The organism is Pantoea stewartii (genome assembly GCF_011044475.1).
In the GTDB taxonomy this organism is placed as follows: Bacteria; Pseudomonadota; Gammaproteobacteria; order Enterobacterales; family Enterobacteriaceae; genus Pantoea; species Pantoea stewartii.
Genome location: NZ_CP049115.1, coordinates 4,073,677 through 4,131,038, shown reverse-complemented (window position 1 = coordinate 4,131,038; position 57,362 = coordinate 4,073,677). Strand labels below are relative to the sequence as shown.

Annotated in this window: 56 protein-coding genes, 3 tRNA genes and 2 other RNA genes (1 of these 61 running past the window's edge); 16 read left to right on the top strand and 45 right to left on the bottom strand. The window is 54.9% G+C overall.

Going from position 1 to position 57,362, the window contains the following annotated elements; genetic code table 11:
- Positions 1–207: 207 nt before the first annotated feature.
- The 4 genes from G5574_RS19535 (at position 208) to zitB (ending at position 5,300) form a co-directional block, all read left to right on the top strand.
- Positions 208–561 (top strand): YbgS-like family protein, encoded by a 354-nt coding sequence (locus G5574_RS19535; RefSeq protein WP_006118479.1) that lies wholly within the window; start codon positions 208–210, stop codon positions 559–561.
- A 101-nt stretch (positions 562–662) separates the two neighbouring features.
- Positions 663–1,247 (top strand): LuxR C-terminal-related transcriptional regulator, encoded by a 585-nt coding sequence (locus tag G5574_RS19530; RefSeq protein ID WP_006118477.1) that lies wholly within the window; start codon positions 663–665, stop codon positions 1,245–1,247.
- Positions 1,229–4,300 carry a hybrid sensor histidine kinase/response regulator gene (locus tag G5574_RS19525; RefSeq protein WP_164483066.1) on the top strand — a complete coding sequence of 1,024 codons (3,072 nt, stop codon included), beginning with the start codon at positions 1,229–1,231 and terminating at the stop codon, positions 4,298–4,300. The genes G5574_RS19530 and G5574_RS19525 overlap by 19 nt, the downstream gene beginning before the upstream one ends.
- On the top strand, positions 4,278–5,300 hold the full coding sequence (gene zitB, locus G5574_RS19520; RefSeq protein WP_164483065.1) for a CDF family zinc transporter ZitB: 1,023 nt from the start codon (positions 4,278–4,280) through the stop codon (positions 5,298–5,300). Before G5574_RS19525 ends, zitB begins: the two co-directional genes overlap by 23 nt.
- Here the strand turns inward: zitB and pnuC are convergent.
- From pnuC to G5574_RS19505, 3 genes are all read right to left on the bottom strand, one after another.
- Complete coding sequence (gene pnuC, locus G5574_RS19515) at positions 5,297–6,016, bottom strand: nicotinamide riboside transporter PnuC (RefSeq protein WP_164483064.1); 720 nt, start codon at positions 6,014–6,016, stop codon at positions 5,297–5,299. The two genes, zitB and pnuC, sit on opposite strands and share 4 nt — an antisense overlap.
- Positions 6,017–6,041: 25 nt before the next feature.
- A complete protein-coding gene (nadA, locus tag G5574_RS19510; RefSeq protein WP_006118473.1) occupies positions 6,042–7,103 on the bottom strand; it encodes a quinolinate synthase NadA in 1,062 nt (353 codons plus the stop codon).
- A 130-nt stretch (positions 7,104–7,233) separates the two neighbouring features.
- On the bottom strand, positions 7,234–7,743 hold the full coding sequence (locus tag G5574_RS19505) for a methylated-DNA--[protein]-cysteine S-methyltransferase (protein ID WP_006118472.1): 510 nt from the start codon (positions 7,741–7,743) through the stop codon (positions 7,234–7,236).
- 158 nt (positions 7,744–7,901) lie between these two features.
- On the opposite strand from G5574_RS19505, the gene G5574_RS19500 reads away from it, so the two are divergent.
- A complete protein-coding gene (locus tag G5574_RS19500; RefSeq protein WP_058701089.1) occupies positions 7,902–9,362 on the top strand; it encodes an AlkA N-terminal domain-containing protein in 1,461 nt (486 codons plus the stop codon).
- A 111-nt stretch (positions 9,363–9,473) separates the two neighbouring features.
- Entirely contained in the window at positions 9,474–11,309 is a 1,836-nt protein-coding gene (locus G5574_RS19495; RefSeq protein WP_164483063.1) for a methyl-accepting chemotaxis protein, read from the top strand.
- Between the two features lie 311 nt (positions 11,310–11,620).
- Here the strand turns inward: G5574_RS19495 and G5574_RS19490 are convergent.
- From G5574_RS19490 to sdhC, 24 genes are all read right to left on the bottom strand, one after another.
- Positions 11,621–11,753, bottom strand: a non-coding RNA gene (locus G5574_RS19490) — RtT sRNA.
- 43 nt (positions 11,754–11,796) lie between these two features.
- A non-coding RNA gene (locus tag G5574_RS19485) (RtT sRNA) lies at positions 11,797–11,929 on the bottom strand.
- A 43-nt stretch (positions 11,930–11,972) separates the two neighbouring features.
- Positions 11,973–12,048, bottom strand: a tRNA-Lys gene (locus tag G5574_RS19480).
- Positions 12,049–12,102: 54 nt separating this feature from the next.
- Positions 12,103–12,178 (bottom strand) — tRNA-Lys (locus G5574_RS19475).
- A gap of 60 nt (positions 12,179–12,238) precedes the next feature.
- Positions 12,239–12,314 (bottom strand) — tRNA-Lys (locus G5574_RS19470).
- A gap of 166 nt (positions 12,315–12,480) precedes the next feature.
- The gene (cpoB, locus tag G5574_RS19465) at positions 12,481–13,287 is read right to left on the bottom strand and encodes a cell division protein CpoB (protein ID WP_033739354.1); all 807 of its coding nucleotides are present in this window, start codon (positions 13,285–13,287) and stop codon (positions 12,481–12,483) included.
- Positions 13,288–13,296: 9 nt separating this feature from the next.
- On the bottom strand, positions 13,297–13,818 hold the full coding sequence (pal, locus tag G5574_RS19460; RefSeq protein ID WP_006118469.1) for a peptidoglycan-associated lipoprotein Pal: 522 nt from the start codon (positions 13,816–13,818) through the stop codon (positions 13,297–13,299).
- Between the two features lie 52 nt (positions 13,819–13,870).
- Positions 13,871–15,166, bottom strand: coding sequence for a Tol-Pal system beta propeller repeat protein TolB (gene tolB / locus G5574_RS19455; protein WP_033739351.1), 1,296 nt, complete (start codon positions 15,164–15,166; stop codon positions 13,871–13,873).
- 115 nt (positions 15,167–15,281) lie between these two features.
- Entirely contained in the window at positions 15,282–16,577 is a 1,296-nt protein-coding gene (gene tolA, locus G5574_RS19450) for a cell envelope integrity protein TolA (protein ID WP_006118467.1), read from the bottom strand.
- Between the two features lie 26 nt (positions 16,578–16,603).
- Positions 16,604–17,032 (bottom strand): colicin uptake protein TolR, encoded by a 429-nt coding sequence (tolR, locus tag G5574_RS19445; protein WP_006118466.1) that lies wholly within the window; start codon positions 17,030–17,032, stop codon positions 16,604–16,606.
- 13 nt (positions 17,033–17,045) lie between these two features.
- Positions 17,046–17,732 carry a Tol-Pal system protein TolQ gene (gene tolQ, locus G5574_RS19440; protein WP_033739349.1) on the bottom strand — a complete coding sequence of 229 codons (687 nt, stop codon included), beginning with the start codon at positions 17,730–17,732 and terminating at the stop codon, positions 17,046–17,048.
- The gene (ybgC, locus tag G5574_RS19435) at positions 17,729–18,133 is read right to left on the bottom strand and encodes a tol-pal system-associated acyl-CoA thioesterase (protein WP_006118464.1); all 405 of its coding nucleotides are present in this window, start codon (positions 18,131–18,133) and stop codon (positions 17,729–17,731) included. The genes tolQ and ybgC overlap by 4 nt, the downstream gene beginning before the upstream one ends.
- A 181-nt stretch (positions 18,134–18,314) precedes the next feature.
- Positions 18,315–18,608 carry a cyd operon protein YbgE gene (ybgE, locus tag G5574_RS19430; protein ID WP_006118463.1) on the bottom strand — a complete coding sequence of 98 codons (294 nt, stop codon included), beginning with the start codon at positions 18,606–18,608 and terminating at the stop codon, positions 18,315–18,317.
- Positions 18,608–18,721: a cytochrome bd-I oxidase subunit CydX gene (cydX, locus tag G5574_RS19425; RefSeq protein WP_006118462.1), complete on the bottom strand. Its 114-nt coding sequence runs from the start codon at positions 18,719–18,721 to the stop codon at positions 18,608–18,610. Before cydX ends, ybgE begins: the two co-directional genes overlap by 1 nt.
- Before the next feature lie 15 nt (positions 18,722–18,736).
- Positions 18,737–19,876, bottom strand: coding sequence for a cytochrome d ubiquinol oxidase subunit II (cydB, locus tag G5574_RS19420; protein WP_058701092.1), 1,140 nt, complete (start codon positions 19,874–19,876; stop codon positions 18,737–18,739).
- An 11-nt stretch (positions 19,877–19,887) separates the two neighbouring features.
- A complete protein-coding gene (gene cydA / locus G5574_RS19415) occupies positions 19,888–21,459 on the bottom strand; it encodes a cytochrome ubiquinol oxidase subunit I (protein ID WP_006118460.1) in 1,572 nt (523 codons plus the stop codon).
- A gap of 742 nt (positions 21,460–22,201) precedes the next feature.
- Positions 22,202–23,077 (bottom strand): succinate--CoA ligase subunit alpha, encoded by an 876-nt coding sequence (sucD, locus tag G5574_RS19410; protein WP_006118459.1) that lies wholly within the window; start codon positions 23,075–23,077, stop codon positions 22,202–22,204.
- On the bottom strand, positions 23,077–24,243 hold the full coding sequence (gene sucC, locus G5574_RS19405; protein WP_006118458.1) for an ADP-forming succinate--CoA ligase subunit beta: 1,167 nt from the start codon (positions 24,241–24,243) through the stop codon (positions 23,077–23,079). The genes sucD and sucC overlap by 1 nt, the downstream gene beginning before the upstream one ends.
- 68 nt (positions 24,244–24,311) lie before the next feature.
- Complete coding sequence (gene odhB, locus G5574_RS19400; protein WP_006118457.1) at positions 24,312–25,535, bottom strand: 2-oxoglutarate dehydrogenase complex dihydrolipoyllysine-residue succinyltransferase; 1,224 nt, start codon at positions 25,533–25,535, stop codon at positions 24,312–24,314.
- 15 nt (positions 25,536–25,550) lie between these two features.
- The gene (gene sucA, locus G5574_RS19395) at positions 25,551–28,358 is read right to left on the bottom strand and encodes a 2-oxoglutarate dehydrogenase E1 component (protein WP_006118456.1); all 2,808 of its coding nucleotides are present in this window, start codon (positions 28,356–28,358) and stop codon (positions 25,551–25,553) included.
- Positions 28,359–28,558: 200 nt separating this feature from the next.
- Positions 28,559–29,275 (bottom strand): succinate dehydrogenase iron-sulfur subunit, encoded by a 717-nt coding sequence (locus tag G5574_RS19390; protein WP_006118455.1) that lies wholly within the window; start codon positions 29,273–29,275, stop codon positions 28,559–28,561.
- 14 nt (positions 29,276–29,289) lie between these two features.
- The gene (gene sdhA / locus G5574_RS19385; protein ID WP_006118454.1) at positions 29,290–31,056 is read right to left on the bottom strand and encodes a succinate dehydrogenase flavoprotein subunit; all 1,767 of its coding nucleotides are present in this window, start codon (positions 31,054–31,056) and stop codon (positions 29,290–29,292) included.
- Positions 31,057–31,404 carry a succinate dehydrogenase membrane anchor subunit gene (gene sdhD / locus G5574_RS19380; RefSeq protein ID WP_006118453.1) on the bottom strand — a complete coding sequence of 116 codons (348 nt, stop codon included), beginning with the start codon at positions 31,402–31,404 and terminating at the stop codon, positions 31,057–31,059.
- Entirely contained in the window at positions 31,398–31,787 is a 390-nt protein-coding gene (gene sdhC, locus G5574_RS19375) for a succinate dehydrogenase cytochrome b556 subunit (protein ID WP_033739345.1), read from the bottom strand. The genes sdhD and sdhC overlap by 7 nt, the downstream gene beginning before the upstream one ends.
- 625 nt (positions 31,788–32,412) lie before the next feature.
- Here sdhC and G5574_RS19370 point away from each other — a divergent pair.
- The gene (locus G5574_RS19370) at positions 32,413–33,696 is read left to right on the top strand and encodes a citrate synthase (RefSeq protein WP_006118451.1); all 1,284 of its coding nucleotides are present in this window, start codon (positions 32,413–32,415) and stop codon (positions 33,694–33,696) included.
- Between the two features lie 81 nt (positions 33,697–33,777).
- Here G5574_RS19370 and G5574_RS19365 read toward each other — a convergent pair whose 3' ends face one another.
- The 12 genes from G5574_RS19365 to G5574_RS19310 all read right to left on the bottom strand — a co-directional run bounded on the left by G5574_RS19365 (position 33,778) and on the right by G5574_RS19310 (position 43,945).
- Positions 33,778–34,365, bottom strand: coding sequence for a GNAT family N-acetyltransferase (locus G5574_RS19365; RefSeq protein ID WP_033739342.1), 588 nt, complete (start codon positions 34,363–34,365; stop codon positions 33,778–33,780).
- Between the two features lie 94 nt (positions 34,366–34,459).
- Complete coding sequence (gene nei / locus G5574_RS19360) at positions 34,460–35,248, bottom strand: endonuclease VIII (protein ID WP_164483062.1); 789 nt, start codon at positions 35,246–35,248, stop codon at positions 34,460–34,462.
- Positions 35,249–35,259: 11 nt separating this feature from the next.
- Complete coding sequence (gene pcp, locus G5574_RS19355) at positions 35,260–35,907, bottom strand: pyroglutamyl-peptidase I (RefSeq protein ID WP_033739338.1); 648 nt, start codon at positions 35,905–35,907, stop codon at positions 35,260–35,262.
- A gap of 6 nt (positions 35,908–35,913) precedes the next feature.
- Complete coding sequence (locus tag G5574_RS19350) at positions 35,914–36,930, bottom strand: DUF979 domain-containing protein (RefSeq protein ID WP_164483061.1); 1,017 nt, start codon at positions 36,928–36,930, stop codon at positions 35,914–35,916.
- Positions 36,927–37,658, bottom strand: coding sequence for a DUF969 domain-containing protein (locus G5574_RS19345; RefSeq protein ID WP_006118446.1), 732 nt, complete (start codon positions 37,656–37,658; stop codon positions 36,927–36,929). The genes G5574_RS19350 and G5574_RS19345 overlap by 4 nt, the downstream gene beginning before the upstream one ends.
- 57 nt (positions 37,659–37,715) lie before the next feature.
- Complete coding sequence (gene pxpA / locus G5574_RS19340) at positions 37,716–38,453, bottom strand: 5-oxoprolinase subunit PxpA (RefSeq protein WP_133745082.1); 738 nt, start codon at positions 38,451–38,453, stop codon at positions 37,716–37,718.
- Positions 38,443–39,375 carry a 5-oxoprolinase subunit PxpC gene (gene pxpC / locus G5574_RS19335; RefSeq protein WP_039337974.1) on the bottom strand — a complete coding sequence of 311 codons (933 nt, stop codon included), beginning with the start codon at positions 39,373–39,375 and terminating at the stop codon, positions 38,443–38,445. The genes pxpA and pxpC overlap by 11 nt, the downstream gene beginning before the upstream one ends.
- Complete coding sequence (gene pxpB, locus G5574_RS19330) at positions 39,369–40,025, bottom strand: 5-oxoprolinase subunit PxpB (RefSeq protein WP_133745302.1); 657 nt, start codon at positions 40,023–40,025, stop codon at positions 39,369–39,371. Before pxpB ends, pxpC begins: the two co-directional genes overlap by 7 nt.
- Positions 40,026–40,180: 155 nt before the next feature.
- Entirely contained in the window at positions 40,181–40,924 is a 744-nt protein-coding gene (locus G5574_RS19325; RefSeq protein WP_164483060.1) for a type 2 GTP cyclohydrolase I, read from the bottom strand.
- 17 nt (positions 40,925–40,941) lie between these two features.
- Positions 40,942–42,369, bottom strand: a complete 1,428-nt coding sequence (phrB, locus tag G5574_RS19320; RefSeq protein WP_164483264.1) for a deoxyribodipyrimidine photo-lyase — start codon at positions 42,367–42,369, stop codon at positions 40,942–40,944.
- A 12-nt stretch (positions 42,370–42,381) separates the two neighbouring features.
- Complete coding sequence (locus G5574_RS19315; RefSeq protein WP_164483059.1) at positions 42,382–43,341, bottom strand: YbgA family protein; 960 nt, start codon at positions 43,339–43,341, stop codon at positions 42,382–42,384.
- A 133-nt stretch (positions 43,342–43,474) separates the two neighbouring features.
- Positions 43,475–43,945 (bottom strand): MarR family winged helix-turn-helix transcriptional regulator, encoded by a 471-nt coding sequence (locus G5574_RS19310; protein ID WP_164483058.1) that lies wholly within the window; start codon positions 43,943–43,945, stop codon positions 43,475–43,477.
- 57 nt (positions 43,946–44,002) lie between these two features.
- On the opposite strand from G5574_RS19310, the gene G5574_RS19305 reads away from it, so the two are divergent.
- A complete protein-coding gene (locus tag G5574_RS19305; RefSeq protein ID WP_110267778.1) occupies positions 44,003–44,473 on the top strand; it encodes a carboxymuconolactone decarboxylase family protein in 471 nt (156 codons plus the stop codon).
- Positions 44,474–44,840: 367 nt separating this feature from the next.
- Here the strand turns inward: G5574_RS19305 and G5574_RS19300 are convergent, their stop codons facing one another.
- The gene (locus G5574_RS19300) at positions 44,841–45,041 is read right to left on the bottom strand and encodes a YbfA family protein (protein ID WP_054634317.1); all 201 of its coding nucleotides are present in this window, start codon (positions 45,039–45,041) and stop codon (positions 44,841–44,843) included.
- Positions 45,042–45,297: 256 nt separating this feature from the next.
- On the opposite strand from G5574_RS19300, the gene kdpE reads away from it, so the two are divergent.
- On the top strand, positions 45,298–45,972 hold the full coding sequence (gene kdpE, locus G5574_RS19295; RefSeq protein ID WP_006118436.1) for a two-component system response regulator KdpE: 675 nt from the start codon (positions 45,298–45,300) through the stop codon (positions 45,970–45,972).
- 41 nt (positions 45,973–46,013) lie between these two features.
- Here the strand turns inward: kdpE and pgm are convergent, their stop codons facing one another.
- Both pgm and seqA read right to left on the bottom strand, forming a co-directional pair.
- Entirely contained in the window at positions 46,014–47,654 is a 1,641-nt protein-coding gene (pgm, locus tag G5574_RS19290; protein ID WP_033739321.1) for a phosphoglucomutase (alpha-D-glucose-1,6-bisphosphate-dependent), read from the bottom strand.
- 25 nt (positions 47,655–47,679) lie between these two features.
- Positions 47,680–48,231 (bottom strand): replication initiation negative regulator SeqA, encoded by a 552-nt coding sequence (seqA, locus tag G5574_RS19285; protein WP_006118434.1) that lies wholly within the window; start codon positions 48,229–48,231, stop codon positions 47,680–47,682.
- 250 nt (positions 48,232–48,481) lie between these two features.
- Between seqA and ybfF the strand changes: the two genes are divergently transcribed.
- The 5 genes from ybfF to fur all read left to right on the top strand — a co-directional run bounded on the left by ybfF (position 48,482) and on the right by fur (position 51,128).
- Positions 48,482–49,246, top strand: coding sequence for an esterase (gene ybfF, locus G5574_RS19280; RefSeq protein WP_033739319.1), 765 nt, complete (start codon positions 48,482–48,484; stop codon positions 49,244–49,246).
- A gap of 163 nt (positions 49,247–49,409) precedes the next feature.
- Positions 49,410–49,685, top strand: a complete 276-nt coding sequence (gene ybfE / locus G5574_RS19275; protein WP_006118432.1) for a LexA regulated protein — start codon at positions 49,410–49,412, stop codon at positions 49,683–49,685.
- A 131-nt stretch (positions 49,686–49,816) separates the two neighbouring features.
- Positions 49,817–50,347 (top strand): flavodoxin FldA, encoded by a 531-nt coding sequence (fldA, locus tag G5574_RS19270; protein ID WP_006118431.1) that lies wholly within the window; start codon positions 49,817–49,819, stop codon positions 50,345–50,347.
- A gap of 142 nt (positions 50,348–50,489) precedes the next feature.
- Complete coding sequence (locus G5574_RS19265) at positions 50,490–50,660, top strand: hypothetical protein (protein ID WP_158281339.1); 171 nt, start codon at positions 50,490–50,492, stop codon at positions 50,658–50,660.
- Positions 50,661–50,684: 24 nt separating this feature from the next.
- Positions 50,685–51,128: a ferric iron uptake transcriptional regulator gene (fur, locus tag G5574_RS19260; protein ID WP_033739317.1), complete on the top strand. Its 444-nt coding sequence runs from the start codon at positions 50,685–50,687 to the stop codon at positions 51,126–51,128.
- 59 nt (positions 51,129–51,187) lie between these two features.
- Here the strand turns inward: fur and G5574_RS19255 are convergent, their stop codons facing one another.
- From G5574_RS19255 to nagE, 3 genes are all read right to left on the bottom strand, one after another.
- Positions 51,188–51,583: a hypothetical protein gene (locus G5574_RS19255; RefSeq protein ID WP_033739315.1), complete on the bottom strand. Its 396-nt coding sequence runs from the start codon at positions 51,581–51,583 to the stop codon at positions 51,188–51,190.
- A gap of 232 nt (positions 51,584–51,815) precedes the next feature.
- A complete protein-coding gene (glnS, locus tag G5574_RS19250; RefSeq protein WP_006118428.1) occupies positions 51,816–53,483 on the bottom strand; it encodes a glutamine--tRNA ligase in 1,668 nt (555 codons plus the stop codon).
- Between the two features lie 152 nt (positions 53,484–53,635).
- A complete protein-coding gene (nagE, locus tag G5574_RS19245) occupies positions 53,636–55,669 on the bottom strand; it encodes an N-acetylglucosamine-specific PTS transporter subunit IIBC (RefSeq protein WP_058701104.1) in 2,034 nt (677 codons plus the stop codon).
- A gap of 318 nt (positions 55,670–55,987) precedes the next feature.
- Between nagE and nagB the strand changes: the two genes are divergently transcribed.
- Complete coding sequence (gene nagB / locus G5574_RS19240; RefSeq protein WP_006118426.1) at positions 55,988–56,788, top strand: glucosamine-6-phosphate deaminase; 801 nt, start codon at positions 55,988–55,990, stop codon at positions 56,786–56,788.
- 60 nt (positions 56,789–56,848) lie between these two features.
- A protein-coding gene (nagA, locus tag G5574_RS19235; protein WP_164483057.1) for an N-acetylglucosamine-6-phosphate deacetylase crosses the window boundary here: on the top strand, positions 56,849–57,362 show its beginning. It continues 635 nt past the right edge of the window; 514 of the gene's 1,149 nt are visible here — the first part of the coding sequence; its start codon is at positions 56,849–56,851; its stop codon lies beyond the right edge, outside the window.

Sequence of the window (57,362 nt, the reverse complement as noted above, 5' to 3'; positions counted from 1 at the left end):
GAATCCATGTAAAATGCATGTGTAAAATTTGCATAAATGGGTTATGCGTCTAGACTTTTAAGGGTAACTACTGAGGATCGGTGGCTTACGTTTATTAATACCTGTCTTTAAGCTAACCAGCGAAATTTTATTTCGCTCAGGTCGCTTTTTGTCTGAAACCTGACAGCGGGTTAGAGACAGCAAATATCATTGATTAACGGGAGCATAATGATGAATAAGTTTGCACTAATTTTTCTGACGGCAGCGATGACTCTGGGCAGCGGCGCAGCAATGGCTGCCAACGGAAACTCTAACCAGGCTGCAGCAGCAGGTGCCGTTGCGGGCGGGGCGAATGAGAACCTGCCACCGAATAAAGTCGATAACAGCAAAATTAACAATACCGGTACTGAGATGTCGTCTCCAACCCGAGACAGCACCTCCAGCAGCAAGCATATGACCGCGAACGAAATTGATCAGAACAGCCAGTGTAAAGATGGCAAATGTCCTGATATCAACAAAAAAGTGCACACCAAAAAAGGTGGCGGCCACGTCAATACCAAAACTGACGGCACGACGCAGTAAAGTATACTGTGTGCATTATGAGGAGAGCCGCGGCTCTCCTTTATTTTATCCCGCTGCGACTTCCGCTATGCTGAGCCTGTGAAATTTACAGGGAAATGTTCATGGCCTCACTGCTTCTGATTGACGATCATCCACTGGTTGAAGTGGCGCTGGACGCGGCACTCTCGCAATCGCCTGTCCCCATTCAGCTTATTTCGGCCAGCAGCGAGCACGCCGCTCGCCCTTATCTCCAGCTTCCTCCGGATATCATTGTGCTGGATATCGGCCTGCCCGATGGCGACGGACTGGAGATTCTGCGCCGCCTGAAAGTGCACTTACCCGATTGTCCTGTACTGATCTATTCTGCCCAGCAAAGCAGCCACTACATCCGGCGTGCGCAGGCGCTGGGGGCGGCGGGTTATGTGGTGAAAAGCCAGCGGATGGCGCATTTACTCAGTGCCATTCTTGCCGTACTGGGCGGCCAGTCAGCCTTTCCTGAAGGCCACAGCAGCGAACCCGAATTACCGTTAACCAGTAAAGAGCGCCAGGTGCTGGCGTTGCTGGCCAGCGGCCTGTCCAACCTGCAAATTGCCGAACAGTTGCATATCAGTAATAAAACCGTCAGTACGCATAAAAAGAATATTCTGGAGAAAACCGGCGCGCGTTCTGTTGTCGAGCTGGCCGATCTGTGGAAAGCACAGCAGTGATACGCTGGTTACTTCTCCTGCTCCTGCTGGCGCCGCTGGCCCAGGCCGACGTGCGTCCGGTCAGCAGTATCAATCTGCCTATGATGATGCCGGTAAAAGGCGCAGAGCTGATGCAGGGCAAAGTGGTGCGTGTGGGCCTGCTGGATGAGAATACGGCGCCCTGGGCCATGCATGTGGGCAACGATCTGTACGGGATTGACGCCGATTATCTGGCGGCGCTGCACCAGTTAACCGGGGCGCAGTTCTCCCTTCACCTCTATGCCACCCAGCCGGCTCTGCTGAGCGCCCTGCAGGCGGGGCAGATTGATTTTGCGTTAGGCATGCTGGCCCCGCCCTTTCCCGCGGGCGCCGTTGCCAGCGACAGCTGGTTTAGCAGCCCGTTACGTATTTACCGTAATCAGCAGAACCAGCGTGCCGTCATGTTTAACAGTGATAATGCACAACTGGCGATCAGCGAGCAAACCCTGGCACAGCTTCCGCCTGCGCTGGCTGCCCGCCATCACTGGCGCACCTACGGCAGCGATCTTCAGGCGCTCTACACGCTGCTCAATCAGCAAAACGACTATGTGGTCGCCGATGAAACCAGCGCGGGATTTTTGCTGAGTCAGCTACAGCAGGGACAAATTTACCAAATCGCGTCGGGGATTGATGCCGGGCAACTGACTCTGCGCGCGGTTTCCCGCGATCCCGCGCTGATTGCGTGGCTGAATCAGAGCCTGCGCCAGTTACCCGCAGAGTTGATGAGCACGTTACAGGCGCGCTGGAGCAGCAGCCTGCCGCGGTATCAGGACACACAAACGCTGATGCTGAGCGCCAGCGAGCGGCAATGGATAGCAGCCCATCCCCAGGTTACCTACGCCGCTGAAGCCGATAACTATCCCTGGAGCTATCGCGACAGCAACGGCACGCCCCGCGGTTACGGTATCGATCTGCTCAATGCGGTCGCACAGAGCACCGGTTTACGTTTTACGCCGCACTGGGTCAGTAATCCGCAACAGGCGGCCACGCTGCTGGCACAGCATCAGGTGATGTTACAGCTGATGCAACCGCTCAACGGTGAAACCCAAAGCACCAGCCTGCCCGTCTGGCGGGCACTCTGGGGTATTTACAGCCGCCAGCCCGCAGCCGGCTCTCACTGGAGCGATCTGGCAGGCAAACGTATTGGTATCCTGCAGGATGATCTGGCCCAGCGCCTCGTCCCTGACACCATCCCGGTTCAACGCTTTGCGGATCGCAACAGCCTGTACGACGCGCTGGCTACCGGTCAGATTGACGCGCTGGTCGATAACGTCCTGTCTGCGCGCTGGCGCATTGCCAGCCGTAACGATCCCCACATTCATCTGGCTTTCGCGGCCAGCGATATCGCCTGGCCTGTGGCCATCGGAGTGGCACCTGATGAGCCTGTTCTGCGTGGGCTGCTGGATCGCGCGTTACAGCAGATTCCCGTCGATACGCAAAACCAGATGCGCGATCGCTGGTCAATGCCGCCCCAGCCCGGCAGCGTGGGCGCGATGCGCGTGCTGCCCGTCGCGGTGTTGGCGGCGGCAGGCGTTGCTATTGTCGTGTTACTGCTGTTACTGGCCCGGCGTTACTGGCAGCAACGGCGGGATCGCCAACAGCGCGAACAGGCGGAACACGCGAATGCCATGAAGAGCCAGTTTTTAGCGACGGTCAGCCATGAGCTGCGAACGCCGATGCAGGCGATCCTGGGGCTACTGGAGCTGGAAAAACAGCAAAGCAGCCGTGAAAACCTGCAGCTTCTGTACCAGAGCGCGCAGTCCCTGATGACGTTGCTGAATGATTTGCAGGATCACGCGCGCATTGAAAACAACAGTTTCACCCTGTCGCCCCGCCCGCTGGCACTGGCACCCTGGCTGGCGCAGCAGCGCCATTTCTATCATCCGCTGATGCGGCCGGATGGCCCGCATTTACAGGTAGAGGCCCTGACGCCGCTGCCTGACGCGGTGATGCTGGATGCGGACCGCCTGCAGCAGATCGTCAACAACTTAGTGACCAATGCCTTTAAATTCACCCGGCACGGCCTCATCCGCCTGACGCTGTCGGCTACAGACAAATTGCAGTTAACCGTCAGCGACAACGGCAGCGGGATTCCCCCTGAAGAACAGCTCAGACTGTTCGATCCCTGGTACCAGGCCCCGTCGGGCAAAGCGCTTTCCGTTCAGGGCAGTGGCCTGGGGCTGTTTATTTGTCGGGAAATGGTGCAGCGCATGGGCGGTGAGATTCACCTGCATTCTCAGCCCGGCAAAGGTACCGAGGTCACACTTATCCTGCCGCTGATTCCCTGCGATAGCGTCCCTGAGGGCGATCCGGCCACGCTGCCAGGTTTTCCGCAACTGCGCGTGGCCGTAGTGGATGATCATCCGACAAACCTGATCGTAATGCAGCAGCAGCTGGCGCGCTTTGCGATTCAGGCGGACTGTTTTGAGCAGGGCCGCGACCTGTTGCTGGCCGATGCCCGGCGCCCTTACGACCTGCTGTTTATCGATCAGATGATGCCGCGCCCGGACGGTATGCTCCTGCTGCGCGTGTTGCGTCGTCGCCAGCGTCAGCGAGGCGGAAGGCCGTTGCGGGTGCTGTGCTCTGCTGATGCGCAGTTACTGAATGTACAGACTGAGCCGCATGAACGGGTGCTGATTAAACCGGTACAGCTACAGGATATCAGCGACCTGCTGACCGCCTTCCATGACGATCCGCTGGCCGCGCTGGATAACAACCTGTGGACACTGGCGCAGCAAAACGAGAACTATCTTAGCCGACTGGGCAAAACCTTACGTGCTACCGTGGAGAAAGACATGGCACAACTGCGCGCGGCCATTGCCAGCGGTGACGAAAGACAGTTAGCCGAGTCCGCGCATCGCCTGAAAGGAAGCTGGCTGCTGATTGGCATTGATGAGGGCGTAGCGCTTTGTCAGAAGTTGACCGATCGCGCCAGACAGCATCACAACATCTCAGCAGAGTGGCAATTGCTGATATCATTGACCGAAAGATTACTACATAAACTGGACACGTATGGCACACACCCACTCTCATAGCGGTCAGGACACTAACCGTACGCGGCTGATGGCCGCGTTTGCCGTGACGGCACTCTTTATGGTGGCAGAAGTGATTGGCGGCTGGCTGTCGGGCTCGCTGGCGCTGCTGGCCGATGCCGGTCACATGCTGACCGATACCGCCGCCCTGTTAATGGCCTTACTGGCGGTTCAGTTTGCCAAACGCAAACCCAATGAACGTCATACCTTTGGCCTGCTACGTCTGACCACGCTGGCCGCGTTTGTAAACGCCCTCGCCTTAATCGGCATCACCATTTTGATTGTCTGGGAAGCGGTGGAACGGTTTACCCATCCGCAACCCGTCACAGGCGGCCTGATGCTCAGCATTGCGATTGCCGGCTTGCTGGCGAATATTCTGTCTTTCTGGTTGCTGCATCACGGCAGTGAAGAAAAGAACCTGAATGTGCGGGCGGCTGCGCTGCACGTCATGGGGGATTTGCTTGGTTCGGTGGGCGCGATTGTCGCCGCGGTGATTATTCTGTTTACCAACTGGACGCCCATTGACCCCATCTTATCCATCGTCGTGTCGATGCTGGTGCTGCGTAGCGCCTGGTCGCTGCTGCGGGAAAGTTTACATGAGTTGCTGGAAGGCGCGCCTGCGTCGCTGGATGTGAAGAAACTGCGGCGCGATCTGAAGCGAAATATTCCCGAGGTGCGCGATGTCCATCATGTACATGTCTGGCAGGTGGGCGAGCAACCGATCTTAACGCTGCACGTCCAGGTCATTCCACCGCGCGATCATGATGGCCTGCTCCGCCGCATCCACACGTACCTGCATGACCATTATCAGATTGAGCATGCTACGGTACAGATGGAGTTTCAGCCCTGCGTGGGCCCTGACTGTGAGCTGAACGGACAGGTCATTGAAGAGGGCCATCATCATGGCGGGCATTCGGATCATGCTGCTGAAACGTCCCATCAGCACAGTGATCATTCACCTCACCACAGTGACCACGTTCATCATCACAGCCATCATCACTAAGCCGAGAGCGCACGCGAACCCTGTTTGCGTGCGCTGATGATCCACATGCGTGAGCCGTTCAGCGCAATTAACGTCAGAATGGCGTACTCCAGCGACATCGCATACACCCCCTGACGGGCAAACACCATCACACTGATCACGTTGATAACAACCCACAAAAGCCAGTTTTCAACATACTTCCGCGTCATCAGCACCATTGCCACAATCGACAGCACCATCAGGCAGGCATCCCAGAAAGGGAAGGCGTCCGGCTGCAACGCCGGCATCGCCACCGTAAAACCCAGTGCATTCATCAGGGCCACCGCGGTACGGGTGAGAAAGGCAAACACCGGATCGATGTAGATCGTCATCAGCCCCACCGCTATAACGCAAACCGCCGCCCAGCCAATGGCCCTGGGCAGCGGGAGCCAGCGAATCGTTAACGCCGCCTGGTTATCAATGGTTTGTCGGCTCCAGGCGTACCAGCCATAAACGTTGGCCGCAAAAAAGAACAGCTGTAACAGTAGGCTGGCATAGAGCTGAATCTGAAAAAATATCACCGCAAACAGCGTCACGTTTATCAGGCCGAACGCGTAGTTAGCGATTTTCTCCAGGCTGGCCAGCCAGATACATAACAGGCCCGCCAGGGTGCCAACGGCTTCAATCCAGGACAGATCGTACCCGGTCGCGCCCAACGGGATGTGAACTAAAATGTTTTGCGTGCTAAAAAAATCCATATCAGGCACCTGTCAACGACGCGGATTACGCGTTTCCTTTCACGTTATGTTTGAGGTCTGCTGCAAAGGATAGCATACGGTTTAGCGGCACCAGCGCGGCCTCGCGCAGCGCCGCGTCTACGTGGATCTCATGAGCCCGCCCACCCGACGTCAGCGCCTCGGCAATGGCCTGCAGTCCGTTCATCGCCATCCAGGGACAGTGCGCACAGCTTCGGCAGGTTGCGCCCTCACCGGCGGTGGGCGCTTCCAGCAATATTTTGTCAGGAACCGCCTGCTGCATCTTGTAAAAGATGCCGCGATCGGTGGCGACGATCATCTGCGGATGTGGCAAGGTTTTTGCCGCCTGAATCAGCTGGCTGGTTGAGCCTACCGCATCGGCCAGATCCACAATCGCCTGCGGCGACTCGGGATGAACCAGCACTGCCGCATCCGGATACAGCGCTTTCATCCGCTGCAGCGCCTGAGTTTTGAATTCGTCGTGGACGATGCAGGCGCCCTGCCAGCATAACACGTCGGCCCCGCTTTTTTGCGTAACATAGCGCCCGAGATGCCGATCCGGTGCCCAGATGATTTTTTCCCCCAGGCTGTCCAGATGTTCAATCAGTTCGACGGCAATGCTGGAGGTGACAACCCAGTCGGCGCGCGCTTTTACCGCCGCAGAAGTATTGGCGTATACCACCACCGTCCGGTCAGGATGCGCATCACAGAAGGCCGTAAACGCCTCAATCGGGCAGCCCAGATCCAGCGAGCATTCGGCCTCCAGCGTCGGCATCAACACGGTTTTTTCCGGGCTGAGAATTTTGGCGGTTTCGCCCATAAAGCGCACGCCGGCCACCAGCAGCGTAGTGGCGGGATGCTGGCTGCCAAAACGCGCCATTTCGAGCGAGTCAGAGACGCAACCGCCGGTTTCTTCGGCTAAGGCCTGGATGTCAGGATCCGTGTAATAGTGCGCCACCATCACGGCGTTACGGGCTTTCAGCAGGGCTTTAATTTTTTCCCGGTAAAGCGTTTTTTGCTCGTCACTCAGCCGGGCGGGTTTAGGAGGAAAAGGATACACCGCATGTTCAGGATCAAAGATTGCGCTCATGACACCGCTCTCGTTCTGTAAAATTAACGAAAATAGCCATTTCTGGCTTAACAGGACGTAAATACCGCCATCGTGTTTTATATGCTAAACACGATAGCGAAAAAGCAGCAGCCTGTCGCGTTTTATTTGGTCATGACGATGCAGAAAGCCCCACCAGACCGGGCTGAGGGGCTTCCAGTTGAAGCAAAAAGGCTTTGACCGTCAGTCCACCGGCAAATCCCGTCAGTTTTCCATTGGCCCCAATGACCCGATGACACGGTGCCACAATGGACAACGGATTTCTGCCGTTAGCAGCACCGACGGCACGTACCGCTGCCGGATGCCCAATCTGCTCGGCGATCTGGCGGTAACTGCGGGTTTCGCCAAACGGAATAGAAAGTAGCGCCTGCCAGACTTTTTTCTGAAATGCTGTGCCGTCCATATCCAGCGGTAAGTCAAAAACGCGCCGAGTGCCGGCAAAGTACTCACGTAACTGCGTTTCGGTTTCGCGTAAAACAGGATGATTATCGTCGCGCTCACGCGGCGACAACCGGGGATGTCTGCGCACTTCGTCCTGCCATAAAATGGCCGCCAGACCGCGATCGCTGGCGATCAGGGTCAGTTCGCCCACCGGCGTTATCACAGGTTTGCAGTAATACATGCTGTTCCCTCCATCACATTGCTGTCTGGCATTATCGCATTTTCGCCACGTGAAACTGGCTGTTTTCGGTCATTACAATAAACTGTTGTGCTGTCCGAAAACAGCCAGTCAATATCCAATGCCCGCGCTACGCTGTCGCTCTTTGCCGGAGAAAAACCATGTTTGATTCAGATACCGCTTACCAGGCACTGACCTCGCGTGATACGCGCTTCGATGGCGTGTTTTTTGTCGGCGTGACCTCAACCGGCATTTACTGTCGCCCGATTTGCCCGGTGAAAGCGCCAATGCAGAAAAACTGTCTGTTCTTCAACAGCGCTGAGGCGGCAGAGAAAGCGCATTTTCGCCCTTGTCTGCGTTGTCGTCCGGAGCTGGCACCCGGCAACGCCCCCGTGGACAACGCCCACCGCGTGGCCGACCGACTGGTGCAGCGCATTGAAGAGGGCTTGCTGGAAGCCCACAGCGGCCTGGATGCGATTGCTGCAGAGTTTGGCATCAGCGCCCGTCAGCTGCGGCGCATTGTGCAGCAGGAGCTGGGCGTCACGCCACTGGAGCTTAAACAGACACGTCGTATGCTGCTGGCTAAGCAGCTTCTGACCGAAACCACGCTGCCGGTAACCGAGATCGCTTACGCCAGTGGATTTGGCAGCTTACGGCGCTTTAATGACGTGTTTCAGGCGCGCTATCGCATGACGCCGGGCGCACTGCGCAAAAGCGGCAACCTGTCGCCGCAACCTGCAACGGACACAATGCGGTTACGCCTCAGCTATCGTCCGCCTTACGACTGGCAGGCGATGCTGGACTTTTTACGCCTGCGGTTAATGAACGACATTGAAGCCGTTGATGGTGAAACCTACCGCCGGACGGTGGCGCTGGGCGAATACCGGGGTTGGGTCAGCATTTCGCATCTCCCGGCAAAGCAGGCGCTTCAGGTGGAATTCACCCGCTCTCTCACGCCTGTGCTGCCTGCCCTGCTGCGTCGGCTGCGCGACCTGTTTGACCTGAATGCTCAGCCGCAGCGCATTGCCGAACACCTGCAACAGGATCCCCTGCTGGCGCAAAGTATTCAGGATTACCCCGGCCTGCGTGTCCCCGGCGCATTTGACAGTGTCGAAATGGGCGTACGCGCCATTCTGGGCCAGCAGGTCACCGTTAAAGCCGCCACGACGCTCAGCAGCCGCTTTGCTCAGGCATTTGGTGAACCCTGCACCACGCCGTTCCCTGATCTGTCGCGCTATTCTGCGCAACCCCAGCGCATTGCTCGGGCCACAGTCGATGAGATTGCCCGCCTGGGCATTGTCAGCGCGCGCGCCAGAGCGATTCTGGCCTTTGCGGCCGCCTGTAACGAGGGCAGCCTGCGTTTCAATGCGACGCTTTCGCCTGACGACATCATGGCGCGCCTGGTGGCCTTACCGGGCATTGGCCCCTGGACCGCCCACTACATTGCCATGCGGGCGCTGCGCTGGCCGGATGCCTTCCCGAAAGAGGATATCGCCGTGCGCAATAATCTGGGGGGATTAACACCCAAAGCGGCAGACGCGCGCTCACAGGTATGGCGTCCCTGGCGCAGCTACGCCGTGATGCATATCTGGAAAAGCCTGTCACCGGCCAGTGCGAAGTAAGCAGCCCGTTGTCCTGAAAAGAAATATCACGCCTCGCCTCTAAACTCCTGGCCTGCTCAACCGATAACCAATTTGGCTTAACATCGTTGACATGGGCAGGAGGCAGAGGTCATGGGGTTGCGGTTAGAAAATACAAAAATTTCGCACAAACTCAGTTTAGGATTTGGACTCGTTTTGCTGTTGGTGGTGGGATCGGGCGCGGTAAGCATCGCGCGTTTTAAAACTATCCATGACGTTTATGAACAGAGCAACCTGATTTACGACATTAATATTGACGTGTTTCAGGCTAAGGTTAACCGGTTGAAACTGCTGTATGGCGATGAGAAAGCGGGGAAAGTGATGGCGGATTATATCGCCCATGCCGCTCAGCTGACGCATGATGCCCAACAGTACCGATGGCTGCCCGAGGAGGAAACACAGCTCCAGGATATCGCCAGCCAGCTCAGCCACTTTCAGGCCAGCATCAGCGCAATGACCCAGGCCATGCAGTCTCTGGCAGAAACGGGTAAGCAGCTCGATCAGCGCAACATGCAGAGCCAGTCAACGCTGTACGAAGCGTTGATTAAAACCCAGATGACCGATGCCAGTGCACTGTTTCAGCAACTGCTTGCAATCAGCCAGCTGCGCGATCAGCTTCAGTTACTCCGTTATGATCCCGCTCATGCCAGCGCGATTCAGTCTCAGCTCACACCGCAGGTCAACGCCATCCAGACCGCCCTCACCACTCTGTTACCGCAATTACCTCCCGATGCTCAGACGCAGCTCAACGCGCTGTGGAATGCAACCCTTGAGATTAAGCAACTCAGTGAACGTTACGCGGCAGGCTTTCTGGCCCTCAGTCAGGCGGAGAACGCGGTGAAGGTCGATGGCGATAAGAGCAGTGCTATCCTCAAAACGCTTCTGCAGCAGATGAAGGTAGAAAACAGCGACCTGACCAGGAGTTCTGTTAACCTGACGCTGTTGACGGTTGGCCTTGCTGTGCTGCTGGGCATGTTGATTGCCTGGCTGATTGGCCGACAGATTACTCATCCCGTCAGAAAGAATTTATGGCTGGCGGAGCGCATTGCTAAGGGCGATTTAAGCGCCGATATCAAACCGGCGGGCCGTGATGAGCTGGGCAAACTGGCTGGCGCGATGGGCGCGATGAATCAGCGTCTGCGGACAATGATTCTGGAGGTCCGCGACAGCGTGCTCACGCTGTCGCAGGCGGCGAGCAGTATTAACAGCGACAACCACACGCTCTCGTCACGCACAGAACAGCAGTCCGCCGCCGTGGTGCAGACGGCTGCCAGCATGGAACAGTTAACCGTTACGGTGAAGCACAACGCAGATAACGCGCGCCACGCCAGCCAGATTGCTGCTGAAGCGTCTAAAACGGCGGAGCAAGGCGGTGCCGCCGTCACGGAAGTCGTGCAAACCATGGGCGATATTTCTGCCAGCTCGAAGAAAATCGCCGAGATCACGGCCGTTATCGACAGTATTGCTTTCCAGACCAATATCCTGGCTCTGAATGCCGCCGTGGAAGCGGCACGCGCTGGCGAGCATGGCCGGGGGTTTGCGGTCGTCGCCAGCGAAGTACGTAACCTTTCGCAGCGCAGTGCGCAGGCGGCGAAGGATATCGATCAGCTGATCAGCGCATCGGTCAGTCAAATCGCGGAAGGCAATAACCGCGTTGCGCGCGCGGGCGAGAGAATGGGACAGGTGGTTCAGGCGATTTCCCGTGTGAATGATATCGTGGGTGAGATCTCTTCCGCCTCGGATGAGCAAAGCCGTGGCATTGAGCAGATTGCGCGTGCGGTCTCAGAACTGGACAGCACCACCCAGCAAAACGCCTCGCTGGTCTCTGCCTCTGCCCTTTCAGCCACCGCACTGGAAGATCAGGCGCGCCGACTTGAAACGCTGGTCAAACAGTTTAGCCTGGAACCCGGTCAGACAGCCGCACGCTAATCCGGCTGACGTATTACGCCCTATAAGCGCCTGTCGGGCGCTTTTTTTATGGCAGATGATTAGATCCGCCTGCGTGACGCCCGTTCAACGGCACGCTGCCGGACAGGAACAGTGCGGACGCAGGTTGTTGGGCCCTGACGGGAGTACGACAGATTTTGCGGGCCCCTGGGCCTCGCCCTGCGGGTGGATGCTGACGCATCAGCCTGAATCGCACCGCGATTCAGTCGAACCTGCTGCAGGTTCTCATCATGCACGCCTGACTGTACTGCCCCATAAACGAAAAGCGCGCCCGTGGGCGCGCTTTTCTGTATTGGTGGGTCGTGCAGGATGGCCTTCGGCCCTGTGGGCCTCGCCCTGCGGGTGATGCTGACGCATCAGCCTGAATCGCACCGCGATTCAGTCGAACCTGCTGCAGGTTCTCATCATGCACGTTTGACTGTAATGCCCCATAAACGAAAAGCGCGCCCGTGGGCGCGCTTTTCTGTATTGGTGGGTCGTGCAGGATGGCCTTCGGCCCCGTGGGCCTCGCCCTGCGGGTGATGCTGACGCATCAGCCTGAATCGCACCGCGATTCAGTCGAACCTGCTGCAGGTTCTCATCATGCACGTTTGACTGTACTGCTCCATAAACGAAAAGCGCGCCCGTGGGCGCGCTTTTCTGTATTGGTGGGTCGTGCAGGATTCGAACCTGCGACCAATTGATTAAAAGTCAACTGCTCTACCAACTGAGCTAACGACCCGCTCGGGGCTTACAACCGCTCAAACACATGCCTGCATGCTGCCTGAGAATAAGATGGTGGGTCGTGCAGGATTCGAACCTGCGACCAATTGATTAAAAGTCAACTGCTCTACCAACTGAGCTAACGACCCATCTTAATGGTTGTGAAGCAATACTGAAGGTTCTCTTGGGGAACAGCGTCCTGCGGGAGATGGTGGGTCGTGCAGGATTCGAACCTGCGACCAATTGATTAAAAGTCAACTGCTCTACCAACTGAGCTAACGACCCATCTTCAGGCTTGCCAGACACATTTGCAATGTGTCCCGGCAACGGCGGCATATATTACTGATTTACCGAGGTAGCGCAACCCTTATTTTCTGTTAAGGGGTTCAATTGCCTACCTTTCATGCGGCAAGACCAGAAATCCATCGATATCCGGTCAAACCTGCACAAATTACATACCAGACAAGCGTTTTTGTGCCTGCTTAGCAGATTCGGTGTTCGGGTAAAGTTTGATCACCTGCTGATAAACGGCTTTGGCTTTTGCCGTGTCGTTTTTCTCTTGCATGATCACGCCAACCTTAAACAACGCTTCAGCCGCCTTGGGGGATTTTGGATACTGCTTCACCACCGTGGCGTAATAATACGCTGCGTCGTCTTTTTTACCTTTGTTATAAAACAGCTGCCCCAGCCAGTAATTGGCATTCGGCTGATACGTCGAGTCCGGGTAACGCTTCACCCACGCCTGCAGCGCAGTGATGGCCTGATCGTACTGTTTTTTCTCCAGAATGAGCGCAACAGCAGCATTGTAATCGCTGTTAGCATCGCCACTCTGAACAGGTGCACTGCTGCCGGCTGCGGCCGCACCTGCATCGTTGCCCGCTGTCGCAGCGCCCGCAGCCGCATTGTCACCGGCACCCGCGGCAGGCTGACTGGCATTGCTGCTGTTATTGCTGCTCAGACTGTCGATCTGTTGATAGATCTGCTTCTGGCGCTCAATAACCTGATTCAGCTGATAGGTATTTTGCTGGATTTCCCCACGCAATGAGTCGATATCCCGCTGGTTATCACTCATCTGCTGCTGCAGTTGCTGCATCAGCTGTGCCTGGGCATTGGAGATTCTTTCGAGACTGGTGACACGGTCTTCGACCGAGCCGGAGCCAACGCTACTGATTGACGCTTGGGCATGAGCGGCCCAGGGGGCCGCTACGCCAATCAGTAACGACAGACTCAACAGGTGATGTCTGAAGTTACTAACCATGTGATTCTCTTAGTAGACCAGTACGGCACGACGGTTTTTAGCGTAAGCCGCTTCGTCGTGGCCCAGAACAGCTGGTTTCTCTTTACCGTAAGATACGATAGACATCTGATCCGCAGACACGCCTTTACCTTGCAGGTACATCTTAACGGCGTTAGCACGACGCTCGCCCAGGGCGATGTTGTACTCTGGCGTACCGCGCTCATCCGCATGACCTTCAATGGTCACTTTGTAAGACGGGTTGCTACGCAGGAAGTTAGCGTGCTGATCCAGCATCTGAGCGTAGTCAGGCTGAACATCGTATTTGTCCAGACCGAAGTAAACGATGTTGTTCTGTTGCAGCTGTTGCATCTGCAGACGCGCCTGCTCATCAGAAGACATGTTGCCGTTGTTCATACCAGAGTTAGCACCGTAAGCGCCGTCAGCACCTGCGCCAGACTGGTCGTTGTTGTTATTTTTGTGTGAGCTACACGCCGCAACTGCCATGATTGGCAGAGCCAGCATTAAACCCTTCAGTACTTTGTTCAGTTGCATTTGAAAATTCCCATTATTGTTTATTTTTTTGTAATGTCAGAAAGCTCAGACATTACAGGTACGGCGACCAGGCAGGAAATTTGACCTGTCCATCAGTTGCCGGAAGACGCGCTTTGAAACGACCGTCGGTTGAAACCAACTGCAACACAGAACCCATGCCCTGAGTCGAGCTGTAGATTACCATGGTGCCGTTTGGAGCCAGGCTCGGCGTTTCATCCAGGAACGTGTCCGTTAACGTTTGAACGGCTCCCGTTACCAGATCCTGTTTGGCGACGTGTTGAGCACCGCCACTGGTGCTAATCATCACCATTGATTTTCCATCACTGGCTACATCCGCATCCTGGTTCTGAGCGCCTTCCCAGGTAATGCGCTGTGATGCACCACCATTGATGCTGATTTTGTAGATCTGCGGCGCACCGGCCTGGTCAGAGGTATACGCCAGCGTCTGGCTGTCCGGGAACCAGGTTGGTTCAGTGCTGTTATAGCGACCATCTGTAATCTGACGAATCTGCCCGGAGGCCAGGTCCATAACATAGAGATTCAGACTACCGGTTTTAGACAGGGCGAAGGCCAGCTTGGTGCCGTCCGGTGAGAAGGCTGGCGCACCATTGTGACGCGGGAATGAAGCGACCTGACGGACAGAGCCGTTAGACAAGGTCTGAATCACCAGCGCTGACTTGCCGCTTTCAAAGGTTACATATGCCAGTTTGCTGCCATCGGGCGACCAGGCAGGCGACATCAGCGGTTGCGGTGAACGGTGCACGACAAACTGGTTGTAACCGTCGTAATCGGCAACGCGCAGTTCATACGGGAACTGACCACCGTTGGTTTGTACCACATAGGCGATACGGGTGCGGAACGCCCCTTTAATGCCGGTCAGTTTCTGGAACGCCTCATCACTGACGGTGTGCGCCGCATAGCGCAGCCACTGTTTCGTAATTTTATAGGAGTTTTGCGCCAGCACGGTACCTGGCGCACCTGCGGTATCCACCAGCTGGTAGGACACCTGATAGCTGCCATCAGCATTCGGCTGAATCTGTCCAACAACCACGGCATCAATACCCAGTGCGCTCCATGCAGCTGGCTGCACTTCCTGAGCACTGGTCGGCTGCTGCGGCAGACGTGAACGATCAAGCGGGTTAAATTTACCGCTGTTACGCAGGTCAGCTGCGACGATACCACCGATATCTTCCGGTGCCGCGCCTGGGCCAGACCATTTAAACGGAACCACACCGATAGGGCGCGCGCTGTTGACGCCCTGGGTGATTTCAATGCGAACCTCTGCATGCAGCACCGCTGCCCACAGCAGGATAAAAAAGCCTAACGTTACGCGAAGAGCTTGCTTCATTTTATCTCCCTTATCTGAACCTGAGTCCGCGATAATTGGCACTGTTCCTGAAAACCACGAGTACAACTAGAGTACGGCAAGCTAACCATAGATCAACCTGCCGCAGGTTACTGCATTATTGCGGTCTGAAACGCATCGGGGCGTTTTTAAACACTTCGTACACCGCTTGTGAAGGCGGTTTCGGAATATGTGCCTGCTTCGCCGCCGCGATAGCGGCCTGGCACAGCGCCGGATCGCCGCCTTCTGATTTAACATCAATCAGCATGCCATCAGGAGCAAGTTTAATACGTAAGTCACAGCTTTTGCCGCTATACAGGTCCGCATCGTAGAAACGGCTCTGAATTGCGCTGGTGATCTGCCCAAGATACGCATTCACATCTGCGCCAGAAGCACCCGCCTTCTTCTGATTACCCTGCCCTGCTGCTCCACCCGACGCGCCGCTTTTCGGTGCATTCTTACCGGACGCTAAGCCGCCCAGCAGGTCATCGACGTCGCTGTCATTGGCGGCATCAGCGGCCGCTTTCGCTTTCGCCTCGGCTTTTGCCTTCGCATCCGCTTTTGCTTTGGCAGCAGCCTCCGCTTTCGCTTTGGCGGCGGCGTCCGCTTTTTCTTTGGCGGCCTTTTCTTTCGCTGCGGCGGCCGCTTTCTCTTTCGCTTCCTGGGCGGCTGCGGCTTTCGCTTCCGCTGCGGCTTTGGCTTCAGCCGCTTTCGCTTCTTTCGCGGCTTCCGCTTTAGCCTGTTTCGCCGCTTCGGCCTTAGCTTGTTTTGCGGCTTCGGCAGCCTCAGCTTTCGCCTGCTGCTCGGCCTGCTTCTTCGCTTCTGCGGCTGCGGCTTTCGCCTCTTGCTCAGCCTGCTTCTTCGCCTCTGCTGCGGCCTTCTTCGCCTCTTCCTGCGCCTTCATCTTTGCGTCTGCCGCGGCTTTCGCCTGTGCATCCGCTTCCGCTTTCGCATCGGCTTTCGCTTTCGCCGCGGCCGCTTCGGCGGCTTTCTGTTGCGCCTCGGCCTGTTTCGCTGCGGCTTCGGCGGCCTTCTGCTGTTCAGCCTGCGCTTTCGCCTGCTGTTTCGCGTCTTCCTGTGCCTGCAGTCGCTCTTTTTCCAGCTCTTTCAGCCGCTGCTGTTCAGCCGCTTGTTTCTGCTGAAGCTCTTCGGCCTGCTGCTGGGCCTGTTTCTGGCGCTGCTGCTCCGCACGCTGACTGTCGCTTTGCTGATTCTGCTGACGGTTATACTGTTCAACCACCGCACCGGGATCGACCATGACCGCTTCTATATCGCTACCGCCACCGCCGCCGCTGGCCTCAATGTGCTCATTAAACGAGCTCCATATCAGCAGGGCGATCAGCACGATATGCAGAATCACCGAAATGATTATCGCGCGCTTTAACTTTTCGTTTTGCTCGGTTGCCTTCGACACACTCGGTTCCCAAAAACGGTTCGACTTTAAATCGGCTGCGTCATCAAACCGACAGATTTAACCCCTGCCTGATGCAGCAGGTTCAGCGCCTTGATGATTTCATCATAAGGTACCTCTTTGGCACCACCGATCAAAAAGACGGTTTTCGGATTGGCTTCCAGACGACGTTGCGCTTCGCTAATCACCTGTTCTGGCGGCAACTGCGGCAAACGATCGTGATCGACGACCATGCTGTATTGTCCCACGCCGGACACTTCAACAATCACGGGTGGGTTATCATCACTGGAAACCGTCTTAGAATCTGTTGCATCGGGCAAATCCACTTCCACGCTTTGCGTGATGATGGGGGCCGTTGCCATAAAGATCAGCAGCAGCACCAGCAAAACGTCCAGCAGTGGAACGATGTTAATTTCCGACTTTAGCTCGCGGCGACCGCGACCACGCACTCGGGCCATCATTTACCTCTGTTTACTTAGCGCTGTCGCTGGAGAAAGCCTGACGATGCAGGATAGCCGTAAACTCTTCCATAAAGTTGTCGTAGCCCTGCTCCAGTTTATTGACGCGCTGGTTCAGTCGGTTGTACGCCATTACGGCAGGAATCGCAGCAAACAGACCGATCGCGGTGGCGATCAATGCTTCTGCAATCCCCGGTGCCACCATCTGCAGGGTGGCCTGTTTGACCGCCCCCAGGGCAATAAACGCATGCATAATCCCCCAGACCGTACCAAACAGACCGATATAAGGACTGATTGAGCCCACCGTGCCCAGGAAAGGAATGTGGGTTTCCAGCGCTTCGAGTTCGCGATTCATGGAAATGCGCATGGCCCTGCTCGCGCCTTCAACAGCCGCTTCAGGCGCATGATTATTCGCGCGATGTAAACGGGCAAACTCTTTGAAGCCGGCGTAGAAGATTTGCTCGGCACCCGCCAGCTCTTCACGACGTCCCTGACTTTCCTGATAGAGGCGAGACAGTTCAACGCCGGACCAGAATTTGTCTTCAAAGGCTTCAGCTTCCCTTCCCGCCGCATTCAGAATTCGCGTGCGCTGGATGATGATTGCCCAGGAGGCAATCGAAAAGCCGATCAAAATCAACATGATAAGTTTGACCAGAAGGCTCGCCTTCAGGAACAAATCAAGAACGTTCATGTCAGTCACTGCTTGAACTCCGCGACAATAGACTTGGGAAGCGCAATCGGCTTCATTAGGTGTGGGTTGATGCAGGCAATCAGGACCTCTGCCTCATTGAGCACTTTGCCTTCTGCGTTCACGATACGCTGGGAGAATGTCATCGTCGCCCGCGTCATTGATGTCACTTCGCTCTGGATCTCCAGAAGGTCATCAAGACGTGCCGCCGAAAGATAGTCCACCGTCATGCGCCGTACCACAAAAGCAACCTGCTGTTCTAACAGCGCCTGCTGATTGAAATGGTGCTGACGCAGCATTTCGGTACGTGCTCGTTCATAAAAAGCGATATAGCTGGCGTGATAAACCACACCACCGGCATCGGTATCTTCATAGTAGACCCGAACCGGCCAGCGAAACAGCGTTGTACTCACTCTACATCCCGGCCTCGTTTTAAACGTTGCTACTATACGCAAGACAATTAGGGTTGGGAATGGGCTGTCAGAGCCAGGAGAAAATAATTATCAGTTGGTTACAACCGGACGTCATTAATGGAGGTTTCTTGACCAGACGCTGAAGTAAACTCACGCGCCTGGGGTGAAGGGTGACAGGTCGTCAGCGATAAAAATGACTCAGCGCCCAGAAGAGTACCAGTAAGGCGGGCAATGGCGCAAAGAACGCACGCCAGCGTAAACGGCGCGGACGGAATCCGCTGCCGTGAATAACCCCCGTGCAGACCGCCCAAATCAGTACGATGCCCTGCCATAGCAGGATGCCTTCCGGGCGGGTTGCATAGCGCGCGGGGTCCCATAACAGGCAGCCGGCCAGCCATAAGGCGAGTATCAGAGAAAGGGCCCGGAGCGGGCCCTTATCCATCAGGCGATAACCTGTCTGAATGCCTGTGCGCATTACGACTGGCGTTCCGCGTCGGCGCTGTCTTCGATATGTTCTATCGCCAGCGCGGTGATGATGCCAAAGGCACAGGCCAGCAGGGTGCCGAGAATCCAGGCAAAATACCACATATGTCGTCTCCTTTATCAATAGAGTGCGTTACTGTTGCGCTCAACATGTTCTTTAGTGATACGACCAAACATCTTCCAGTAACACCAACTGGTATAGAGCAGAATAACCGGCACAAAAATTATCGCCGCGAAGGTCATTATTTCCAGCGTCAGCAAACTGGAGGTGGCGTCCCACATGGTCAGGCTGGTGCCGGGAACGGTACTGGACGGCATAATGAACGGAAACATCGCGATGCCGGCGGTCATGATGACGCAGGCCAGCGTCAGCGATGAGCAGAGAAACGCCCAGCCGCCCTTCTCTCCGCGCGAACACATTACGGTCAGTAAGGGCAACACCACGCCCAGAAGCGGGAATAACCACAACACAGGATGCTGCTGGAAATTCACCATCCAGGCCCCCGCTTCGCGCACCACGGTTTTCCCCAGGGGATTAGAAGCAGCGAAGTGATCAAGCGTGCTGGTCACCACATAGCCGTCAATACCGTACCTTACCCAGACGCCAGCCAGCGCGAAACACGCCATCATCACCAGCGCGGCAATCTGCGCCGTGATGCGTGAACGCAGGTGCAGTTCGCCCGTGGTGCGCATTTGCAGATAGGTCGCACCCTGCGTCAGTATCATGGCAACGCTCACCACACCGGCCAGCAGTGCAAAGGGGTTCAGCAGCTGGAAAAAGTTTCCGGTGTAATACAGCCGCATGTACTCGTCGGCATGAAAAGGCACGCCCTGCAGCAGATTGCCAAAGGCGACGCCGATCACCAGTGGCGGGACAAAGCTGCCGATAAAAATGCCCCAGTCCCAGGCACCGCGCCAGCGTGTATCTTCGATTTTTGAGCGATAGTCAAAGCCTACCGGACGGAAGTACAACGAGGCCAGCACCAGAATCATCGCCACGTAGAAGCCGGAAAACGCGGCGGCGTACACCATCGGCCAGGCGGCAAACAGTGCGCCACCGGCGGTGATCAACCAGACCTGATTGCCGTCCCAGTGCGGCGCGATAGAATTGATCATCACACGACGCTCGGTATCGGTCCGGCCTAATACGCGCGTCAGCATCCCGACGCCCATATCGAAACCATCGGTGACGGCAAAGCCCACCAGCAGAATGCCGATTAGCAGCCACCAGACAAAGCGCAGAACTTCATAATCAAACATGGGGCTTCTCCTTATCCACGCACCGGCTGAGCGTTTTTAACGATCTGTTCATGGTGATAGCGCCCTGTTTTCAGGCTGCTGGGCCCCAGACGCGCGAACTTAAACATCAGGTACATCTCGGCCACCAGAAACAGGGTATACAGTCCGCAGATCAGTATCATTGAGAACAGGACATCGCCCACGGTCAGCGTGGAGTTCGCAATCGCGGTGGGCAGGACTTCCCCAATCGCCCAGGGCTGACGACCGTACTCCGCCACAAACCAGCCCGCTTCTACCGCAATCCACGGCAGCGGAATGCCGTACAGTGCGGCTTTGAGTAACCAGCGCTGTTGACCAATGCGATTTCGAATCACACTCCAGAATGACAGTGCAATGACGCCGAGCAGCAGCACGCCGCAAAGCACCATGATACGGAACGCAAAGTAGAGCGGTGCGACGCGAGGAATCGAATCCTGCGTGGCCTGTTTAATCTGCGCTTCACTGGCATCCGACACGTTCGCGGTATAGCGTTTTAACAGCAGGCCATAACCCAGGTCTTTTTTGCTGTGGTTAAAGGCATCGCGGACGGCCGGATCGGTATTGCCCTGTCGCAGTTCATCCAGCAGCGCGTAAGCCTTCATACCGTTACGAATTCGCACTTCGTGTTGCGCCAGCAGTTCTTTTAGTCCGGTCACCGGCGTATCGGTCGACCGCGTGGCAATGAGCCCTAGGAGATAAGGGATCTGGATCGCATACTTGTTGTGCTGTGCTGACTGATCGGGCACGCCAAAGAGCGTAAAGGCGGCCGGTGCCGGTTGGGTTTCCCATTCCGCTTCAATAGCGGCCAGCTTGGTTTTCTGTACGTCGCCCATCTCGTAACCGGATTCGTCACCCAGCACAATCACCGACAGCACCGCCGCCATGCCGAAACTGGCCGCGATGGCAAAAGAGCGTTTTGCAAACGCCATGTCACGGCCTTTCAGTAAATACCAGGCGCTGATGCCTAAAATAAACATGGCTCCTGTGGTATAGCCTGCCGCCACGGTATGCACGAATTTCACCTGCGCAACCGGGTTTAATACCAGCTCAGAGAAGCTCACCATCTCCATGCGCATGGTTTCAAAGTTAAACTCAGAGGCGATGGGGTTTTGCATCCAGCCATTCGCTACCAGAATCCACAGTGCCGACATATTCGAACCGATTGCGACCAGCCAGGTCACCGCCAGATGCTGCACTTTACCCAGGCGATCCCAGCCGAAAAAGAACAGGCCCACAAAGGTGGATTCCAGGAAGAAAGCCATTAAGCCTTCAATCGCGAGCGGCGCACCAAAAATATCGCCAACATAATGAGAATAATAAGACCAGTTGGTGCCGAACTGAAATTCCATTGTCAGTCCGGTGGCCACGCCCAGGGCAAAGTTAATACCAAACAACTTGCCCCAGAACTTGGTCATATCTTTATAGATTTGTTTACCACTCAGGACGTATACCGTTTCCATGATGGCCAGTAAAAACGCCATACCGAGCGTTAATGGCACAAACAGAAAATGGTACATCGCCGTCAAGGCAAACTGTAAACGCGACAGTTCGACGATATCTAGCATAAAAACTCCTTGCTCCTCGCATGAACGCCTGATCCGTGTGGGCCGAATAAGCGTCAGGAACGACTGATTATTGATTCCAGTTTTATCATCGGCAGGTCATAACGCTGTGCGGCCTGAGATGAGGGAGTAGCGGTTAATCTAACCTGGTTAAACATCAACGCAGCGGCGTGGTTCAAACGTTTAACGGGGGATAAATAAAAATTGATGCTTTCCCGTATTTGAACAAACGTTTGTTTATTTTTTTAAAAGGCTGGATTGATGCAGCGCAATTTAAGCGCTTAACGGTAGGCTTTGCTAGCGGTAAAGTTTGTTATATATAAGGGGAAGTTGATCTGGAATAATGAAGCAAAGATAAAAATATGTTCTTAAACGTTCTTTGTTAAAAAATTGTCTCTTATTAATTTTTAATTATAAAGAAATTTAACTTTGATCCCTGTTTAATAACTTAACGATCCGCGACGACGATGCGGTGGGCTGAATTCATCATAGCAAATAAACGGGGCAATACTTAAATTAATTTAATGGTTATTTCACGTTCTTATTCAATATCTAAAAACGGGCCTGAGGGCAGCGTATTTTTTAAGTGAGTGACAGGCAATCATCCTGCCTGCAATCCGCCCTGCCCGTCCGGCCAGCGCCCTTTTTTCACTACCCACGTTCGTGACCGGCCTTGTGGCTGTGCGGCAATGTTTTGCCAGCCATAAAAAAAGCCACCCGAAGGTGGCTTTTTCAGTGGATGCGATTACTTCGCTGGCAGAACGGCTTTAACAGCATCACCGATGTCAGCCAGGCTGCGTACGGTTTTCACGCCCGCCGCTTCCAGTGCAGCAAACTTCTCGTCTGCCGTACCTTTACCGCCGGCGATGATGGCGCCTGCATGGCCCATACGTTTGCCTTTCGGCGCGGTCACGCCTGCGATGTAGCCCACAACCGGCTTGGTCACGTGATCTTTGATAAAGGCAGCCGCTTCTTCTTCCGCGCTGCCCCCGATTTCACCGATCATGACGATCGCTTCAGTCTGTGGATCGTCCTGGAACATTTTCAGGATGTCGATGAAGTTAGAACCCGGGATCGGGTCACCACCAATACCGACACAGGTAGACTGGCCGTAACCGATATCGGTAGTCTGCTTAACGGCTTCATACGTCAGCGTACCTGAACGCGATACGATACCGACGCGGCCTGGCTGATGAATGTGGCCCGGCATAATACCGATCTTACATTCGCCTGGGGTGATCACACCCGGGCAGTTTGGCCCGATCATGCGAACGCCCGCTTCATCCAGCTTCATTTTCACGGTCAGCATATCCAGCGTCGGGATGCCTTCGGTGATGGTGATGATCAGTTTGATGCCGGCATCGATCGCTTCCAGGATACCGTCTTTACAGAACGGAGCCGGAACGTAGATGACGGTAGCCGTTGCGCCAGTGGCTTCAACCGCTTCACGCACGGTGTTAAACACCGGCAGGCCCAGATGAGTGGTGCCGCCTTTGCCTGGCGTCACACCGCCGACCAGCTGCGTGCCGTAAGCCAGCGCCTGCTCAGAGTGGAACGTCCCTTGTCCGCCGGTGAAACCCTGGCAAATGACTTTGGTGTTTTTGTCGATCAAAATGGACATTATTTACCCTCCGCAGCAGCAACAACACGCTGTGCCGCGTCTGTCAGACTGGTTGCTGCAATGATGTTCAGACCACTGTCCGCCAGTTTCTTAGCGCCCAGCTCAGCGTTGTTACCTTCCAGACGTACCACAACCGGTACGTTCACACCCACTTCTGCCACTGCACCGATGATGCCGTCTGCGATCAGGTCGCAACGCACGATGCCGCCGAAGATGTTAACGAAAACCGCTTTCACGGCGTCGTCAGACAGGATGATTTTGAAGGCTTCCGTTACGCGCTCTTTGGTCGCGCCGCCGCCGACATCCAGGAAGTTTGCTGGCTGACCGCCGTGGTGCTTAACGATGTCCATGGTGCCCATCGCCAGGCCTGCGCCGTTAACCATACAACCGATGTTGCCTTCCAGCGCAACATAGTTCAGTTCCCACTGCGTTGCGTGTGCTTCACGTGGGTCTTCCTGGCTTGGATCGCGCATTTCACGCAGCTCTGGCTGACGGAACAGGGCATTGCCATCGGCACCCAGTTTGCCATCCAGACAGATCAGATCGCCCTGTTTGGTGATGACCAGCGGGTTGATCTCAACCATCGCCAGGTCACGTTCCAGGAACATGGTCGCCAGGCCCATGAAAATTTTGGTGAACTGGCTGACTTGCTTGCCGGTCAGGCCCAGTTTGAACGCCAACTCACGGCCCTGATAAGGCTGAGGACCGGTCAGCGGATCAAGCGCCATTTTGTGGATCAGGTGCGGGGTTTCTTCCGCCACTTTCTCGATTTCCACGCCACCTTCGGTTGACGCCATGAAGATCACGCGACGCGTTGCACGGTCGACCACGGCCCCCAGATACAGCTCCTGATCGATGTCGGTCGCCGCTTCAACCAGAATCTGGTTTACCGGCTGGCCATTGGCGTCAGTTTGGTAGGTCACCAGACGTTTACCCAGCCAGTTTTCAGCGAAAGCACGGATGTCTTCTTTACTGTTAACTACCTTCACACCGCCCGCTTTACCGCGGCCACCGGCATGAACCTGACATTTAACTACCCACGGGCCTGCACCGATTTTCGATGCCGCTTCTTCTGCTTCACGTGGTGTAGTACAGGCGTAGCCGGTCGGTGCTGGCATGCCATACCGTGCAAACAGCTGTTTAGCCTGGTATTCGTGTAAGTTCATGATGTTCTATCCATTCAGATCTGAAAAGAGTATTGAGGTTGGGCACGCAGCGCGTGCCCAGTGATGAATCAGACATCCAGCAGCAGACGCGCCGGATCTTCCAGCATCTCTTTCACTGCGACCAGATAGCCGACAGATTCACGACCATCGATCAAACGGTGATCATAAGAGAGCGCCAGGTACATCATTGGCAGGATCACAACCTGACCATTCACCGCCATAGGACGATCTTTAATGGCGTGCATGCCCAGGATTGCGCTCTGTGGCGGGTTGATGATTGGCGTTGACATCAGTGAACCAAACACACCACCGTTGGTGATGGTGAAGTTACCGCCCGTCAGATCGTCAACCGTCAGCTTGCCGTCACGGCCTTTTACTGCCAGTTCTTTAATTTTCTTCTCGATGTCAGCCATGCTCAGCGCATCCACATCACGCAGAACAGGGGTCACCAGGCCGCGTGGGGTAGAAACGGCGATGCTGACATCAAAGTAGTTGTGGTAAACCACGTCTTCGCCATCAATTGAGGCGTTGACTTCAGGGTAACGCTTCAGCGCTTCCACCACGGCTTTAATGTAGAACGACATAAAGCCCAGACGCACACCGTGACGCTTCTCGAACGCTTCGCCGTACTGCTTACGCAGATCCATAATCGGCTTCATGTTGATTTCGTTGAAAGTTGTCAACATGGCGGTGCTGTTCTTGGCTTCCAGCAGACGTTCCGCGACGCGCTTACGCAGGCGCGTCATTGGCACACGTTTTTCGCTGCGGTTAGCCACAGGCTGCTGGGCAGGCTGCGCGTCAGATGCCGGTGCCGCGGCTTTGTCTGCCTGCGGTTTGTTCGCCAGATGTTTTTCAACATCTTCGCGCGTTAAACGTCCACCCACGCCGGTGCCTTTGATCTGTGAGGCATCAAGGTTGTGTTCGGCAATCAGACGACGAATCGCCGGGCTCAGCGCATCGTTGCTCTCTTCTTCCAGAGAAGCGGTCTGACGCTGGGCTGGTGTGGATTCGTTGCTGTCGACTTTCGCACTGCTTTCTTTGCCAGCGCTGTTGCCTTCTTTCAGGCGGCCGAGAATCTGACGAGAGGTAACGGTTGCCCCTTCCTCTTCCAGTACGGCTTCCAGCACGCCGTCCGCAGACGCCGGCACTTCCAGAACCACTTTGTCGGTTTCAATTTCGACGATGACTTCATCGCGACTGACTGCATCGCCTGGTTTCTTGTGCCAGGTTGCTACTGTGGCATCTGCAACCGATTCAGGCAGGTCGGGAACGAGAATATCTACGCTACTCATTATCTTTCCTTTTAATTAATTGACGTTCAGTGCGTCATTAACCAGGTCTTGCTGCTGTTGTTGATGTACGGACATATAACCCACGGCCGGTGAAGCCGATGCCGGGCGACCTGCATAACGCAGCGTTGCACCAAACGGTACCACATCACGGAAATGGTGCTGGCTACAGTACCAGGCACCCTGGTTCAGTGGCTCTTCCTGACACCAGACAAAATCCTGTACGTGGGAATACGCTTTTAACGCTTCCTGTACCGCCTGATGCGGGAACGGGTAAAGTTGTTCGATACGCACGATAGCGACATCGGTTTTTTCGTCTTTACGGCGCTGTTCCAGCAGATCGTAGTAGACCTTACCGGAGCACAGCACGACGCGCTTGATGCCTTGCGGATCCAGATCGTCAATTTCGCCAATCGCTGGCTGGAAGCTGCCGTTTGCCAGTTCATCCAGCGAGGAAATCGCCAGAGGATGACGCAACAGCGACTTCGGTGACATCACCACCAGCGGACGGCGCATACCGCGCAGCGCCTGACGACGCAGCATGTGGTAAACCTGAGCCGGTGTTGAGGGTACGCAGACCTGCATGTTCTGCTCAGCGCAGAGCTGCAGATAACGTTCCAGACGGGCGGAGGAGTGCTCAGGGCCCTGACCTTCATAGCCGTGTGGCAGCAGCATCACCAGGCCACACATACGGCCCCATTTTTGCTCGCCGGAGCTGATGAACTGATCAATCACCACCTGCGCACCGTTAGCAAAATCGCCGAACTGCGCTTCCCAAATGGTCAGCACGCGCGGCTCTGCGGTGGCATAACCGTATTCAAAGGCCAGCACGGCTTCTTCAGACAGGACGGAGTCCCAGACTTTGAATTCACCCTGACTGTTATGAATATGGTGCAGTGGCGTGTAGGTTGAACCGTTGGTCTGATTGTGGATCACGGCATGACGGTGGAAGAAGGTGCCACGGCCGGAGTCTTCACCCGACAAACGTACCGGAATGCCTTCATCGACCAGCGTGGCGTACGCCAGGTTTTCAGCGCCGCCCCAGTCAAACGCTTTCTCGCCTTCGGCCATCAGCTTACGATCGTTATAGATCTTGGCGACGCGAGACTGGACTTCAATCTCTTCAGGGATCTGGCTGATACGCAGCGCCAGCTCCTTCAGACGCTTCATGTCCACCTGAGCCGGATAAGGTTCATCCCACTCGTGATTCAGATACGGTGACCACGTGAAGGAGTGCAGGCTCATCGGACGCCATTCTGGCACCACGCATTCGCCGGCATCCAGCGCATCACGGTACAGATTGACCATCTCGGTGGCATCTTCCTGCGACGCGACACCTTCGCTTTCCAGACGATCGGCGTAGATTTTACGCGGTGTGGGATGCTTTTTGATTTTCTGGTACATCAACGGCTGCGTGGCGCTTGGCTCATCCGCTTCGTTGTGACCATGGCGGCGATAGCACACCAAATCGATAAACACATCGCGTTTAAAGGTGTTGCGATAGTCCAGCGCCAGTCGGGTTACAAAGGCCACCGCTTCCGGATCGTCCGCATTGACGTGGAAAATCGGTGCCAGCACCATTTTACCAATGTCAGTACAGTACGGTGTAGAACGCGCGTCTTTCGGATTCGAGGTGGTGAAACCCACCTGGTTGTTGATCACGATACGCACGGTGCCACCGACTTCATAGCCGCGGGCCTGAGACATGTTCAGGGTTTCCTGCACCACGCCCTGACCAATGACCGCCGCATCACCGTGAATAGTGATGGGCAGCACTTTATTGCTGACCGGCTCAGCCAGACGATCCAGACGGGCACGCACCGACCCCATGACCACCGGGCTGACAATTTCCAGGTGAGACGGGTTAAAGGCCAGCGCCAGGTGTACCAGACCGCCTTCGGTTTCGATATCCGATGAGAAGCCCATGTGATATTTCACATCACCGGTGCCCAGGTGTTCTTTATGTTTGCCTGAGAACTCGTCGAACAGATCCTGTGGCTTTTTACCCAGCACGTTAATCAGGACGTTGAGACGGCCACGGTGCGCCATCCCCAGCACCACTTCGCGGGTGCCGCTTTTACCTGCATGACGAATCATCTCACGCAGCATAGGCACCAGTGCATCACCGCCTTCCAGCGAGAAGCGTTTGGCACCCGGGAATTTTGCGCCCAGATATTTTTCAAGGCCTTCTGCCGCAGTCAGCTCTTTCAGGAAACCTTTTTTCTCTTCACCGCTGAACGAACAGTGGCCAGCACCGGATTCGAGACGCTGCTGAATCCAGCGTTTCTCTTCGGTGTTGTTGATGTGCATGTACTCTGCACCAATCGAACCACAGTAAGTCTGCTTCAGCGCCTCGAACAGATCGGCCAGCTTCATGGTTTCTTTGCCAATAGCAAAAGAACCTACGTTAAAGCTTTCCTGAAAATCGGCGTCGGTCAGATCGTGAAAAGCAGGGTCGAGATCGGCAACACGGTCCTGTTTCCACAGGCCAAGCGGATCCAGGTTTGCTTCCTGATGGCCGCGAAAACGAAACGCGTTGATCAGTTGCAGCACTTTCACTTGCTTGGAGTTGGTTGCCGGATCGGTGACTGAGGAGGTGTAACGAGATGCGTCTTTCGCCAGGCGACGGAAATATTCGCGGGTCGCGGAGTGGAACTGCTCGGGTTTCACTCCCGTGCCTGGTAACTGTTGGAACATCGAGCGCCACACTGCATCCACAGAGTCAGGATCGGTCAGGAAATCCTCATAGAGTTGCTCTATGTAAGACTGATTCGCGCCGGCCAGCCAGGAGGAGTCCAGCCAGGGCTTCATCGCGCTGTTCTGCATTGTGATCCCTTAAGCAATGTTATGCTTTATTGAGGTTTCATTTGTTGCCGCTTTCGCGGTTTGCCGTAGTGAGTTCAGCGATACGAGCACTGTGCGCAGCGCGCGCCCGGCCCGTAAGGGAACCTTTGTAAACGTGGTCGGGACCGCGTTTAAAGAGGCTTCCGTAAAACACCGGGAACCTGAGGTTCCCGGCTGTATCACTATGCCCCGCGTTGCAGCAGCATCGACTTGATATGGCCGATGGCGCGCGTGGGGTTAAGACCTTTAGGACACACGCTGACACAGTTCATGATGCTGTGGCAGCGGAACACGCTGAATGCATCGCTCAGATTATCCAGACGCGCATCGGTTTCGGTGTCGCGACTGTCAATAATGAAGCGGTATGCCGCCAGCAGACCCGCAGGCCCGATGAACTTATCGGGATTCCACCAGAACGACGGGCATGAGGTTGAGCAACAGGCGCAGAGAATACACTCATACAGGCCGTCCAGATGCTCACGCTCGCCCGGCGTCTGCAGATGCTCACGCGCAGGTGGGTTTTCACCGTTGTTTAACAAGAAAGGCTTAATTTTCTCATACTGCGTATAAAACTGACTCATGTCTACCACGAGGTCGCGCACCACAGGCAGGCCAGGCAGAGGACGAATCACAATCTTCTGCTTACCGTTGCCTAAAGCGGAAACCGGCGTAATGCAGGCCAGGCCGTTTTTACCGTTCATGTTCAGGCCATCTGATCCGCACACACCTTCACGGCACGAGCGACGGAAAGCCAGCGTAGGATCCTTTTCTTTTAAACGGATCAACGCGTCCAGCAGCATCATGTCACGGCCATCTTCCGCTTCCAGGCTGTAATCCTGCATGCGCGGTTTATCATCGACGTCCGGGTTATAACGATAGATCGAAAATTCTAGTCTCATGATGATCTCCGCAATTAGTAGGTACGCGCTTTTGGCGGGAAGGCCGCACGCAGTTTCGGTTGCATGTTCACCTCACGGCGCGTCATGCTTTCCGTTTGCGGAACATAGAGGCTATGGCACAGCCAGTTCGCATCATCACGTTCCGGATAGTCGAAGCGGCTGTGTGCACCACGGCTTTCTGTACGGAAGTTAGCCGCAACCGCTGTGGCATAGGCGGTTTCCATCAGGTTATCCAGCTCAAGGCACTCGATACGCTGTGTATTGAAGTCGGGTGAACGGTCATCCAGACGCGCAGACTTCAGGCGCTCACGAATCACTTTCAGCTCTTCAAGACCTTCACGCATGGCATCACCTTCGCGGAAGACCGAGAAGTTGTTCTGCATGCAGCGTTGCAACGCTTTACGGATTTCAACCGGATCTTCACCCGTGGTGTTGTTCTCCCAGCGATTGAAGCGCGCCATGGCAGCATCGATGTTTTCCTGACTTGCTTCGCGCAGTTCGCCCTGCTCTTCCAGACATTCAAGCAGATGAACACCCGCCGCGCGACCAAAGACCACCAGGTCCAGCAGTGAGTTTCCGCCCAGACGGTTCGCGCCGTGAACAGATACGCAGGCGATTTCACCCACAGCGAACAGGCCCGGAATCACTTCATCTTCGCCCTGCGCATTGACGCGCAGCGCCTGGCCGGTCACTTTGGTCGGCACGCCGCCCATCATGTAGTGACAGGTTGGGATAACAGGAATCGGCTCTTTAATCGGGTCAACGTGCGCAAAGGTACGGGACAGTTCCAAAATTCCTGGCAGACGTGACTCCAGCACTTCGGCACCCAGATGGTCAAGTTTCAGCTTGATGTGCGGGCCCCATGGACCATCACAGCCCCGGCCTTCACGAATTTCCACCATCATAGAACGGGCCACCACGTCACGACCTGCCAGGTCTTTGGCGTTTGGCGCATAGCGCTCCATGAAGCGCTCACCGTGTTTGTTCAGCAGATAGCCGCCTTCACCGCGGCAGCCCTCGGTGACCAGCACACCCGCACCTGCGATACCGGTTGGGTGGAACTGCCACATTTCCATGTCCTGCACCGGTACACCTGCGCGCAGCGCCATGCCAACACCGTCGCCAGTGTTAATGTGGGCATTGGTCGTCGACTGATAGATACGTCCTGCACCACCGGTCGCCAGAATGGTCGCCTTGGCTTTGAAGTAGACGGTTTCACCGGTTTCCATGCAGATAGCGGTACAACCCACAATCGCATCGTCGTCATTCTTGACCAGATCCAGTGCATACCATTCGGAGAAGATGGTGGTTTTGTTTTTCAGGTTCTGCTGATACAGCGTATGCAGCAGGGCGTGGCCAGTACGGTCAGCTGCCGCGGCAGTACGCGCCGCCTGCTCACCACCGAAGTTTTTTGACTGACCACCAAACGGACGCTGATAAACGCGGCCGTCATCAAGACGGGAGAAAGGTAAGCCCATGTGTTCCAGTTCCAGAATCGCTTCCGGACCGACGTGGCACATGTATTCAATCGCGTCCTGGTCGCCGATATAGTCGGAGCCTTTGACGGTGTCATACATATGCCATTCCCAGTTATCGTCATGGGTATTGCCCAGCGCAACGGTAATACCGCCCTGCGCGGATACCGTATGAGAGCGGGTTGGGAACACTTTGGACAGCAGGGCGCACGTCTGGCCCGACTGGGAGATTTGCAGTGCCGCGCGCATACCCGCGCCACCTGCGCCGATCACCACGGCATCAAATTCTCTGACTGGTAACTTCATTTACACACCCCACACCACAACAAACCCATAAATTGCATATGACAACAGTGCCACCACGATAACCAGCTGTAACAGCAAACGCGCCGCCAGCGATTTCACGTAGTCCGTTAAGACCTGCCACATACCAATCCAGCCGTGGATCAGGATGGAAAACAGCGTCAGGAGCGTGAACACTTTTGTAAATGCTGAGGCAAAGAAGCCACGCCAGATGTCATACGTCAGCGTGTCTGTCATCACCACGAAACCGAGCATGTAGATGATGTAAAGCGTAATAAGGATTGCCGACGCGCGCAGCAACAGCCAGTCCTGAATGCCATTGCGACCCAACGCGGATGCATTGCTTACCATACGAGGACTCCTGCTAAGATTGAAAGCACGACAGTAATACCAAACGTCACCTGCGCAGAACGCTTACCTGCTTCGAGCGTTTCCGCCAGATAACCAAAATCCATTAACATATGACGTATCCCGCCCACCGTATGATAGGCCAACGCGGTCAGAATGCCCCACATGATAAACTTCACAAAGAAGCCGCTCATGATAGATGCCGCGTGCTGAAAACCTTCAGGAGAGGAGAGAGAAAGACCGAGAAGCCACAACAGGATGCCGAGAGCAACCAGAGTGATGACGCCGGAGACACGGTGGAGAATGGACGATATTGCAGTAACGGGAAACCGGATCGTCGAGAGATCCAAGTTGACAGGTCTTTGTTTTTTCACGGTTTTGCCCACACAGCTCTTTTTTATTTTGCTTCCTCCGGAAGACAGGCCCAAACCCGAAAAAAAGGTTCAGTCTTAATCCGTCACCAAAATAGCAACATCCAGTGTTAAATGACGTGGTACAAACGCTGGGTGGCTCCTGGTGTCAGGGTGTTCCGGAGACCTGGCCGGAAGTATAGGACGATCACATTCTGATTACAATTCCCCTACAAACTCTTTGGAGAATTTTCGATGGAACAGTGATCCCACTCACGTTTTTCACAATTCATACAAATTTAATTATCTGATTTGACAATAGTTCAACAATTCAGTTACAAACTAGTCCGATAAAATCCTATGATGCACAAAAGTTATGGGGATACACTTTCTCCTAAGCTGAAGTTATGTAACATTGTCGGTAACCGCTTTAAATACCATCAGGTTATTGGTTACAAAGAAGTTATGTCCTGACCGGATCTTTAACAACCGCGATATGCACATGTCACGGCTTTACATTTCCAGTGGAACGCGCCTCTCACTCTGTACCCTTCACTGCTTATAATGCAGAGTGACACCGTGAAGTACTGCCAAATTGCAACATGCACGCGTTTCAGGTGTCGAAAGATCCTTACCTGCCTAAGGCGCTATGGAGACGAAAATGACAGATAAAAAAGTGACGCTAACCCTATCAGATGAAACGTCCATTGAACTGGGTGTACTGCAAGGCACGCTGGGCCAGGATGTCGTCGATGTCCGTCAACTGGGTTCCAACGGCCTGTTTACCTTCGATCCTGGTTTCACGTCTACAGCGTCCTGCGAATCAAAAATCACCTTTATCGATGGTGATGAAGGCATTCTGCTTCACCGCGGCTTCCCTATTGACCAACTGGCTACCCACTCTAACTACCTGGAAGTGTGCTACATCCTGTTAAATGGTGAAGCCCCCACGAAAGCCCAGTTTGAAGAGTTTAAACAAACGGTTACGCGCCACACGATGATTCATGAGCAGATTACCCGTCTGTTCCACGGTTTCCGTCGTGATTCACACCCGATGGCGGTGATGTGCGGCGTGACCGGCGCACTGGCTGCGTTTTATCACGATTCGCTGGATGTAAACATCGAGCGCCACCGTGAAATCGCCGCTTTCCGTCTGCTGTCGAAAATGCCTACCATGGCAGCGATGTGTTACAAGTATTCAATCGGTCAGCCGTTCGTCTATCCCCGTAACGACCTCTCCTATGCCGGTAACTTCCTGCACATGATGTTTGCAACACCGTGTGAAGAATACAAGGTTAACCCTGTGCTTGAACGCGCCATGGATCGCATTCTGATTCTGCACGCCGATCATGAACAGAACGCCTCGACCTCTACCGTACGTACCGCTGGCTCGTCAGGCGCTAACCCGTTTGCCTGTATCGCGGCCGGTATTGCCTCCCTGTGGGGACCCGCACACGGCGGCGCGAACGAAGCCTGTCTGCGTATGCTGGAAGAGATCAGCACCGTCGAGCACATTCCTGAGTTTGTGCGCCGTGCTAAAGACAAAAATGACTCTTTCCGCCTGATGGGCTTTGGTCACCGTGTTTATAAAAACTATGACCCGCGCGCGACCGTTATGCGTGAAACCTGCCATGAAGTGCTGAACGAACTGGGCATGAAAGACGATCTGCTGGAAGTGGCGCTGGAACTCGAACACATTGCGCTGAACGACCCGTACTTCATCGAGCGCAAACTCTATCCAAACGTGGATTTCTACTCCGGTATCATCCTGAAAGCCATGGGCATCCCTTCGTCCATGTTTACCGTGATTTTCGCCATGGCGCGTACCGTTGGCTGGATCGCGCACTGGAAAGAAATGCACGACGAAGGCATGAAAATTGCCCGTCCGCGTCAGCTGTATACCGGTTACACCGAACGCGAGTTCAGCTCGAAGCTGGATAAATAAGCTGTCCGGCAACGGGCGGTAAGGCGAAAAGCGGTGGTGTCCTTAACGGGCACCGCCGCTTTTTTTTACTGACGCCGCCGGTCAGCGTGAGCGAATCTTAGTGAGAGGATGAACGGCGGACGTTTGAGATGCCCGAAAGGCCTGCCATTCTTCTCGCGTCACTTCCCATAATTGCGAGTCATGTGTGCCTGAAACGTACTGTTTTTTCTCTGTGCGGATACAGCGCATCCCACTGTTGACAGAAATGTTCACAGATCGCTGATTCAGTGCCGCTTTTGGCGTTCTCAGCAGCGGTTTTTTTAGATCGGTAAACCAGTAATCCGTCACGGCCAGGCAGGCTTCTGTCATATAGCCCTGCCCCTGCCACTCCGGTACCAACCAGAAGCCCCGGTTATTATCCGGCGTCTCCATCAGGCAAATAACGCCAATCAGTTGCTGTTCCGCCGCTTTAGGCCGCAATGTCCAGTACCAGCCCGTCCCGGCCGCGACCGCCGGTAAGGCGACATTAGCAATATAGTCTCGTGCCCCGCCCTCGGGATAAGGCCAGGGCACCGAATCGATCAGGTAGCGTACAATTTCCCAGCGCGGAAACGCGATCTGCATGGCATCGGCATCCTCCAGCGACAGGGGTTTTAAGCGCAGCCTTTCCGTCACAATCTCAGGTGTCATGATGATTCCTTATGCTGTGAAGAAAACCGGGTGACGATATCCTTCGCTGACGAGTGACATGGCCCGCGTGCAACGACGGGACAGGCCAGCGTTTTTATCTCTGACAGCCAGGGCACCAGTAAAACGGTCGGGCGGACAGGACGCCCTTTTCGATCACTTCACCGCAGCGGCGACATGTCTTGCCCTGGCGGTGGAACACTTCAAACCGAAATGCCGCTTCGCTGTGGTATTTTTTCATGGTGCCGCGCATGCGATAGGCATGACGCGGCACGGACAACAGCGCTTCGCAGAAAGCCGTCAGTTGCGCCTCACTCAGCGACTGTGCGTTATGCCGGGGAAGCAACTGGGCCAGCCAGAGGATCTCAGCACGTAAATAGTTGCCCAGTCCGGCCAGAAAAGCCTGATCCAGTAACAGTCCGCTGAACCGGCGGCGACAGAAACGCGGCGAGCACAGCCGTTCCCTGACCGCCTCTACGGTCAACTCCGCATTCAGTACATCCGGCCCGATGCGGTTGAGAAACGGATGACGGGCAAGCGTTTCCGCATTCAGGAGTTCAATATCCGACGCGCTGTAAAGCAATATCGCCTGATTGGCCGTCGCGAGACGCACACGTAACTGCCGTTTTGGCTCGGGCTGCATGTCTGGCGGGACGATGCGCCAGACGCCGTACAGCTGATTGTGCGAATACAGCGTCAGGCCGTTACTGAAATGGGTCAGCAACGCTTTACCGCGCGTCTCTATCGACGCCACCTGTTCTCCCAGCAATGCGGGCTCATAGGTCTTTAATTCGGGAAACGCAAACCAGACGTCGGTCAGGGGCTGGCCGACGATGGCCACTTCAAGCTGATCCGCCACGCGGCGAATCTCCGGTCCTTCAGGCATCACTCGTCCTCTTAATGCGTTGCGCCACCCACTTCCTTCACATCCTGAGCGGTGGTCAGGGTCGTTTGTACGGCAATTTTCAGCGCCTCAATAACGGTTGCGGCGGGCATACTGGGTGCACCCGGGTGATGCACCGCCTGTTCAGGCAGGTAGGGAATATGAATGAAACCGCCCCGTGCCGGGCTGCCGTTGCTTTCAAGCCAGTGCAACAGACCATACATCACCCGGTTACAGGTAAAGGTTCCTGCGGTTTGCGACACCGATGCCGGAATGCCCGCTTCCCGCACCGCGGCCACAATGGCTTTGATCGGCAGGCGTGAAAAATATCCGGCCGGGCCATCCTGAACGATGGGTTCGTCCACGGGTTGCCTGCCCGCATTATCCGGGATGCGCGCATCATCCACATTAATACCAATTCGCTCTACCGTGATATCGCTGCGACCGCCTGCCTGCCCGACAGCGATAACGGCATCGGGCCTGATCGTTTCCAGCGCCTGATACAGCACGTCCAGCACCTCGCTGAATACGACGGGCAACTGGCGCGTCACGATGCGTGCGCCGGCAATAGTCTGGCCTTCAAGGGCACTGACCGCCTGCCAGGAGGGATTAATGGATTCGCCGCCAAAGGGCTCAAATGCCGTCATTAATACCGTTTTCATGCTGCCTCACAAAAACATCAGGAAGTAGAGTAAGAAAATGTTAACAATTAACAGTAGCACACCGGTTGGCACCTGAGCTTTGATGACCGCGTTGCGATCCGGTAACTCCAGCAAGGCAGCAGGCACAATGTTGAAGTTTGCTGCCATCGGCGTCATTAACGTACCGCAGTAGCCGGAAAACATCCCGATTGCCGCCATGACCGCCGGGTTACCGCCATGCTGTAACACCAGAATGGGAATGCCGATGCCCGCGGTAATAATCGGGAACGCCGCGAACGCATTCCCCATCACCATGGTGAGCAGTGCCATCCCTGCCGCGTAAACCGTGACCGCAATGAAGCGGTTATCCACGGCAAGATAATGTTCGGTGAGATGAGAGATCGCACCACCGACGCTCGCGGCCGTAAACAGTAGCCCCAGGGTTGCCAGGATTTGCGGCAGGAGAAACGCCCAGCCGATGCAGTCCAGCAAACGTCGGGTTTCCTGCATCGACTGCACTGGGGTTTCACGCGTCATTTTCATGGCGATCAGCCAGCCCAGCAGACAGCCTGTGGCCATGGAAAACAGCGTAATCAGGGTGGAATGGTTGCCCGCGCCGAACACCCACGTTTGCAGACCGGGAAGGTTATTAAACGCTAACACACCGATCACTGTCACGACGGGGATCGCCAGGGCTGGCAGGAAAAGTTTGTTGCCCAGACGCTGGGCACTGCCCTGTTTTTCCGCCTCACTGCGCTGGTGATAGCGGCCCATTTTTACCCCACCACAACCGGCAAGGATCCCCATGATAACCACCGCTACGCCCACGCTAATTTGCAACATACGTGTGCCGCTTTCGACAGAGCCCATCAGTTGGGTCATCAGGGCGGTTGTCCAGTCACCCACCAGAAAAATCAGGCCATAGAGTCCCCAAAATAAGCCAGTGGTGAAACGGCGCGGATTTGCGCTGTCGCGCCAGGATAAAACCGCGACAACCAGCAGAATCAGGCCAGCCAGCCACATCAGATACTGTTGCTGAATCATGACGGCTCTCCTTTGGCTTTCATGGCCTCGCTGTTGATGACGCGCAGTTCTCGTGCCAGCTGGCGGTCCAGCCTGATCAGGCGGGCGGAATGAATCAGAAAGGCTGAGAGCGCCGTGGGAATGCCCCACAGGGCAATATGCAGTGGCTCAGTCTGGATACCGGCGGACTCCTGCATAAAATTATGCATAAAAATAATGGCGCCAAAGGCGACAAAGATATCCTCGCCAAAGAACAGCCCGACGTTGTCGGTGGCAGCGGACATGGCACGCAGACGATGACGGACCTCGGGCGGTAGGGCCCCGTAGCGGTTTTCGCTGGCCCCCTCGGCCATCGGCGCAAGTAGCGGGCGCACCATTTGCGGATGACCGCCGAGACTGGTCAGCCCGAGGGCCGCAGTCACCTCACGCACAAACAGATAGACAATGAGCAACCGTCCCGCCGTCGCCGTTTTGATCTGGGCAATCCACGCCTGCGCGCGCTGTTTCAGACCATGGCGTTCCAGTAAGCCAATAACCGCCAGCGGCAGCAGCAGGATCAACGGCAGGTTGCGGGTATTCAGAAATCCCTCACCCAGCTTTTGTAAAATATCGCCCAGCGGCATCAGGGCAGCGATACCGGTGACGAAGCCTGAAACAATGACCACCAGCACCGGATTAAAACGCAAAACGAAGCCAACGACGATGGCAGCAATGCCCAGCAGCGGCCAGAGATTTACTACGCTGTCCATACTTTTCCCCTCGTGAAATAGTAAGCCCGAGACGTTCAGGCTGGTTATGCCGTTTTTTTATTGACTGGTGACGGTGATAGCATGGCTGGCAAAGCTGGCACGCAGACGTTGCGCAAACGTCAGTGCATGCGCCCCGTCACCATGCAGGCAGACGGTTTCTGCGTTCACCTGAACCGCCTCACCGGTCACACTGATGACCTGCCCCTGTCGCACCATCATCAGGGTTTGCTGAATCGCCTGGTCTTCCTCTTCAATCAATGCGCCGGGCTGGCCACGGGGCACCAGCGCGCCGCTGCTGAGATAGCCGCGATCGGCAAACACCTCCTCCCGGGTTTTCAGGCCGTGATGGGCCGCCGCGCGAATCAACTCACTGTTAGCCAGCCCTACCATGATCAGCCGGGCATCGACGGCTTTGACGGCTCGCACAATCGCCTCGGCCAGCGTGGCATCCGCCGCCGCCTGGTTATACAACATACCGTGAGGCTTAACGTGAACAAGCGACTGCCCTTCGCTTTCCGCCAGACTTTTGAGCGCACCAACCTGATAGATGATTTGCGCATAGACGGTTTCCGGCGGCAGTTGCATCGCACTGCGGCCAAAGTTTTCACGATCGGGAAAGCTGGGATGCGCGCCAATCGCCACGCCAAATTCGCTGGCCCAGCGAATGGCCTGCAACATCATCTGCGCGTCGCCTGCGTGAAAGCCGCAGGCGATGTTGGCGGAACTCACCAGCTGCAACAGCGCACGATCGCTGCTGCTCCCCTCGCCCAGATCGGCGTTTAAATCAATTTTCATTTGCCAGTCCCCAGGCCATTTGCCCCAATACGTGCTGCTGCTGTCGCGTTGCCGCCAGCGCCTCTTCGGGCGTACAGGGCATAAAATGAATCGGCTCGCCCAGACGAATCTGCGCCAGATGATAAAGATCGCATTCAATGACGCAGGCGATACGTGGATAGCCGCCGGTGGTCTGTGCATCCGCCAGCAGGACGATCGGCTGACCGTTTCCAGGCACCTGAATGACGCCGGGCACCAGACCATGCGATAACAACTCGCGCGGCACGTCGCGTTGCAAAGCAGGGCCCTGCAAACGGTAGCCCATGCGATTACTTTGAGGGTTCAGCTTCCAGGCTGCTCGCCAGAACGCCTGTTGTGACGCTTCGCTGAATTCATGGTATTCCGGTCCGGGTAACGCCCGAATACGGTTACCCCAGAGCAACTGGCGCACGCCTTTTTTGCTCGTGAAGTGCTGTTGCGGTTTGCCTAGCGGAATGACGTCGCCGTCCTGCAGCGTCCGCCCCTCAAAGCCGCCAAAACCGGCCTTGATGTCGGTGCTGCATGAGCCCAGCACTGGCGGAATAGCGAATCCACCGTGCACAGCCAGGTAGCTGCGCATGCCGTGAATCGGTTTCTTCAACACCAGGACCTGCCCTTTTTTTACCGGTAAACGCCAGCCTGTCCAGACAGGCTTGCCATCCAGTTCGGCCTGACAACCCGCTCCCGTTAGTGCAAACCACCCATCCCGACGGAATTCCGCTTTAAACTGTCCGAGGACAATCTCCAGCACGGCGCTGCCCGGCGGATTGCCTGCCAGCAGATTGGCTGTGATCATGGCGGGTTGATCCAGAACACCACTGACGCCGATGCCATACTGTCGCCAGTGATAGCGTCCGAAATCCTGAATGCTGGTTGCCAGACCCGCGCGAAGAATGTTTAACATATCCCTTCCTTTTGCGGCACAAACCGGACATTGTCACCCGGACGAAGTAAGGTTGGCGACTGCTGGCTGGGTGTGAAAAGCGCGACCTGCGTCCTGCCAATCAACTGCCAGCCGCCTGGTGAGACCAGCGGATAAACACCGGTCTGGCTGCCGCCGATGCCCACCGATCCAGCCGGAACCGCAACGCGCGGTTCGGCGCGGCGCGGCATATGCAGGCGCGCATCCAGGCCGGCCAGGTAAGGAAAGCCGGGCTGAAAACCAATAAAGAAAACCGCGTAATCCGTGCTGCTGTGTAACGCGACGACCTGCTTTTCCGTCATGCCGGCGTGGTCGGCCACCTGACGCAAGTCCGGCCCCGCCTCGCCGCCATAGATGACCGGTAAGGTCACAAGGCGCGACTCTGTGTCCTGCGCCTCACTTTCCTGCCACCACTGTTCAAGTTGCGCCGTCGCCTGTCGGGCATCTCTGGGCGGCTCCCGTAACAGCAGCGTCAGGTTGTTCATGCCGGGAATCACTTCCCGGGTCGCGTCGTGTGACTGCAAACGCTGGCACAGATGCCAGATTCGCTGCTGACTGGCCAGCGAAACGGGCGGAGACAACTCCAGTACCACCGCGCGCTCGCCCAGCATATAGCATCGTGTTTTTTGCAACACGTACCTCCTGGTAAACAGCTTTGCGGTGCTCAGACAGGATTCTGGCGCGCAAAAGCCAAATGTGTTTTACAACCCAGGAAGGTAGTTATGCGAAAGTGACGGTAATGTGTCAACAGGTTTGGGTTCTGCGCAGATGTCAGAACCCAGGGGGATCAGGCGGGATTGGGAATATCAATAAACGTGACATCCAGGCCATGATGCTCCGCCAGCCATTCACCCAACGCCCGAATACCCGCGCGTTCGGTGGCATGGTGGCCTGCGGCGAAAAAGTGCAGGCCTTGTTCACGGGCGCTGTGAATGGTTTGCTCAGAGACCTCGCCCGTAATAAAGGCATCTACGCCAAAGGCGGCCGCATTATCAATAAATCCCTGACCGCCGCCACTGCACCAGGCAACACGACGGATCGCTGCTGGCGCATTATCACCACAGTGAAGCGGCTCCCGTCCCAGCACCTCAGTAATACGCTGTGCCAACGCATGGCCGCTCACAGGTTGAGTCAGTTCACCCCAGGGCACCAGCGGCATAATCTCGCCCATCACGTTAATACCCAGCAGCTTAGCCAACTGCGCGTTATTGCCCAGCTGAGGGTGCGCATCCAGCGGCAGGTGCCAGCCGTAAAGGTTAATATCGTTTGCCAGTAGCGTGCGCAGACGCTGGCGTTTCATGCCTTTAATCACCGCCGGTTCACTTTTCCAGAAATAACCGTGATGTACCAGCACCGCATCGGCTTTGAGCGCCACCGCTTCATCCAGCAGCGCCTGGCAGGCGGTCACGCCGGTAACGATCGTTTTCACTTCAGGTCGGCCTTCGACCTGTAGCCCGTTTGGCGCATAATCGCTGAAGGTATGGGTTGCCAGCTGATCGTTAACGATTTTTTCTAACGCATAGTGATTCATTTCTGCTCCTTGCCACCTCAGGCCGCATTTTTTGCGCGCTCGAAGGCGTCGAGTGTCTTTTTACGTGCATCCTTATGTTCCACGATCGGTGTTGGATAATCGAGTGTCTTGTTGTTTTTCCGCGCCCATTCGTGCGGCTGATGAATCGCACTGTCCGGCACGTCTTTCAGTTCGGGCAGGTAGTGACGAATAAAATCACCCTGTTCATCGAAACGCTCACTTTGCGTCGTAGGGTTAAAAATGCGGAAATACGGCGCGGCATCGGTCCCCGTGGACGCCGCCCACTGCCAGCCGCCGTTATTGGCGGCCAGGTCGCCATCGATAAGCTGCTGCATGAAATAGCGCTCGCCTTCACGCCAGTCGATTAACAGATCCTTTACCAGAAAACTGGCCGTGATCATGCGAAGCCGGTTATGCATCCAGCCGGTCTGCAACATCTGTCGCATGGCCGCATCGACGATGGGATAACCGGTTTTCCCGGCTTTCCAGGCGTCAAAATGCGCCTCGTTTCGTTGCCACGCGACATGCCGCGTCCAGTGGACAAAAGGCTGATGCTTACACAGTCGGGGAAACGCAACGATGAGATGGCGATAGAACTCACGCCAGATGAGTTCATTGATCCAGACGGCCGCCGGGCTGCCTTCCAGCGCCCCGGGATGTTCATGCAACACCCGATGCAGACACTGGCGCGGTGAAAGCACGCCGATGGTCAGGTAAGCCGATAACCGGCTGGTGCTGTCGCGCGCAGGCAGGTCACGCTGCTTTGGGTAATCCAGCACGGTATGTTGCGCAAACGCACGTAGCCGCTTAATCGCCGCCTGTTCACCAGCCGGAAACAGCGCATCATCAACCTCAGCATGGTCGTAATCAAACGGCGAAATCGCTTCTGGTGTGTTCAGGGGCGCGCCATCCCGGGCTTTAGGCGCCGGTACACACTCAGGCAACCCCTGCTGCAGGCGACGAATAAAGGCTTTGCTGAACGGGGTAAACACTTTGTACATCTCACCATCGCCGGTCTGGATACTGCCGGGCGACAAAAGTACGCTGTCATCAAACCCCTGACAGATCACGTCCGCTTCATCTAACCGCTTTTCCGCCTGCGCATCGCGCTGACGTTCGTTAAATTCATACTGGTAGTTATAAAACAGTTGATCAACGTTTTGCTGTTCACAAAACGTGACGAGAAAATCCACGCTGGCAGCGAAATCATCACACTGATGAACATGCAGCGGGATGCCTTTTTCGGCCAGTGATGCCTGCAGGCTGCAGAGATTCTGGTGAATAAACGCGGCCTGCCGGGGGGCCATATCGTGTTGCTGCCACTGTCCCGGCGTGGCAATAAACAGTGCTATGACACGGGCATCTGACTTGCTGCAGGCGGCATGCAGCGCAAGGTTATCATTGATGCGCAGGTCATTACGGAACCAGACAAGATGGGTCGTCATCATGCTCCCGACTCATTGTCCGTAGCGCAGGCGCAGCGCTTCCGGGTAAGGATCGAAGTAGCGCTGCTGCGTCAGCCACGGATGAGGATATTCAGCCATGTAGTGCTTAAGAATCGTAATCGGCGCCAGTAACGGTTGCGTGCCCTGACGGTAACAATCAATCAGTGACGTCAGTTCTCTACGTTGCGGCGAACTCAGTTGACTGCGGAAATAACCCTGAACATGCATCAACACATTGGTGTGGTTAGTGCGTGAGGCCGGTTGTGACATCAGATCCATAAGGCGGTTGCGGTACTCGAAGGCAAACGCATCCAGTGACTCCCACTGGTTCATCGAGGCAACAAAGGGGCCCAGTTCACGGTATTTTTTTTGCGAATGCGCCAGCAGTAACAATTTATACTGGCTGTGGAAGGCAATCAGGCCATGACGGGTCAGCCCCTTTTTCCACATTTCATGAAACTCGTGCAGCGCGCAAATCCGGCCGATAAAGTTTTCACGTAATGTCGGATCGTTCAGACGCCCGTCTTCTTCGAGCGGTAACCAGGGCATTTCACGTTGCAGAAAACGGGTAAATATACCGGTTCCCGCTTTACGGTTATTATTGGTAGCGGGCTCGTAGATACGCACGCGCTCCATCCCGCAACTGGGTGATTTTGCACACAGTATGTAGCCGCACAGGTGATGCAGCGATTTCACGCGTTTTTCGGACCAGTCGCGCATCTTATCGGTGATGTCATCGCCGCCCTCTTTGCTGAAGCAAAGGTGCAGTTCATCGTCGTCGCTCTGCTTAACTAAGCGCAGCGCCGGGCGCGGCGTGGGCAGCCCAATCGCCATTTCAGGGCAAACGGGTTCGAAACGAACAAAAGGCGTCAGTTGCTCAGTGGCGAACGCGAGCCGCTTGTGGCCGCCATCAAATCTGACGCTCTCACCAAGCAGGCAAGCGCTGATCCCAACGGGAATTTTTTCGCTCATACTTGTACAACCTCCGAAAACTTGTAGAGGTTTAAGTGTAGCGTAAAACGACCGGGATGGTACAGATTCTGTGTAGCAAAAGTGAACGCCGCGAAGCCTTTCAGATGACCAGCCCGTGGTCTTTTTTAACGGTTTATTCTCCCACTGCCACGCTGACCAGCCAGCGCCGAATCACCTTTTCATCCTCAGGCGTGACACCCGAAAGCAGGCTGGCCTCAACCGACTGAACCGCTACTTTGCACTGCGCGAGAACCTCACGCCCGGCGTCAGCAATCTCAATCACCTGAATTCTGCCGTGCACCGCGTGCGGACGACGACGAATCATTCCGGCCCGCTCCAGATTCGCCACAATGATGCTCATCGTCTGTGGCGTCAGCAGCGACAGACGCGCAAGGTCGGCACCCGATGCGCCGGGATAGGCCGCAAGCATGGTCAGCACCGAAAATTGCGGCAACGTGACGCCTTTATCCTTCAGCGCATTTTCCATTCTGATTTTATGAGCCGCATGGGCCTGCCGCAGCAGATAACCAATATGGCCTGACTCACCGCGTTTTCCTTCACCGGGTTCGGGGATGATGGTGCTCTGCAGATCTGACTTGCGCATAATATAAGAGTTCGTATATTGTTGTTCGAATTCTTATATTAACAGATGAGGTATATCGTGACATCGCTTAATCACCGTCGCAGCGACTGGTCTTCGTTCGAACATACCGCACCCGATGTGGTGGCAGCCTTAGCGATGCTGGGCAAAGCCGTTGACGATTCCGGGCTGGAAAAATCGCTCACTGAGCTGATCAAACTGCGCGCTTCACAGCTGAATGCGTGCGCTTTTTGCCTCCAGTACCATCTCAATCTGGCGCGTAAGACCGATTTGAGTCCGGTAAAAATGGATCTGGTCGCCGTATGGCGCGAAGCCGGTATCTATTCGGAGCGGGAATGTGCGGCGCTGGCCTGGACAGAGGCCCTGACCTTAATGGCTCAGCAGCCGGTTTCTGATGCGGTGTATGCTGAGGTCAGCCGCGTCTTCGATAAACAGGAAATCGCGTTTCTTACCTCGGCTGTTGCCGCGATCAATGCCTGGAACCGTATCGCAGGCGCGCTGCAGTTTGCCCCGCCGGTGCCTAAACGCTAGCGGTCTGCCGTCAGTGCTTCTGCCTGTGGGCGATATTGCAGCGGGTTCTGAAGCGCGTAAAGTGCGCTGCCCGTCGGGGCCGCCGGTCAGATAATAAGGAAGGGTTGCCCGTGAACGGGCACTGGCGGACGGGGCGGCTTGCCCGGACACTGAGAAGGTTTCCTGCTTCACTGGCGCAAAGCTAAGGCGCAACTAAGCTACGTGACGGAACGAACAGGGAAAAAAGAGGCGCTGTGTCGCCCTTAACACCGGGCCACAGCACACTTCAGGTGGAAACAGATAAGCACGTCTGAAAACGCTGGCAATCCCCTCTGTCGGGATTTGTCCCCCTGCCTGCGCGGCGTAAAATCAACCGCACAGCAGGGACTTACCAGAAAATACCCGCCGCTGCTTCAGACTGCGCCAGCCAGACCGGTTTGGCGCTGGTTTTGCACCACATCCGATGCAGGTAGCTGTAGAAGCGCGCCCGATCCTGACGAAACAGCATAACCGGCAGAGCGAGCAGACCTGACAGGATGACCAGCGTTCGGCGCAAAATAATTTTGTGAAGTGGATAGGTGCGGTACATAGCAGCCTCCTGAGTAAAAAAACGTCATAAATGTGATCTGCGTCTAATATTACGCCGGGTTGGATGATTTTACTACTCATCTGACCACTAAATTTGCGTCTTTTTTGTTCTGCACGGGTAAGTTTATCTGGCCGTTATACCCAGGTTAATTATGAGTTACAGAGGTGATCCTTCAACGGATTTCATGGCAACACGGACGAACGCCAGAAAAGTTGATACAGTGTGTTTTCCCTTTTCAGGCAATGGCAGGATTGGTGTGACCACGGTTTTAATCATTGAAGATGAGAAAGAAATTCGCCGCTTCGTGCGCCTCGCGCTGGAAAGTGAAGGCCTGAAGGTTTTCGATGCTGAGACGCTGCAACGTGGGCTGATCGAAGCCGCCACGCGAAAGCCCGATTTAGTCATCCTTGATCTGGGTTTACCTGATGGCGACGGCAAGACGTTTATTGGTGAACTCCGTCAGTGGAGCACGCTGCCGGTTATTGTTCTCTCTGCCCGTACTGACGAGCAGGACAAAATTGACGCACTGGATGCTGGTGCCGATGATTACCTGACTAAACCTTTTGGGATTGGTGAACTGCTGGCGCGTGTTCGGGTCGCCCTGCGGCGTCATGCCGGGAAGCACCCCGATCCGAAGGTCAGCTTCGCCGACGTGGTCGTCGATATTGCCGCACGTCGTGTGCTGCGCGCGGGCGAAGAAGTTCACCTTACGCCCATCGAATTTCGTTTGCTGACCACCTTACTGAATAATGCGGGGAAAGTTCTGACGCAGCGTCAGCTGCTGAATCAGGTCTGGGGACCCAACGCTGTCGAACACAGCCATTATCTACGCATTTATATGGGCCATCTGCGTCAAAAGCTTGAAGCCAATCCGACCCAACCCGTTCACCTGCTGACGGAAACCGGTATCGGCTATCGGTTCATGCCATAAAAAAAAGCGCCAGCGGCGCTTTTTTTTATTTAACAGATTTATCAGGCGTTTTTCAGCACTTCACTGACAATCTCGACGGCTTCTTTCTCGATCTGCGCACGGTGCTCTGCGCCCAGGAAGCTTTCACAGTAGATCTTATACGCGTCTTCGGTGCCCGATGGACGCGCAGCGAACCAGCCGTTTTCCGTCATGACTTTCAGTCCACCGATAGACGCGCCGTTACCGGGAGCGGCCGTTAAGCGCGCGGTAATCGGATCGCCCGCCAGCGTATCTGCACTGACCATTTCAGGTGACAGCTTCGACAATGCGGCTTTCTGCGCTGATGTTGCTGGTGCCTGCAGACGGTTGTAGCTTGGCGCACCGAAGCGTGCAGCCAGTTCATCATAGTGCTGCTGCGGGTTCTTGCCCGTTACGGCCGTAATTTCTGCCGCCAGCAGACACAGGATGATCCCGTCTTTATCGGTTGACCAGGGTGTGCCGTCGAAGCGCAGGAATGACGCGCCCGCACTTTCTTCGCCGCCAAAACCAAAGCTGCCATCAAACAGGCCATCCACGAACCATTTAAAGCCCACCGGGACTTCTACCAGTTTGCGGCCAATATCGTCCACGACCCGGTCAATCATCGCACTGGACACGAGGGTTTTACCCACGGCAACGTCCTGACCCCACTGCGGACGGTGCTGGAACAAATAGTTGATCGCAACGGCCAGATAATGGTTTGGATTCATGAGCCCGGCAGGGGTAACAATGCCGTGACGGTCATAATCCGGATCGTTTCCGAAGGCCAGATCGAATTTGTCTTTGTAGGCCAGCAGCCCCGCCATGGCGCATTCGGACGAACAGTCCATGCGCACCACACCATCTTTATCCAGGTGCATAAAGCGGAAAGTCTGGTCGACAGCGTCATTCACCAGCGTCAGATCCAGCTTGTAGTGCTCAGCGATACGCTGCCAGTAAGCGATCCCGGAACCGCCAAGCGGATCGACACCAATCTTCAGACCCGCTTTCTGAATCGCAGGAATGTCGATGATCTGTGACAGACCTTCCACGTAAGGCTGAATCAGATCTTTTTCATGGATGTGGCCGCTGGCCCAGGCTTGATCCAGTGACAGACGTTTAACGTCTTTAAGGCCGTCTTTCAACAGCTGATTCGCGCGGTCTTCCACCACTTTGGTGACGTTGGTATCTGCCGGACCACCGTTTGGCGGATTGTATTTAATGCCGCCATCTTCCGGAGGATTGTGCGACGGCGTAATCACAATGCCATCCGCCAGTGGGCCGCCGGATTTGTTGTGTTCAAGGATAGCGTTCGAAATCGCAGGCGTTGGCGTATAACCGTTATCCTGCTGAACAATCACATCAACCCCGTTTGCGGTCAGCACGGACAGCACGGACAGCAGCGCGGGCTCAGACAGCGCGTGCGTATCTTTACCCACATAGCACGGGCCGGTAATACCGTTCTTTTTACGCTCTTCCGCAATCGCCTGCGCAATCGCCAGAATGTGCTTTTCGTTAAAGCTGTGACGTCCTGCGCTACCGCGATGGCCTGATGTGCCAAATTTCACCGCATGTTCTGGATTCGCCACATCGGGCTGCAGGACATAATATTGTGAAGTTAATTGTGCAACGTTAATCAAATCGCTCTGCTGGGCAGGCTGCCCGGCACGGGGGTGATTGGCCATTGGCGCTTCTCCCTGACGCTTCAGTTTAAATGGTGCCGCAAACTTTCTCAGCCAGTTCCGATGGGAACTGCATCGACAGCATAATGTGTTCGATCATGCTGCGTTTACGACCGGTATTGGTATTCGTAATGACCCAGTACGGCGTACCGGGCACATGCTTCGGCTTGGTATGGGTGCCGCTTTGCAGCAGCGTGTGCTCATCGCCTGCAAAATAGATGCGCGTACGGCCCTGCATGGAGGTGGTCGCCTCAGCAAACGCGGCCGTATCCAGACGATAGAGCGTTGACAAGATTAGCATAAAGCGATTTACCGCCCGCTTCTGCTCTGCATATTCATCAGAAAGCAGCAACTCGCGCACTGCACGAACACGATCCTGAGGGCGTGACTCATTCCCTGCCGACTGTGCCGTTTTAGACGGCTGCGAGGCGGCAACAGGCTGTGTTTCGGTCGCGGTGGCTGTCTGACCCGCAGTAAACTTCAGCATACGGCGCAGAATATCGGATGCGCTTTCGCCAATATGTTGCGTGTGGCTGGCAATATAACGGTAGAGCTCTTCGTCAACTTCGATCGTTTTCATCTTATTCCGTACGGTTTTGACTCACGACAGAACCCGCGATTTTCTGAAAATCCAGAGGTAAACACCGGGGTTTCAGGCCGTGTGCAGGTTCTAACATGAAGATTATAAAGTTAAATTCAGACAGGCTGATAGCATTCAAACGGTTTAGGGGCAAAAGTCAGAATATGTCCTAATGCCACCGGAAGCAGCGCACCTGAAAAGGTGAAACCATGATAACCTAAGCGCAGGTCTCACACTTAAGAACTTTGCTATGATTTTGAATGCCCGTCTGCAAACTGAACAATCTTCTGCTGATTCCACACCCGTTCTGCTCATTCACGGTTTGTTTGGCAGTCTTGATAACCTCGGCGTTCTGGCGCGCGGTCTGAAAGATGACCATCCGCTTATCCAGGTTGATGTGCGTAATCATGGCTTATCTCCGCGCGCTGACGAGATGACCTATCAGGTTATGGCCCAGGATATGCTGGACACGCTTGATGCGCAGGGCATTGCGCGCCTTTCCGTCATTGGTCACTCCATGGGCGGTAAAATTGCCATGACGATGAGCGCCCTGGCCCCTGAGCGGATAGAACAGATGGTGATGATCGACATTGCGCCCGTCGACTATCAGACGCGCCGCCACGACGAAATTTTTGCCGCGATCCGAGCCGTCACCGACGCGGGCGTGACGCTGCGCAGTGAGGCGGCCGAAATTATGCGTCAGCATCTTAATGAAGAAGGTGTGATTCAGTTTATCCTGAAATCGTTCAGTAGCGGTGAATGGCGCTTTAACGTTCCAGCGCTCTGGGACAACTATGCGCATATCACCGGCTGGGAAACGGTGCCCGCGTGGCCGCACCCGGCGTTGTTCATTCGCGGTGGTGACTCCCCTTATCTGGACAATCAGTACCGTGACGCGATACTGCAACAGTTTCCCGCCGCGCAGGCGCACGTGATTGGCGGTGCAGGTCACTGGGTCCACGCCGAAAAACCTGATGCTGTTTTACGCAGCATTCGCCGGTTTTTTGCACGATAAACCCGCTTAACTGGCTGTAAAAGTTTAGGATTGGCGTCCATGGTTAGCCTGGAGTATGATGGCGCGCTAAATTTTTGCCGTGGGCGCGTATCCACGGTAAAAGCCAGTAATTTAATCTGCGCAGCGGCACGATCCGTTTGCGCCCATTCAGTTGTACTAAGCCATGGCAAAAGAAAACACTGACCGCACGACGCTCGATCTGTTCGCTAACGAGCGTCGCCCTGGTCGCCCTAAAACCAGTCCGCTTACGCGTGATGAACAACTGCGTATCAATAAACGCAATCAACTGAAACGTGACAAAGGGCGCGGGCTTCGCCGTGTCGAACTCAAAATGAACAGCCAGGCGGTAGAAGCGCTTAATACGCTGGCTGAACAGCGTAATCTCAGCCGCAGTGAATTAATTGAACAAATGCTGCTGGCGCAACTCAAACTGGACTAACGCACGTAAACCGCACACAGAAACAAATGTCGTGGCTTTACAAGTTCCGCCCTTTTGCGTGGTCTGCTATCATTTGCTGAATATGCTCAGGCATTCATTCTATCATCAGGATTTAAGAGGTTATTTTACCCATGGCAATCGTAGGCATCTTCTTTGGCAGCGATACCGGTAACACCGAAAACATTGCAAAAATGATCCAGAAACAACTGGGCAAAGACGTTGCAGAGGTTCACGACATCGCGAAAAGCACTAAAGAAGATCTGGAAGCCTTTGACATCCTGCTGCTGGGTATTCCGACCTGGTACTATGGTGAAGCACAGTGCGACTGGGATGACTTTTTCCCGACGCTGGAAGAGATCGACTTCAACGGTAAGCTGGTGGCGCTGTTCGGTTGTGGCGATCAGGAAGACTACGCCGAGTACTTCTGTGACGCGATGGGCACCATTCGTGACATCATCGAACCTAACGGTGCCATTATCGTGGGCCACTGGCCAACCGAGGGCTACCACTTCGAGGCCTCAAAAGGTCTGGCAGACGATAACCACTTCCTGGGCCTGGCGATTGATGAAGATCGCCAGCCAGAACTGACGAACGAACGCGTCGACAAGTGGGTTAAGCAGATCTTCGATGAACTGCAACTCAAAGAAATTATCGAAGCCTGATAGCCATGAGCGCAGTGTGGGCGCTGGTCCACACTGCATCAATGGCTTTTCCTATAAAAATAATAGCTACATTTTTGTAACTTTCCGCATTTAGTCTGTAGAATACCCGCATCGATCATCTGCTTATTTCCCTGGAATTGAGATGACACAACGCGAAATGGTAGCCAGCCCGCCCTCCATGCTTTGTACCGCGAACATCGCCACGGTTTCATCGCAGGCAGCATCGGTTTTCATTTCAGCGCATCAGTTCTATAATGAGACGCAAATGAGAATGGCGGTCGATCGACATACAGGCTACATGCCACAAGAGTGACCAAAGTAACAGGACAATATCCGCATGACTGACAACAACACCGCATTAAAGAAGGCTGGCCTGAAAGTCACCCTGCCCAGACTCAAAATTCTGGAAGTGCTTCAGGAACCTGCATGCCATCACGTCAGCGCGGAAGATCTGTATAAACGCCTGATTGATATGGGCGAAGAGATTGGACTGGCCACGGTTTACCGTGTACTGAACCAGTTCGACGATGCCGGCATTGTGACCCGCCACAACTTTGAAGGCGGTAAATCGGTGTTTGAGCTGACGCAGCAGCACCATCACGATCACCTGATCTGTCTGGATTGCGGTAAAGTCATTGAATTTAGTGATGAGTCTATTGAAACGCGTCAGCGTGATATCGCGACCCGTCACGGTATTAAGCTCACCAACCACAGCCTGTACCTGTATGGTCACTGTGCCCTGGGCGATTGCCGCGAAGACGAAACACTGCACGACAAGTAACGTTTGTCAGACGGTAAAGAAAAAGCCGATGCCTGCATCGGCTTTTTTGTGCCTGTCAGTCACGCCACCAGCGTTTCCTGCAGGTAGCGCCAGCGGGGCACCGAGGTGGAGCAGTCCAGAATCGCAACGGAAATGCGGCTTTTATTTTCCCCATTCATCATCTGCACTTCCCGATACTGAATGGTGACCTCGTTAGCGTGCTCTGACAGGATCACATGTTCGCTGGTCGCGATGCGCATCCCTTCCCGTGCGCCCTGTAAGCGGCGAAAGAGTTCTTCAACCTCATTGAGGTTCAGCATCTTGCCCTGTGGCGTGACCATCTGGAAGTCAGGATGAAAATGAGAAAGCAGCAGATGAAAGCTGTCACCACTGTCACGGCTGTGGTTAAAAATATGTTCAATGAGTTGATGTAAGACGACAACGCTGTGTTTGGCTTCCTGTGCGAAAACTGTCATTTTTTTCCTTTTTAACCCGCAAACAAAGACTACAGAGGGTTAGCGTACCTGAAAAAAAATAATTCACACCGGGAAAGTTATTAAAAAAATTAAACTGAGAGCGATTCCACAGAAGTAAAATTAATCGAATTAAACGGGTTCAGGACAAATGTCGGCGCTAAAAAAAATCCACCCAATAAAAAAGGGCGATTGCTCGCCCTTTACCGATCATCTGATGACCATGCGGCGTAAATTATTCGCCGTTTTTCGCCCAGGTATCGCGCAGACCAACAGTACGGTTAAACACTAACTGCGACGGTGTTGAATACACACTGTCAGCGCAGAAATAGCCTTCACGTTCGAACTGATAAGGCGCACTGGCTTCTGCGTCACGCAGACCGGGTTCAACGAACCCGTGTTTAATCGCCAACGAATCCGGATTGATTGTCGTCAGAAAATCATCCGCCGCACCCGGATTCGGGACGCTGAACAGACGGTCATACAGACGGAATTCTGCCGGTAGCGCATGTTCAGCAGAGACCCAGTGGATAACCCCTTTGACTTTACGACCATCAGCGGGATCTTTGCTCAGCGTATCGACGTCACAGGTGCAGTAGATGCAGGTGATATTGCCTTCTTCATCTTTCGCGGTCCGTTCCGCACGGATGACATAGGCATTACGCAGACGCACTTCTTTACCCAGCACCAGGCGCTTATATTGCTTATTCGCCTCTTCGCGGAAGTCGGCACGATCGATCCAGATCTCGCGGCTAAAGGGAACATCGCGTGTGCCCATTTCCGGTTTGTTAGGATGATTTGGCATGCTGAGCACTTCATTGTGCCCGGCAGGCAGGTTTTCCAGCACAATTTTCACCGGATCCAGCACCGCCATCGCCCGCGGCGCATTTTCGTTAAGATCGTCGCGGATACAGGATTCCAGCGAAGCCATTTCAACGATGTTGTCCTGCTTCGTGATACCAATGCGGCGGCAGAACTCACGAATGGAGGCCGCGGTGTAACCACGACGACGCAAACCCGACACGGTTAACATGCGCGGATCGTCCCAGCCTTCAACATGCTTCTCGCTGACCAACTGCGTCAGTTTGCGTTTTGACATCACCGCATACTCCAGATTCAGGCGCGAAAACTCATACTGACGCGGATGAACAGGAATAGTAATGTTATCCAGCACCCAGTCATACAGGCGGCGGTTGTCCTGGAATTCCAGCGTGCAAAGGGAGTGCGTAATGCCTTCCAGCGCATCCGAAATGCAGTGAGTAAAGTCGTACATCGGGTAGATGCACCACTTATTGCCGGTTTGATGATGCTCGGCAAACTTGATGCGGTACAGCACCGGATCGCGCATGACGATAAAGCTGGAAGCCATGTCGATTTTCGCGCGCAGACAGGCTTTGCCCTCTGCGAACTCGCCATTGCGCATTTTTTCAAACAGCGCGAGGTTCTCTTCCACACTGCGGTCGCGGTAAGGGCTGTTTTTACCCGGTGCCGTTAAGGTACCGCGGTATTCACGAATTTCGTCTGGCGTCAGTTCATCAACGTAGGCCAGGCCTTTGTTGATCAGTTCAACGGCATAGTGATAAAGCTGGTCGAAATAGTCAGATGAATAACGAACCTCGCCGCTCCAGGTAAAACCCAGCCACTGCACGTCACGCTTAATGGATTCGACGAACTCCATATCTTCTTTGACCGGATTGGTATCGTCAAAACGCAGATTGCACTCGCCCTGATAATCTTGTGCAATACCGAAATTCAGGCAGATTGATTTAGCATGGCCGATATGCAGATAACCATTTGGCTCTGGCGGAAAACGGGTATGCACACTGCTGTGCTTACCGCTCGCCAAATCCTCGTCAATAATCTGACGAATAAAGTTCGTTGGGCGGGCTTCAGCCTCACTCATCTCAAAATCCTCAACGCATAGAATGGGTGGTTTATACCACGTAATATCCGGGTATGATCCACAAAGCGTTGCAGAGAAACAACCGTTTGTTGGGCGATTAAAATAAAAAAAGGCAGGAATCGCTTCCTGCCTTTTGTTGAGGATACAGGGAATTAGCCTTTTACTTCATACAGCGGGGTTTCACCGGCGATGACCTGGCCCTGCGTCAGCAGCGTTAAACCGGCGAAGTCTTCAATATTGCTCACCACCACCGGACTGATCATTGAGCGGGCATGGGCGTTAAGATAGTCCAGATCCATCTCCAGCACCGGCTGGCCTGCTGTGACCTGTGCACCCTCTTCCACTAAACGGGTAAAGCCCTGACCGTCCAGCGCCACGGTATCCAGCCCCATGTGCACGACGATCTCTACCCCGTTTTCACTTTCCAGACAGAAAGCATGGTTCGTGTTGAAAATTTTCACCACCGTACCGGCTACAGGCGCAACGACGCGCTTGTCGCTCGGCTTAATCGCCACGCCATCACCCACGGCTTTACTGGCGAAAGCCTCATCCGGCACCGCATCCAGTGCGATAACCTCACCGCTCACCGGGGCCACCAGCGTTGCGATAACGCGTTTTTCACTGTTCAGGACGGCCTGGGGTTTGGCCTCGTTAGCGGGGGCTGGCGCACTGCCACTGCTGGCTGCGCCAGCAACCGGGCCTTTCACCAGCACTTTTTTCATGGCCGTGGCGATACTTTCCGCCTGGGTACCCACGATAATCTGGACACTTTGCTTGTTGAGGCGAATCACACCCGACGCACCCAGCCGTTTTGCCACACCTTCGTTAACCTGGCCCGCATCTTTCACGTTCAGACGTAAACGGGTAATACAGGCATCAATGGCGGTAAGGTTGTCTGAACCGCCCACCGCGCCGATGTAGCGGCGTGCCAGTGATTCCGTGGCGCTTTCACCATTATCAGTGGTATCAACGTTCACGTCATAACCGTCCGCTTCATCCCCCGCTACCGCCAGTTCACGACCTGGGGTCATCAGGTTGAATTTTTTGATGGTAAAGCGGAAGACCAGATAATAAATCACGAAGAACACCAGGCCCTGCGGAATCAGCATGTACCATTGCGTCGCCAGGGGATTACGGGTAGAGAGCACCATATCCACTAATCCCGCACTGAAGCCAAAGCCGGCAATCCAGTGCATGCTGGCAGCGATAAAGACCGAGATGCCGGTCAGTACAGCATGGATGACATACAGTACCGGTGCCACGAACATAAAGGAGAATTCCAGCGGTTCGGTGATACCGGTAAAGAATGCTGCGAAAGCGGCCGCCAGCATGATACCGCCCACTTTTGCCCGGTTTTCAGGGCGAGCGCAATGGTAAATTGCCAGCGCCGCGCCCGGCAAACCGAACATCATAATTGGGAAGAAACCCGCCTGATAGCGGCCAGTGATGCCCGGGATAGCAGTGCCATTTGCCAGTGACTGCGCACCGCCGAGGAATTTAGGGATATCGTTAATGCCTGCTACGTCGAACCAGAAAACGGAGTTCAGCGCATGATGTAAGCCAACCGGAATAAGCAAACGGTTAAAGAAGGCGTAAACACCCGCACCAACCGATCCCAGTTTTTGTATATGCTCACCGAAGCTCACCAGACCATTAAAGATGACAGGCCAAATGTACATCAGGATAAATGCCACCAGAATCATCAGGAAGGACACCAGAATAGGCACCAGCCGACGCCCGCTAAAGAATGAGAACGCTTTGGGCAGTTCTACATGGCTAAAACGGTTATAGACTTCTGCGGACAGCACGCCTACCAGAATACCGACAAACTGGTTGCTGATTTTTCCAAACGCCGCCGGCACGTCCGCCACCGGGATTTTCTGGATCATGGCTACAGCAGCCGGTGAACACAGCGTAGTGACGACCAGGAAGCCCACAAAGCCGGTCAGTGCAGCCGCACCGTCTTTATCTTTTGACATGCCGTATGCAACGCCAATGGCGAACAGCACCGACATATTTTCGATGATCGCGCCACCGGATTTAATTAACAACGCGGCAAAGGCATTGCCTGCACCCCAGCTGTCAGGATCGATCCAGTACCCTATTCCCATTAAAATTGCTGCTGCGGGCAGCGTAGCGACCGGCACCATCAGGGCCCGCCCCACACGTTGTAAGTAACTTAACATTGACCTTTTCCCCCATTGAAACTGACTTATTGCATGGCTGCCGCTTAATGTTGTTATGTCAGCAGCCCGCTTCTGACGGCATTACACTCAGTGCTGAGGAGTGTAATAACAAATTAATTCGCTCTACAAATTAATAGCAGCCATTTGTGACAAAAATCACCAAAAATTGATTTTTAACGTCGACATGACTGGCTATGAACGCCCACTTATTTTATGATGCGAAATATCGAGACGCGCGTTTCCTTCCCGTTCGCCTGTCCTCACCGGCAACATGGCTTTGCTGCGCGTCGAATCCTTCACTCACATTTGAGGTGCAACATGAGACTGATTCCTTTATCTACTCCCACTCAGGTCGGCAAATGGGCAGCGCGCCATATAGTGAACCGTATTAATGCGTTTAATCCCAGCGCTGACAAGCCCTTTATTCTGGGACTGCCTACGGGCGGTACGCCTCTGGAAGCGTACAAGCACCTGATCGATATGCACAAAGCGGGCCAGGTTAGCTTCAGACATGTCATTACCTTCAACATGGATGAATATGTCGGGCTGCCGAAAGAGCATCCGGAAAGCTACCACAGCTTTATGCATCGTAATTTCTTTGACCACGTTGATATTCAACCCGAAAACATCAATTTGCTGAATGGTAATGCGCCCGATATTGACGCAGAATGTCGCCGTTATGAAGATAAAATTCGGTCTCTGGGCAAAATCCACCTGTTCATGGGCGGCGTCGGTAATGATGGCCATATCGCCTTTAACGAACCCGCGTCGTCATTATCTTCACGCACTCGTATCAAAACGCTGACTCACGACACACGTGTGGCAAATTCACGCTTTTTTAACGGTGATGTTGATCAGGTGCCGAAATATGCCCTGACCGTTGGCGTGGGCACGCTGCTGGACGCTGAAGAAGTGATGATTCTGGTTACTGGTCACGTTAAAGCACAGGCGTTGCAGGCTGCCGTGGAAGGAAACGTGAACCACATGTGGACAATCAGTTGCCTGCAACTCCATCCTAAATCCGTGGTGGTCTGCGACGAGCCCGCGACCATGGAGTTGAAAGTTAAAACGGTGAAGTACTTCCGTGAAATGGAAGCGGAAAATATGCAGGGCGTTTAATACCGTTATTACGTCACCTGCTGTCAGATGCACGAGCGGCAGGTAAGCCGGGAGAAGAAGATGTACGCATTAGTCAATGGCCGAATCTACAGCGGCTACGAAATTCTGGATCACCATGCCGTGGTGATCGCTGACGGACGCATTGAACGGGTTTGCGCTGTTACTGCCTTGCCGTCAGGCATTGAACAGCAGGACGTAAGCGGCGCCATTATCGCGCCCGGCTTTATCGACCTGCAGCTTAACGGCTGTGGCGGCGTCCAGTTTAATGACGATATAGACGCCATCAGCGTGGAAACGCTGGAAACCATGCATCGCGCCAATGTGAAATCGGGCTGCACCAGCTTTTTGCCTACGCTGATTACCAGCAGTGACGCGCTGATGGTGCGCGCGGTGGAAACAATGCGCGCCTTTTTGCAGAAGTATCCTCACGTTATGCTGGGCTTACATCTGGAAGGCCCCTGGCTGAGTGTGGCGAAAAAGGGCACACATAACCCTGCCCTGATCCGTGAGCCCGATGCGCAGATGGTGCAATTCCTTTGCGACAACGCAGACGTGATCAGCAAAGTTACGCTGG

What these genes read in the sequence shown, in the direction of transcription:
- G5574_RS19495 (WP_164483063.1), top strand. Translation starts at nt 9,474, where the DNA reads ATGGGGTTGCGGTTAGAAAATACAAAAATTTCGCACAAACTCAGTTTA.
- sdhD (WP_006118453.1), bottom strand. Translation starts at nt 31,404, where the DNA reads ATGGTAAGCAATGCATCCGCGTTGGGTCGCAATGGCATTCAGGACTGG.
- phrB (WP_164483264.1), bottom strand. Translation starts at nt 42,369, where the DNA reads ATGACGACCCATCTTGTCTGGTTCCGTAATGACCTGCGCATCAATGAT.
- pal (WP_006118469.1), bottom strand. Translation starts at nt 13,818, where the DNA reads ATGCAACTGAACAAAGTACTGAAGGGTTTAATGCTGGCTCTGCCAATC.
- seqA (WP_006118434.1), bottom strand. Translation starts at nt 48,231, where the DNA reads ATGAAAACGATCGAAGTTGACGAAGAGCTCTACCGTTATATTGCCAGC.
- sucD (WP_006118459.1), bottom strand. Translation starts at nt 23,077, where the DNA reads ATGTCCATTTTGATCGACAAAAACACCAAAGTCATTTGCCAGGGTTTC.
- odhB (WP_006118457.1), bottom strand. Translation starts at nt 25,535, where the DNA reads ATGAGTAGCGTAGATATTCTCGTTCCCGACCTGCCTGAATCGGTTGCA.
- G5574_RS19300 (WP_054634317.1), bottom strand. Translation starts at nt 45,041, where the DNA reads ATGTACCGCACCTATCCACTTCACAAAATTATTTTGCGCCGAACGCTG.
- fldA (WP_006118431.1), top strand. Translation starts at nt 49,817, where the DNA reads ATGGCAATCGTAGGCATCTTCTTTGGCAGCGATACCGGTAACACCGAA.
- G5574_RS19350 (WP_164483061.1), bottom strand. Translation starts at nt 36,930, where the DNA reads ATGATTCAGCAACAGTATCTGATGTGGCTGGCTGGCCTGATTCTGCTG.
- ybfF (WP_033739319.1), top strand. Translation starts at nt 48,482, where the DNA reads ATGATTTTGAATGCCCGTCTGCAAACTGAACAATCTTCTGCTGATTCC.
- tolR (WP_006118466.1), bottom strand. Translation starts at nt 17,032, where the DNA reads ATGGCCCGAGTGCGTGGTCGCGGTCGCCGCGAGCTAAAGTCGGAAATT.
- pcp (WP_033739338.1), bottom strand. Translation starts at nt 35,907, where the DNA reads ATGAAAACGGTATTAATGACGGCATTTGAGCCCTTTGGCGGCGAATCC.
- pxpA (WP_133745082.1), bottom strand. Translation starts at nt 38,453, where the DNA reads ATGAAAATTGATTTAAACGCCGATCTGGGCGAGGGGAGCAGCAGCGAT.
- pxpC (WP_039337974.1), bottom strand. Translation starts at nt 39,375, where the DNA reads ATGTTAAACATTCTTCGCGCGGGTCTGGCAACCAGCATTCAGGATTTC.
- ybgE (WP_006118463.1), bottom strand. Translation starts at nt 18,608, where the DNA reads ATGCGCACAGGCATTCAGACAGGTTATCGCCTGATGGATAAGGGCCCG.
- pnuC (WP_164483064.1), bottom strand. Translation starts at nt 6,016, where the DNA reads ATGGATTTTTTTAGCACGCAAAACATTTTAGTTCACATCCCGTTGGGC.
- tolB (WP_033739351.1), bottom strand. Translation starts at nt 15,166, where the DNA reads ATGAAGCAAGCTCTTCGCGTAACGTTAGGCTTTTTTATCCTGCTGTGG.
- G5574_RS19345 (WP_006118446.1), bottom strand. Translation starts at nt 37,658, where the DNA reads ATGGACAGCGTAGTAAATCTCTGGCCGCTGCTGGGCATTGCTGCCATC.
- G5574_RS19530 (WP_006118477.1), top strand. Translation starts at nt 663, where the DNA reads ATGGCCTCACTGCTTCTGATTGACGATCATCCACTGGTTGAAGTGGCG.
- G5574_RS19265 (WP_158281339.1), top strand. Translation starts at nt 50,490, where the DNA reads ATGACACAACGCGAAATGGTAGCCAGCCCGCCCTCCATGCTTTGTACC.
- fur (WP_033739317.1), top strand. Translation starts at nt 50,685, where the DNA reads ATGACTGACAACAACACCGCATTAAAGAAGGCTGGCCTGAAAGTCACC.
- sucC (WP_006118458.1), bottom strand. Translation starts at nt 24,243, where the DNA reads ATGAACTTACACGAATACCAGGCTAAACAGCTGTTTGCACGGTATGGC.
- G5574_RS19365 (WP_033739342.1), bottom strand. Translation starts at nt 34,365, where the DNA reads ATGACACCTGAGATTGTGACGGAAAGGCTGCGCTTAAAACCCCTGTCG.
- G5574_RS19310 (WP_164483058.1), bottom strand. Translation starts at nt 43,945, where the DNA reads ATGCGCAAGTCAGATCTGCAGAGCACCATCATCCCCGAACCCGGTGAA.
- G5574_RS19315 (WP_164483059.1), bottom strand. Translation starts at nt 43,341, where the DNA reads ATGAGCGAAAAAATTCCCGTTGGGATCAGCGCTTGCCTGCTTGGTGAG.
- ybfE (WP_006118432.1), top strand. Translation starts at nt 49,410, where the DNA reads ATGGCAAAAGAAAACACTGACCGCACGACGCTCGATCTGTTCGCTAAC.
- G5574_RS19505 (WP_006118472.1), bottom strand. Translation starts at nt 7,743, where the DNA reads ATGTATTACTGCAAACCTGTGATAACGCCGGTGGGCGAACTGACCCTG.
- sdhA (WP_006118454.1), bottom strand. Translation starts at nt 31,056, where the DNA reads ATGAAGTTACCAGTCAGAGAATTTGATGCCGTGGTGATCGGCGCAGGT.
- zitB (WP_164483065.1), top strand. Translation starts at nt 4,278, where the DNA reads ATGGCACACACCCACTCTCATAGCGGTCAGGACACTAACCGTACGCGG.
- nagB (WP_006118426.1), top strand. Translation starts at nt 55,988, where the DNA reads ATGAGACTGATTCCTTTATCTACTCCCACTCAGGTCGGCAAATGGGCA.
- G5574_RS19255 (WP_033739315.1), bottom strand. Translation starts at nt 51,583, where the DNA reads ATGACAGTTTTCGCACAGGAAGCCAAACACAGCGTTGTCGTCTTACAT.
- sucA (WP_006118456.1), bottom strand. Translation starts at nt 28,358, where the DNA reads ATGCAGAACAGCGCGATGAAGCCCTGGCTGGACTCCTCCTGGCTGGCC.
- cydB (WP_058701092.1), bottom strand. Translation starts at nt 19,876, where the DNA reads ATGTTTGATTATGAAGTTCTGCGCTTTGTCTGGTGGCTGCTAATCGGC.
- nei (WP_164483062.1), bottom strand. Translation starts at nt 35,248, where the DNA reads ATGCCTGAAGGACCGGAGATTCGCCGCGTGGCGGATCAGCTTGAAGTG.
- pgm (WP_033739321.1), bottom strand. Translation starts at nt 47,654, where the DNA reads ATGGCCAATCACCCCCGTGCCGGGCAGCCTGCCCAGCAGAGCGATTTG.
- G5574_RS19500 (WP_058701089.1), top strand. Translation starts at nt 7,902, where the DNA reads ATGTTTGATTCAGATACCGCTTACCAGGCACTGACCTCGCGTGATACG.
- cydA (WP_006118460.1), bottom strand. Translation starts at nt 21,459, where the DNA reads ATGCTAGATATCGTCGAACTGTCGCGTTTACAGTTTGCCTTGACGGCG.
- G5574_RS19325 (WP_164483060.1), bottom strand. Translation starts at nt 40,924, where the DNA reads ATGAATCACTATGCGTTAGAAAAAATCGTTAACGATCAGCTGGCAACC.
- G5574_RS19535 (WP_006118479.1), top strand. Translation starts at nt 208, where the DNA reads ATGATGAATAAGTTTGCACTAATTTTTCTGACGGCAGCGATGACTCTG.
- cydX (WP_006118462.1), bottom strand. Translation starts at nt 18,721, where the DNA reads ATGTGGTATTTTGCCTGGATTCTCGGCACCCTGCTGGCCTGTGCCTTT.
- nagE (WP_058701104.1), bottom strand. Translation starts at nt 55,669, where the DNA reads ATGTTAAGTTACTTACAACGTGTGGGGCGGGCCCTGATGGTGCCGGTC.
- nadA (WP_006118473.1), bottom strand. Translation starts at nt 7,103, where the DNA reads ATGAGCGCAATCTTTGATCCTGAACATGCGGTGTATCCTTTTCCTCCT.
- G5574_RS19390 (WP_006118455.1), bottom strand. Translation starts at nt 29,275, where the DNA reads ATGAGACTAGAATTTTCGATCTATCGTTATAACCCGGACGTCGATGAT.
- cpoB (WP_033739354.1), bottom strand. Translation starts at nt 13,287, where the DNA reads ATGGTTAGTAACTTCAGACATCACCTGTTGAGTCTGTCGTTACTGATT.
- G5574_RS19370 (WP_006118451.1), top strand. Translation starts at nt 32,413, where the DNA reads ATGACAGATAAAAAAGTGACGCTAACCCTATCAGATGAAACGTCCATT.
- glnS (WP_006118428.1), bottom strand. Translation starts at nt 53,483, where the DNA reads ATGAGTGAGGCTGAAGCCCGCCCAACGAACTTTATTCGTCAGATTATT.